This is a genomic window from Methanolobus sp., assembly GCF_030682845.1.
In the GTDB taxonomy this organism is placed as follows: domain Archaea; phylum Halobacteriota; class Methanosarcinia; order Methanosarcinales; family Methanosarcinaceae; genus Methanolobus.
Genome location: NZ_JAUXNK010000052.1, coordinates 1 through 54,002 on the forward strand (window position 1 = coordinate 1; position 54,002 = coordinate 54,002).

At 45.0% G+C, this 54,002-nt stretch carries 46 protein-coding genes, 3 tRNA genes, 1 rRNA gene and 1 pseudogene; 25 read left to right on the forward strand and 26 right to left on the reverse strand.

The features are described 5' to 3' along the window. The 7 genes from Q8J68_RS06100 to thiD all read right to left on the reverse strand — a co-directional run. Nucleotides 1-431, reverse strand: a 431-nt coding sequence (locus tag Q8J68_RS06100) for a DUF655 domain-containing protein (RefSeq protein ID WP_305310647.1), incomplete at its 3' end; no start/stop codon positions are given. Nucleotides 432-505: 74 nt separating this feature from the next. Next, nucleotides 506-859 (reverse strand): RNA polymerase Rpb4 family protein, encoded by a 354-nt coding sequence (locus tag Q8J68_RS06105; RefSeq protein ID WP_305310648.1) that lies wholly within the window; start codon nt 857-859, stop codon nt 506-508. Between the two features lie 133 nt (nt 860-992). Beyond that, nucleotides 993-1,286 (reverse strand): 50S ribosomal protein L21e, encoded by a 294-nt coding sequence (locus Q8J68_RS06110; protein WP_015054679.1) that lies wholly within the window; start codon nt 1,284-1,286, stop codon nt 993-995. Between the two features lie 72 nt (nt 1,287-1,358). Next, nucleotides 1,359-2,651, reverse strand: a complete 1,293-nt coding sequence (locus tag Q8J68_RS06115) for a tRNA pseudouridine(54/55) synthase Pus10 (RefSeq protein WP_305310649.1) — start codon at nt 2,649-2,651, stop codon at nt 1,359-1,361. Nucleotides 2,652-2,675: 24 nt separating this feature from the next. After that, nucleotides 2,676-3,287 (reverse strand): tRNA (pseudouridine(54)-N(1))-methyltransferase TrmY, encoded by a 612-nt coding sequence (gene trmY / locus Q8J68_RS06120; protein ID WP_305310650.1) that lies wholly within the window; start codon nt 3,285-3,287, stop codon nt 2,676-2,678. Nucleotides 3,288-3,324: 37 nt separating this feature from the next. Next, entirely contained in the window at nt 3,325-4,629 is a 1,305-nt protein-coding gene (locus Q8J68_RS06125) for a DEAD/DEAH box helicase (RefSeq protein WP_305310651.1), read from the reverse strand. Nucleotides 4,630-4,715: 86 nt separating this feature from the next. Continuing rightward, nucleotides 4,716-6,068 carry a bifunctional hydroxymethylpyrimidine kinase/phosphomethylpyrimidine kinase gene (thiD, locus tag Q8J68_RS06130; RefSeq protein WP_305310652.1) on the reverse strand — a complete coding sequence of 451 codons (1,353 nt, stop codon included), beginning with the start codon at nt 6,066-6,068 and terminating at the stop codon, nt 4,716-4,718. A 255-nt stretch (nt 6,069-6,323) separates the two neighbouring features. Between thiD and Q8J68_RS06135 the strand changes: the two genes are divergently transcribed. The 3 genes from Q8J68_RS06135 (at nt 6,324) to purF (ending at nt 8,256) form a co-directional block, all read left to right on the forward strand. Continuing rightward, nucleotides 6,324-6,542: an LSm family protein gene (locus Q8J68_RS06135; protein WP_015054685.1), complete on the forward strand. Its 219-nt coding sequence runs from the start codon at nt 6,324-6,326 to the stop codon at nt 6,540-6,542. Nucleotides 6,543-6,633: 91 nt separating this feature from the next. Continuing rightward, the gene (locus Q8J68_RS06140; protein ID WP_083858172.1) at nt 6,634-6,804 is read left to right on the forward strand and encodes a 50S ribosomal protein L37e; all 171 of its coding nucleotides are present in this window, start codon (nt 6,634-6,636) and stop codon (nt 6,802-6,804) included. A 33-nt stretch (nt 6,805-6,837) separates the two neighbouring features. Next, a complete protein-coding gene (gene purF, locus Q8J68_RS06145) occupies nt 6,838-8,256 on the forward strand; it encodes an amidophosphoribosyltransferase (protein WP_305310653.1) in 1,419 nt (472 codons plus the stop codon). A gap of 234 nt (nt 8,257-8,490) precedes the next feature. Here the strand turns inward: purF and Q8J68_RS06150 are convergent. After that, nucleotides 8,491-8,565 (reverse strand) — tRNA-His (locus Q8J68_RS06150). A 99-nt stretch (nt 8,566-8,664) separates the two neighbouring features. Beyond that, nucleotides 8,665-10,947 (reverse strand): PAS domain-containing sensor histidine kinase, encoded by a 2,283-nt coding sequence (locus tag Q8J68_RS06155; protein WP_305310654.1) that lies wholly within the window; start codon nt 10,945-10,947, stop codon nt 8,665-8,667. A gap of 170 nt (nt 10,948-11,117) precedes the next feature. On the opposite strand from Q8J68_RS06155, the gene Q8J68_RS06160 reads away from it, so the two are divergent. Both Q8J68_RS06160 and Q8J68_RS06165 read left to right on the forward strand, forming a co-directional pair. Then, a complete protein-coding gene (locus Q8J68_RS06160; RefSeq protein WP_305310655.1) occupies nt 11,118-12,245 on the forward strand; it encodes an AAA family ATPase in 1,128 nt (375 codons plus the stop codon). A 38-nt stretch (nt 12,246-12,283) separates the two neighbouring features. Further along, nucleotides 12,284-12,550 (forward strand): hypothetical protein, encoded by a 267-nt coding sequence (locus tag Q8J68_RS06165; protein WP_305310656.1) that lies wholly within the window; start codon nt 12,284-12,286, stop codon nt 12,548-12,550. A 64-nt stretch (nt 12,551-12,614) separates the two neighbouring features. Here Q8J68_RS06165 and rnz read toward each other — a convergent pair whose 3' ends face one another. Further along, a complete protein-coding gene (gene rnz, locus Q8J68_RS06170) occupies nt 12,615-13,532 on the reverse strand; it encodes a ribonuclease Z (protein ID WP_305310657.1) in 918 nt (305 codons plus the stop codon). A 227-nt stretch (nt 13,533-13,759) separates the two neighbouring features. Between rnz and Q8J68_RS06175 the strand changes: the two genes are divergently transcribed. The 6 genes from Q8J68_RS06175 (at nt 13,760) to Q8J68_RS06200 (ending at nt 19,547) form a co-directional block, all read left to right on the forward strand. Further along, nucleotides 13,760-14,134 carry a 30S ribosomal protein S8e gene (locus Q8J68_RS06175; protein ID WP_015054709.1) on the forward strand — a complete coding sequence of 125 codons (375 nt, stop codon included), beginning with the start codon at nt 13,760-13,762 and terminating at the stop codon, nt 14,132-14,134. A gap of 45 nt (nt 14,135-14,179) precedes the next feature. Beyond that, nucleotides 14,180-14,671, forward strand: coding sequence for an Lrp/AsnC family transcriptional regulator (locus Q8J68_RS06180; RefSeq protein WP_305310658.1), 492 nt, complete (start codon nt 14,180-14,182; stop codon nt 14,669-14,671). 39 nt (nt 14,672-14,710) lie between these two features. Then, a complete protein-coding gene (locus tag Q8J68_RS06185; protein ID WP_305310659.1) occupies nt 14,711-15,886 on the forward strand; it encodes an aminotransferase class I/II-fold pyridoxal phosphate-dependent enzyme in 1,176 nt (391 codons plus the stop codon). A 274-nt stretch (nt 15,887-16,160) separates the two neighbouring features. Next, a complete protein-coding gene (locus Q8J68_RS06190) occupies nt 16,161-18,581 on the forward strand; it encodes a PAS domain S-box protein (protein WP_305310660.1) in 2,421 nt (806 codons plus the stop codon). A 71-nt stretch (nt 18,582-18,652) separates the two neighbouring features. After that, the gene (locus tag Q8J68_RS06195) at nt 18,653-18,883 is read left to right on the forward strand and encodes a hypothetical protein (RefSeq protein ID WP_305310661.1); all 231 of its coding nucleotides are present in this window, start codon (nt 18,653-18,655) and stop codon (nt 18,881-18,883) included. Between the two features lie 25 nt (nt 18,884-18,908). Next, entirely contained in the window at nt 18,909-19,547 is a 639-nt protein-coding gene (locus Q8J68_RS06200) for a hypothetical protein (protein WP_305310662.1), read from the forward strand. 125 nt (nt 19,548-19,672) lie between these two features. Here Q8J68_RS06200 and rrf read toward each other — a convergent pair. Further along, a 5S ribosomal RNA gene (gene rrf / locus Q8J68_RS06205) occupies nt 19,673-19,794 on the reverse strand. Nucleotides 19,795-20,222: 428 nt separating this feature from the next. Between rrf and Q8J68_RS06210 the strand changes: the two are divergent. The 4 genes and pseudogenes from Q8J68_RS06210 (at nt 20,223) to Q8J68_RS06225 (ending at nt 22,803) form a co-directional block, all read left to right on the forward strand. Continuing rightward, nucleotides 20,223-21,301, forward strand: a pseudogene (locus Q8J68_RS06210) (IS1634 family transposase). Continuing rightward, a complete protein-coding gene (locus Q8J68_RS06215) occupies nt 21,243-21,485 on the forward strand; it encodes a hypothetical protein (protein WP_305310663.1) in 243 nt (80 codons plus the stop codon). Before Q8J68_RS06210 ends, Q8J68_RS06215 begins: the two are co-directional and overlap by 59 nt. A 244-nt stretch (nt 21,486-21,729) precedes the next feature. Then, the gene (locus Q8J68_RS06220) at nt 21,730-22,005 is read left to right on the forward strand and encodes a hypothetical protein (protein WP_370867609.1); all 276 of its coding nucleotides are present in this window, start codon (nt 21,730-21,732) and stop codon (nt 22,003-22,005) included. A 12-nt stretch (nt 22,006-22,017) separates the two neighbouring features. Further along, nucleotides 22,018-22,803, forward strand: coding sequence for a winged helix-turn-helix domain-containing protein (locus Q8J68_RS06225; protein WP_305310664.1), 786 nt, complete (start codon nt 22,018-22,020; stop codon nt 22,801-22,803). 263 nt (nt 22,804-23,066) lie between these two features. Here the strand turns inward: Q8J68_RS06225 and Q8J68_RS06230 are convergent, their stop codons facing one another. From Q8J68_RS06230 to Q8J68_RS06245, 4 genes are all read right to left on the reverse strand, one after another. Next, nucleotides 23,067-23,243, reverse strand: a complete 177-nt coding sequence (locus Q8J68_RS06230; RefSeq protein WP_305310665.1) for a hypothetical protein — start codon at nt 23,241-23,243, stop codon at nt 23,067-23,069. 429 nt (nt 23,244-23,672) lie between these two features. Then, a complete protein-coding gene (locus Q8J68_RS06235) occupies nt 23,673-26,669 on the reverse strand; it encodes a chemotaxis protein CheB (RefSeq protein WP_305310666.1) in 2,997 nt (998 codons plus the stop codon). A gap of 574 nt (nt 26,670-27,243) precedes the next feature. Next, nucleotides 27,244-28,308 carry an AI-2E family transporter gene (locus tag Q8J68_RS06240; RefSeq protein ID WP_305310667.1) on the reverse strand — a complete coding sequence of 355 codons (1,065 nt, stop codon included), beginning with the start codon at nt 28,306-28,308 and terminating at the stop codon, nt 27,244-27,246. 20 nt (nt 28,309-28,328) lie between these two features. Then, a complete protein-coding gene (locus Q8J68_RS06245) occupies nt 28,329-29,399 on the reverse strand; it encodes an AI-2E family transporter (RefSeq protein WP_305310668.1) in 1,071 nt (356 codons plus the stop codon). Nucleotides 29,400-30,054: 655 nt separating this feature from the next. Here Q8J68_RS06245 and Q8J68_RS06250 point away from each other — a divergent pair. Then, nucleotides 30,055-30,591 carry an RDD family protein gene (locus Q8J68_RS06250; protein ID WP_305310669.1) on the forward strand — a complete coding sequence of 179 codons (537 nt, stop codon included), beginning with the start codon at nt 30,055-30,057 and terminating at the stop codon, nt 30,589-30,591. Nucleotides 30,592-30,627: 36 nt separating this feature from the next. On the opposite strand, the gene Q8J68_RS06255 is transcribed toward Q8J68_RS06250, so the two are convergent. Continuing rightward, nucleotides 30,628-31,002, reverse strand: coding sequence for a helix-turn-helix domain-containing protein (locus Q8J68_RS06255; RefSeq protein ID WP_305310670.1), 375 nt, complete (start codon nt 31,000-31,002; stop codon nt 30,628-30,630). Nucleotides 31,003-31,131: 129 nt separating this feature from the next. On the opposite strand from Q8J68_RS06255, the gene Q8J68_RS06260 reads away from it, so the two are divergent. Then, complete coding sequence (locus Q8J68_RS06260; protein WP_305310671.1) at nt 31,132-31,815, forward strand: DUF5591 domain-containing protein; 684 nt, start codon at nt 31,132-31,134, stop codon at nt 31,813-31,815. A gap of 43 nt (nt 31,816-31,858) precedes the next feature. Here the strand turns inward: Q8J68_RS06260 and Q8J68_RS06265 are convergent, their stop codons facing one another. Continuing rightward, the gene (locus Q8J68_RS06265) at nt 31,859-32,587 is read right to left on the reverse strand and encodes an ATPase domain-containing protein (RefSeq protein ID WP_305310672.1); all 729 of its coding nucleotides are present in this window, start codon (nt 32,585-32,587) and stop codon (nt 31,859-31,861) included. Between the two features lie 327 nt (nt 32,588-32,914). Here Q8J68_RS06265 and hmgA point away from each other — a divergent pair, with 327 nt between their 5' ends. Next, complete coding sequence (gene hmgA / locus Q8J68_RS06270) at nt 32,915-34,159, forward strand: hydroxymethylglutaryl-CoA reductase (NADPH) (protein ID WP_305310673.1); 1,245 nt, start codon at nt 32,915-32,917, stop codon at nt 34,157-34,159. A gap of 30 nt (nt 34,160-34,189) precedes the next feature. Here the strand turns inward: hmgA and Q8J68_RS06275 are convergent, their stop codons facing one another. From Q8J68_RS06275 to Q8J68_RS06290, 4 genes are all read right to left on the reverse strand, one after another. After that, a complete protein-coding gene (locus tag Q8J68_RS06275) occupies nt 34,190-34,396 on the reverse strand; it encodes a hypothetical protein (RefSeq protein WP_015054723.1) in 207 nt (68 codons plus the stop codon). 52 nt (nt 34,397-34,448) lie between these two features. Further along, complete coding sequence (locus tag Q8J68_RS06280) at nt 34,449-35,690, reverse strand: 3-isopropylmalate dehydratase large subunit (protein WP_305310674.1); 1,242 nt, start codon at nt 35,688-35,690, stop codon at nt 34,449-34,451. Between the two features lie 197 nt (nt 35,691-35,887). After that, a complete protein-coding gene (locus Q8J68_RS06285; protein WP_305310675.1) occupies nt 35,888-36,262 on the reverse strand; it encodes a transcriptional regulator in 375 nt (124 codons plus the stop codon). A 415-nt stretch (nt 36,263-36,677) separates the two neighbouring features. Then, a tRNA-Ile gene (locus Q8J68_RS06290) sits at nt 36,678-36,751 on the reverse strand. A gap of 186 nt (nt 36,752-36,937) precedes the next feature. Between Q8J68_RS06290 and Q8J68_RS06295 the strand changes: the two genes are divergently transcribed. Next, a tRNA-Ala gene (locus Q8J68_RS06295) sits at nt 36,938-37,009 on the forward strand. 93 nt (nt 37,010-37,102) lie between these two features. Here Q8J68_RS06295 and Q8J68_RS06300 read toward each other — a convergent pair. Then, a complete protein-coding gene (locus Q8J68_RS06300; RefSeq protein WP_305310676.1) occupies nt 37,103-41,122 on the reverse strand; it encodes a PAS domain S-box protein in 4,020 nt (1,339 codons plus the stop codon). A gap of 319 nt (nt 41,123-41,441) precedes the next feature. Between Q8J68_RS06300 and Q8J68_RS06305 the strand changes: the two genes are divergently transcribed. The 4 genes from Q8J68_RS06305 (at nt 41,442) to Q8J68_RS06320 (ending at nt 44,666) form a co-directional block, all read left to right on the forward strand. Further along, nucleotides 41,442-41,963, forward strand: a complete 522-nt coding sequence (locus tag Q8J68_RS06305; RefSeq protein WP_305310677.1) for a peptidylprolyl isomerase — start codon at nt 41,442-41,444, stop codon at nt 41,961-41,963. Between the two features lie 19 nt (nt 41,964-41,982). Beyond that, nucleotides 41,983-42,369, forward strand: a complete 387-nt coding sequence (locus tag Q8J68_RS06310; protein WP_305310678.1) for an OB-fold nucleic acid binding domain-containing protein — start codon at nt 41,983-41,985, stop codon at nt 42,367-42,369. Between the two features lie 62 nt (nt 42,370-42,431). Next, nucleotides 42,432-43,592 (forward strand): NDP-sugar synthase, encoded by a 1,161-nt coding sequence (locus Q8J68_RS06315; RefSeq protein ID WP_305310679.1) that lies wholly within the window; start codon nt 42,432-42,434, stop codon nt 43,590-43,592. Between the two features lie 42 nt (nt 43,593-43,634). After that, complete coding sequence (locus tag Q8J68_RS06320) at nt 43,635-44,666, forward strand: flippase-like domain-containing protein (protein ID WP_305310680.1); 1,032 nt, start codon at nt 43,635-43,637, stop codon at nt 44,664-44,666. 4 nt (nt 44,667-44,670) lie between these two features. On the opposite strand, the gene Q8J68_RS06325 is transcribed toward Q8J68_RS06320, so the two are convergent. Beyond that, on the reverse strand, nt 44,671-46,389 hold the full coding sequence (locus Q8J68_RS06325) for a radical SAM protein (protein ID WP_305310681.1): 1,719 nt from the start codon (nt 46,387-46,389) through the stop codon (nt 44,671-44,673). A gap of 526 nt (nt 46,390-46,915) precedes the next feature. Here Q8J68_RS06325 and ilvD point away from each other — a divergent pair. Continuing rightward, entirely contained in the window at nt 46,916-48,577 is a 1,662-nt protein-coding gene (ilvD, locus tag Q8J68_RS06330) for a dihydroxy-acid dehydratase (protein ID WP_305310682.1), read from the forward strand. A gap of 310 nt (nt 48,578-48,887) precedes the next feature. On the opposite strand, the gene Q8J68_RS06335 is transcribed toward ilvD, so the two are convergent. The 3 genes from Q8J68_RS06335 to mtxX form a co-directional block, all read right to left on the reverse strand. Beyond that, on the reverse strand, nt 48,888-50,291 hold the full coding sequence (locus Q8J68_RS06335) for a ribbon-helix-helix domain-containing protein (protein ID WP_305310683.1): 1,404 nt from the start codon (nt 50,289-50,291) through the stop codon (nt 48,888-48,890). Nucleotides 50,292-50,484: 193 nt separating this feature from the next. Next, nucleotides 50,485-51,279 carry a thymidylate synthase gene (locus Q8J68_RS06340; protein WP_305310684.1) on the reverse strand — a complete coding sequence of 265 codons (795 nt, stop codon included), beginning with the start codon at nt 51,277-51,279 and terminating at the stop codon, nt 50,485-50,487. Nucleotides 51,280-51,400: 121 nt separating this feature from the next. Further along, entirely contained in the window at nt 51,401-52,276 is an 876-nt protein-coding gene (mtxX, locus tag Q8J68_RS06345; protein WP_305310685.1) for a methanogenesis marker protein Mmp4/MtxX, read from the reverse strand. Between the two features lie 92 nt (nt 52,277-52,368). Here mtxX and Q8J68_RS06350 point away from each other — a divergent pair, with 92 nt between their 5' ends. Beyond that, the gene (locus tag Q8J68_RS06350; RefSeq protein WP_305310686.1) at nt 52,369-53,862 is read left to right on the forward strand and encodes a replication factor C large subunit; all 1,494 of its coding nucleotides are present in this window, start codon (nt 52,369-52,371) and stop codon (nt 53,860-53,862) included. The last annotated feature ends 140 nt before the right edge of the window (nt 53,863-54,002 follow it).

Here is a 54,002-nt window from a genome sequence, read left to right on the forward strand (position 1 = left end):
TCGTCTATTATAGCCCACATAAGCTTCTTCCCGATACCTGGCAAAAGTTCTAGCATGTGCAGCCTGTTAGTGATCGGATGAGCATCGTTGAAAAACTTAACGAATCTTTCTTCCTCGCTCTTCACGTTCGCTTCCATAATGAATGGTAGTTCCAGCTGGGCGCCATGGCTGAGGTTAGTGTAGCCTATCCTGTGCTTCACATGATCAATATCTTCCCTGTCACCCTCTCCTATATATACACGGGACTGTATAGTCGGATTTTTACCTTCCTTTGGTACCAGTTCCATCAATACGAAGTTCTTTTCACCGATGGCCTGAACCACTGGTTTCTTCTGGTAGGGTGGTCTTTTGTCCTCATTGCTTCCATAGGGCAGGTAATCAAGGACCCACGCATACTCTTCTTTTTCAGGTGGCTTTCCCTTAACTTGCATCATATTCCCTCCGGCATACCCACTGCTGATGTTAAACTATCTCTCTTGAAAAAGAGGATGTATCGGATATAAATTTAATCCATTGCCCCTTCAACCATTTCCAGCATCGTGTCCAGTTCCGTATCACTTAAGGTGAACCTTTCTTTTGCATAGAGGGACCTGAGCTCATCCCTGGTCATTGGCATTATATCTGCTATCCTTATGGCAATCTCGGGCTTCATCTTTTCCAGTGCTGTGAGCTTGTTCACAAGATCTCTTGCCTTTTCAGGAGATGTCTTTGCGAACGTATCTGCATGATTGATAGCCTTACGTAACTCATACCCCAGCTCTTCTTCATTTTGCAGGCGCTCTTCCATTATCTGGTGCAAAATACCTTTCACTTCGGAAAGGGTCAGCAACTCTTCGCTCAGAATTTCCTTAACAATCATTGATATACACTCTTTACTATTCTATCCTGTTCTCTTTGTGACATCAACTAAAATAATCCGATACATCTTCATTGTTGCCAACAAAGATATATCTGACGTTGTGTGCAAAGATCCAGTACAATACAGTATGTACTTAGTACTTCTGTGGCTTAAGGTGCTGAGGAAGGGCTATGAGTTCCTTTGTAGCATTGCCATCCCTTATCTGGAGACGGTATGCGCGGCCGCGCTGACCCAAAACCTTGCCGGTCCTTCCCTGGAATCTTGGGTTTGGCATTCCCTTCTGTACGCTGGGGTCGATGTCGATGTGGACCATCTGTCCCTCTGCGAATTCCTGGATAGCCTTGCTAACAGGGGAAATTCCTCTTTCTCTTACACTCTTTTTCAGTTTGTAACGTGTACAGCATTTTTCACCGTGTGATGTTGGCATGATATTCCTCCATTGATTAACTTGATACGATCAATTCTATTCTAGTGATAAACCTTAACCCGGAAAACGCATTCATATATCCACTTTGATGACATCGAGCTCAGTGACCCTGGCCTGTATTCCCAGCAGCCCTGTGAGGCTTGGCTGTGTCCTTCCTTCGTCACCGGATACCAGTTCTTTGACATATAGTCCGCCGCCACAGTGCACCTGCATGATAGCGTACTCGTCCGTCAATTCTGTAAGCTGCATATCGTGCACGTTTCTCTTGCGCACCAGGTCCGCCCTTCTGTGGGACACGCGCTGTGGTGTCCTCTGTGATATCTCAGCTCCGACTAGACTGTCGATGGCAGATATGAGCATTTCCTTGGAAACTGGCTCTTTGAATGTAACTTTAAGGTTATAAACCTTATCCGCCTTTGATGCTTTAAGAGCCTCTATAACTTCCTTCTGCACCATCTGCAACCCCTGGACCTCTACCTTGCCCTGTGCAAAGGCATTGATCCTAGTTTCAAGCTCAGCCACATCAAAGGATCGTATTGGCGAGTTAAGCACTTCAACCACAAAGGGACGTCCGGTGCCGCCCATAAGCGCATCTATGTCTTCCCTTCCGGCCCCATGGAACGTTGTGTCACTGGCGCCTGTTACCTTCAGGATCTCTTCCCGTATCAGCTCATCCACTGATTCAGGGTACTGCTTGCCTGTAAAAGAGCACTTCTCGCATCCTCTGCCTCCGCAGTTCCTGCAGGGCCACCTGGTCTGTGGAATGCCCCTTACAAGTTTCCGGTACCTCCCCTGTATATAGATAGAACGCACCTGCAATCTGACCGTGTCTTCTGCAAGGTCAAGGGTCACAAGCACATCCGGTCTGTTGAACTCAACCTCTTTGCCGGTGAGTGCTGCTATGAGTTTCCCTACTTCCCGGTTAAGCTCGGTCTTGAGCTGCTCTGCATAGGCTATCCCGCACTCGCTCCAGAGTATCTCTTCGTTCTCACCCAGCAGCCCGCTGACCTTTGTCCCGACAAGGAATGTAGAATACTCGAGCGTTCCTATGGCTTTTACAGCCCTGTCAGCCCAGGTGTCAAGATCACCATACAACCCCAGACACACCCAGCATTTACTGTCATCCTCCTTGATTCCCAGTGTCTTCCTTGCGAAAGCGCTGCTTGGGGCAAGGTGCTTGAGGAGGGTATCATCACCCGAAGCTTTATGCAGCAGGTCCCCTTCCATGGCAAGGGCAAGCTTTACAGCCTTCCCTCTCTCTACATTGGTAAGTCCTGTGGATAGTTTTGCGAATTGCCTGCCCATGCAGTTATCACAAATAGGTCCTTCATTGACAATTCGTTTAGCAGTTTCAAGTATGCTCATCCGATCACTCTCATTTTTTGTAAGTTATGCTTCCGTCTGGCTTTGTCCGATCCTATCCAGCTCATTGAGGATAATGATTATGCAATGATCTGAATGTAGTGACAGAGGTCCGATGGACAAAGTCCCGGAAGATATCGTTTTGATCGCTATTTCTTCCTCTTCTGTGACTCCCATATGGTCGCCCAGTATAAATACAGCATCATCAGGATAACTGCTGACATTTCTCATGTCTTCTCCGGTTTCATGCAGGTAGTATATGCGCCTGTTATTCTCTGCAAACTCAGCCAGCAGTTTCTTAAGCCCTCCACGGCGTATCCATACTCCGGGAGTGGATTGTGACTCGTATTCTGTGGCATCCTTCTCAAGTGCTTTTTTGATAAGGGAGCCACTGCTCCTCTCATCAGGGCTAAGATACCTGAGCTGCTCACCGTTAAAGCGTACGATCTTACCGGGGTCGGGTTCGCCAAGCAGCACCAGATGTATGTTGACATCCCTTCTCATTCCATGGGACAGGAAAAGTGCTGAGTTGATACACCTGCAGAGTATGTCCATGCGTCCTGCCGCACCAGACAGGTCGTTCAATGAGAAATCACCTGTAGTGAGCGCCTTGTGCCCTATTATCACAAAATCCTTCATGCTTGTACCTCTTTAGCTCGCTTTTCATGTTCCCTGATCAGTTCTTTCCTTCCTTTAGCACGATCTTTGCAAGGGCGGCAGCTATCTTCCTGTAATCGGCACCTTCTCCAGCCAGCTTCCCGACCCACTCGTCATATCTTTCCAGGTTTCCTGTGCGGATGCTCGTTCTTACTTTTTCAGTGACCTGTGCTTCCCTGGCCTTTTCAGCATCCTTTATTGTAGGAAGTTCCTTCCTTATAATTTCGGTCTTCGTGTATCTCTGAATTGCTGTGATCTTACCAATCTCGTTCTTTGTGACAAAAGAGTATGCGAGCCCGGGCCTTCCGGCCCTTGCTGTCCTGCCTATCCTGTGAACATAGGTCTCTATCTCCAGGGGCAGGTCATAATTGAAGACCACTTCGATGTTCTCAATGTCGAGTCCTCTTGCAGCCACATCCGTGGCGACGAGTATACTGATATCTTCGTCCCGCAGTTTATCGACAGTGCGTTCCCTGAGGTTCTGCCTGATGTCTCCATGCAGGGCTTCCACCGAATGGCCATGTGACCTGAGCTTGACAAGCACTTTGTCGACTTCCTTCTTGGTATTACAGAACACAAGGGCTGACTGGATATTCTCCACATCTATCATGCGGTGAAGCACTTCTATTTTTGAACTTTCCTTGATCTCAAAGTAGAACTGTTCCACGCCGGGCACGGTCATCTCTTTTTTGGCCACCTTTATGTGTTCGGGTTCGCGCATGTACTCGTCGGTCAGTTTCAGTATGGTCTTTGGCATGGTTGCGGAAAAGAGCAGTGTCTGCCTTTCCCTGGGGGTGAGTTCGAGCACCTTCTCGATATCTTCCCTGAATCCCATATTAAGCATCTCGTCTGCCTCGTCAAGGACCATGATCATGACACTATCCATATTGATGGCCCCACGCTGGATGTGGTCTATTACTCTTCCGGGTGTCCCGACAACTATCTGTGCGCCGCTTTCAAGTTCCTGCGTCTGCTGGCCCATGGCCCGCCCGCCGTAAATCGCTGTTATGCTCAGTCCCTCTGTCAGCAGGGCTATCTTCTTAAGTTCATCCGCTATCTGGACGGCCAGTTCCCTGGTAGGGCAGAGGACCATAGCTTGCAGGGCCCTCTTTTTTTTATCTACCATCTCCACAAGAGGTATTCCAAATGCTGCAGTCTTCCCTGTACCGGTCCGTGCCTGCCCGATGATGTCCTTTCCCTGCATTATCAGGGGGATGGCCTGTACCTGTATTTCCGTAGGCTCAATATAGCCCATCACTTTTATGCTTTTTAGCACCCCTTTGGTAAGGTTAAGGTCTTTGAATGTTGTTGATTCTGAGTCCATGATTGTCACTCTTGATTACAATATTATTACAATGATATTACAATTATCGATTATGTATTGATGCTGCTCTTGTAAGCAGCCTGATGTTAATTTTTGGACATGGCCGCATAATTTGCGGCTATGCTGTCTGCAGTCCTGGCAACTTCTGTCGCACTCCTGCCCAGTATCCTTATCATGGGCTCCTTTCCCACGGCGCCTCTGTCAAAGATGATATCCGGCACGCATCCGTGCTTCTTTATCGCATCTGAAGTACCCCATTCGCCTGTATGTGTGATAATGGCATTCTCGGGCTCTTGCGCACGCTCAAAGGATGCAACCTTCAGTCCCATTCCTTTGCAGATGCTGATAATTTCGTAAGAGTACTTCATGTTCATAGCGGCCCTGAGATTTCCGTCATGTTCCATTGCTGCAAGGACTATGCGGGCAACGTGGCCACTTACACCAAAACCGACGTCTCCGACGGCTCTGGGCGAATCTTTGAGCTTTACTATCCTTCCGGCAACTGCTGCAACATCCTCTGTTCCCTTTGCATCGGGCAGGGCCATGGCTATGTTACATCCCACCTGGGGGATCATTCTTGCAAAATACACGGAGCGGGAGATGATACTGACTGCTTCCTTCAAGTCTTCCGTAACTTCGTATGCTGTTGCATCTCTGCGGATCCCTGCAAGAGGATCTACCGGCCCGGCACCTTTGCCGACCGTCCGGCTGGCTATGATGGCCCTGACCACAAAATCCTTAGCTTTGCTGGCTGCTTCCACTATTGTCATTCCCTGTGCAAGGCCGCAGGTAAGAGCAGCGGCATAGGTACATCCTGAGCCATGCGTGCCACCCTTTACAAATTTTCCCGGGATGATTGTGAACCTGTCCTCTTTAGCCTCATAGATAACATCGGATGCGTCCAGGTGTCCGCCTGTGATTATCACTACTCTGACCCCTGTCCCGGCAATGATCCTGGCTGCCTGCTTTGCTTCCTCCACTGTCTTTATGATCGTGCCTGAAAGGGCCACTGCCTCATTGATGTTTGGAGTAACGACCTGGCTTATGGGCAGGAGTTCTTCTTTCAGTGTCCTGATCGCATCTTTCCTGAGAAGATCACCTCCGGCTTCCGCTGCCATTACGGGATCCACCACCAGCTTAAGCTCATACTTGCGGACCATGTCAGAAACCGTGGAAATAATGCTTGATGAGGACAACATGCCGGACTTGGCCCATTCCACCTGCATATCGGTGCATACTGCATCCACCTGGCTGGCAACCACTTCTGAGGGCAGGTCAAAGGCACTGAGTACGCCGGTAGTGTTTTGTGAGGTCACTGATGTAATGGCGCATGTTCCATGCAGCCCCAAGGCTGCGATGGTCTTTATGTCCGCTTCTATCCCTGCCCCTCCTCCGGAATCCGATCCTGCAATGGTCATTACAACAGTTGCCCTTCTCATTGGTATGTTCTCCTTATATAGGTTGTATTACATTTACTTGTGTGCGGAGGTCATAAAGTCTTGTAAGTTAAATAGTAGTTGGTCATCTGAAATGGGCTGATGTTGCTATTTAATTGCTGAAACGATCTCCTTACGATACATTTATATATTCCACTTGCAACAATGGGTCATCACAAGACCTATATATGTACGTAAACGAATTTAGATATCTGGTGTATTACCAATTATCCGTACTTATTAAATGAGGCAACTAATATGGGAAACAGACCTCTTGACATATTGAACAATGCATTGAACACACCTGTGATCGTGAGATTGAAGGGTGCTAGGGAATTCAGAGGAAAACTTCAGGGTTACGATGTTCACATGAACCTTGTACTAGATGAAGCTGAAGAGCTGAAAGAAGGAGATATTGTAAGAAAGCTGGGCAGTGTTGTTATCAGAGGCGATAACATCGTGTATGTGTCCCCCTGAAACGAACGTAAGATATATGAACTAATAACCGTATCAGGGTAATCCACACGATTTGCGATTATTTCCAACTTCAATTAAAAGGTGATTATAAATGTCAAAAGGTACGCCCTCAATGGGTAAAAGGCAAAAGCGCACACATGCAAAGTGCAGACGCTGCGGTAGTGTTTCACTCAACATCCATACAAAACAATGTACTTGCTGTGGTTTCGGCAAGACCTCTCGCATGAGAAGTTACCAGTGGCAGGCAAAGTGCAAATACTAAGCCTGACTTTTTTCTCTACCCGCCGGGGATAAAATGCGTGAGGAATGCGGTGTTGTGGGTGTGGTAAAACACATGGTGGAATCACACCCGGTACCTGCTTCGCTTCAGATCTACTATGGTTTGTATGCATTGCAACATCGCGGACAGGAATCCTCGGGCATAACCGTTCATAACGGCAAGGACCCCATGACCATCAAGGGCATGGGGCTTGTTCCGGAAGTTTTTGATAAGAATGCCCTTCTTGAGCTTAAAGGCAGGGTAGGCATAGGCCATGTGCGCTATTCTACTTGTGGCGACTCTATGTTAGAGAACTGCCAGCCATTCATTGTGAAATACAAAAGCGGTACTGTTGCTATAGCTCATAATGGCAATCTTGTCAATAGTAATGAACTGCGCAGGAAGCTTGAGTCTGAAGGGCATCTCTTCGTAGCAAGTTCGGATACCGAGGTCATAGCACATCTTCTCGTTAAAGAGCTTTTGAAATATGGCATTACTGAAGCTATTGGCAACGTAATGAAACAACTTAACGGCTCTTATTCTCTGGCTATTATGATCAACGACCTGCTGATGGCTGTGAGGGACCCCTATGGTTTCAAGCCATTGTGCATTGGCTCGATCGATTCCGGGTACGCTGTTGCATCGGAAAGTGTGGCTATTGATACGCTCAGCGGCAAGCTCATCAGGGATGTTAATCCGGGCGAGCTGGTCATTTTCCGGGATGGTGAAATCGAATCCCATCAGCTTTTCCGTGAAACAACTTCTGCTCATTGTGTTTTCGAATACGTCTATTTTGCGCGCCCTGATTCTATTATCGACGGGAAACTCGTTTACAAGGTAAGGGAGCGCATCGGCGAGAGGCTGGCAAAAGAGCATCCTGTGGATGCTGATATGGTATCTCCTGTGCCTGACTCAGGCATCACTTCGGCTATAGGTTATTCCCGTCATTCCAATATCATCTATGAAGAGAGTCTGATGAAGAACCGTTATATCGGAAGGACTTTCATCCTGCCTGGCCAGGCAATGCGCGAAACTGCCGTGAGGCTTAAGATGAACACCATTGCAGAGAACATACGGGGCAGGAAGATAATCCTTATAGATGACAGTATTGTCAGGGGCACTACCTCGCGTCGTATCATCGACATGATAAAGAACGCAGGTGCTACGGAAGTTCATGCGCGCATAGGGAGCCCTCCAATAGTTGCGCCCTGTTATCTTGGCATAGACATGGCTTCAAGAGACGAGCTTATAGCTGCCCATAAAACAATAAAAGGCGTGGAAGCTGTCATTAATGCAGATTCTCTGGGCTACCTGAGTATTGAGGGTCTTGTGGAGTCCATAGGGATAGATCGGGATGATCTCTGCCTGGGGTGTCTTACAGGTGCCTATCCGGTTGATATCCCTGGAGAGAAGACCTGCCAGCGCAGGCAGCTAAAGCTGCATGAGTTCTCGTGAAAGGGTTGGCAAAACTTGCTTCTTCAGCACTTTTTATGTCTGGTATTTTACGGCAGTAACACTCTTTTATTTTAATGAGCCATAGGGCAAATAGTGCTGTCTCCTTTTTTGCAAACTGGTAGTTCATAAAACAATTTGGGTTTCACATCAAAATGAATGTAAAATATGTACGCTCAGGCCCAAACAGTGCTATAAGTATTCTGATAAATATAAAAGTAATATGGAAAAGTAATATGGGGCCGGGATCGAGAATCGAACTCGAATCGTAGCCTCCACAGGGCCACAGGATAACCGCTACCCCACCCCGGCACGAGTAAGGTCTTTTGATTGAAAGCACCCCTTAGACGTCCTTTTCTTAGATAAAGGTTTCCTTTGTAAGGGCCTTTCTTGCAGCAAAAAAGGGAATAGTTAGTGAACTAAGAGTTTCCTTTTAGCAGGCAGATCTGAAATACATTCCATCTCGTCGTCACTGATCGATAATGAGGTCTCCGTATAATGGTCACATTTCCTGAACTTTGCCCAGAATACACTGCCGTTACCTGCAGGATTATCTTCCACGCCGACCTCTCCTTCCATGATCTCTGCTATCCTTTTAACTATTGCAAGCCCAAGACCGGTCCCTTTAACACCTTTCTTATGCACCCGCTTGAAACGCTCGAACACCTGCGCCTTGAGCTCATCAGGTATGCCTTCTCCCTGATCAGTGACCTCTACTTTCCACTGGTAATTGGAATCAATGACATCTATAATGATATCTGTGTCTTCAGGACTATACTTTATAGCATTTGAGATGAAATTGGCAAATATTTCCTCAACTATCGGATTAACGAGCGAATGATAAGTCCCTGAAGCTCTCATCTCCACGTTCATCTGTTTATCAACGAGTTTTTGGTCGAACTGTTCAACAACATTTCTCAGGATAGTTCCTATGTCCATAATTTCAAGCTGTATATTCTCTACGGATTCCAGTTTTGCGAATTTGGCTGCTGTCTCTATCATTTCTATGAGCTTATCGTTGTTGCGTTTAATCCCGTCCACAAGTACTTTCTGTTTGTCGCTGGCTTCAGTCTCAAATAACAGGTCGGAATATCCTTTGATGTTGCCTGCCGGGTTGAGCAGGTCATGTCTCATGATATCCGTGAACAGGTCCTTGAGTTCGTTGGATTTGCGAAGCTCTTCCTCAAACTGCTTCCTCTCACTGATATCCATGGTTGTGCCTGCAAGTCTTAACGGCTCACCGGAACCATTACGTTCTACCAGTTTTCCACGGGCAAGTATCCACCTCCATGAAGCGTTCCTCTTGTCATGCATCCTGAATTCAGATTCAAAGGAAAGGATCTCGTTTTTGAGGTGGAGTCCGATGTTCTCCATGAAACAGGGCAGGTCGTCAGGATGCATTAGTTTTTTCCAAGAATCAAAGCTTGGTTTTATATCTCTGGGTTCATAGCCCAGCATCTCAGCCCACCTGTCATTATAGATAAGCTCGTTGTTTTTGATGTTCCAGTCCCACATGCCAAGGTCTGCACCCTTGAGGGCAAGTTCCACCCTCTCCTGTGTTCTGCGGAGTATTTCCTCAACTTCTTTGCGCTTTGTGATATCGCGTACTATTGCCAGTGCGTAGTTGTTATTTTCGTGGGTCGTGAATGTGACGTTCATTTCCACAGGAGCAACTGTGTTGTTCTTTCTGATTATGGTCCTGTCAATATCGAGGAAGCGGTTCCCGCATATGTCTCGTATGTCATGTTCCCAGAAGCGGCCGCAGAATATGCGTTCAAGTTTTTCTTTCTCCATACCAAGGAACTCATCTCTTGAATAGCCTAATTCGCTGCAGGCTGTTTCATTAACGTCGATGATAACTTCCAGGCAGGGATCTATCACAAATATAAAGTCGTTAGATTCATTGATAAGATTCTTAAAAAGGCTGAGATTCTCAAGGAATAACTTGTGTTGCAGGAACATTCCCGTGAGCTCTGAGAGAATCTTCAGAGCCGGTAGTTGTTGCTTGTAGCCCGTACCATCGAATGACGGATTCTCGATAGCTATAAACCCGACAACATTCCTGTCTATTTCAGTCGGGACTATTATCAGGGAACTCACGCCTCTTGAATGCATTATTTCCATTTCCCTTGATGCGGCCTTAGGCAATGATGCGCTCTCCAGTAGCAGCGGGTATGCGTTGTTCCTTATCTGCTCCATCAGCCATGGGAAATTTGACTCGCTGAGATTCTCGAACACAGCTTTTCTTTCCTGCAGGTTTGAAGCAGCCCATTTGTGGTGGATATTCAATGAGTTCCTGTTCTTACCGAGCATGACCAGGTAGTTGTATTCGGAACCGCAGAACATGCCCGTTCTCTGCAGTGTCTCATCAATAGCCCTGTCTACATCTTTGGGAGCGATGAACAGCGATATCAGGGAGGTGAGTGAACTCTCCATCTCAGAGTTCTGTTCCATCAGTCCCTCAACCCTCTTTTTCTCCTCATTCAGGTTACTTATTTTATTCTCCAGTTCTTTGTTCATCTTATCTATACGCGCACTTGCATAGATAATAGCCCCAAATGTTGTAGCAATGAGTGCGGAACTGAAGACCATGACCGTTCTTTCTCCAGGCATTATGAAAGGTGACAGCATGATGGCTCCCAGCACACATACTATCAAAAGGAACACACTATTCACAAGATTTGGTATTTTCATGTCTTGTTGCCCCGGAGGATATGCTGAAGAAAACTATTGTATATACTATTCTCTTTTATTATATTTAGTTATTAGTAATATGTGCCTTGTATATTCCGCATGGTCGAAAGGTTTAAGGGTTAATTTTAACTATTTAGCAAATTCAAATTACATATATAGCGCAGAAAGAGATGGTATTCATAGTAAGGACTGTTCAGAAAACCAACCCTATAGTAAACAGGGACATTGTAGCGGAACCTGTGGAAAGCACAGCGGAGTACCTGGTTCTTGAGCCTGCGGGCTATCCGATGACCAGCATCCTGGAAGAGTATCCTGAAATAGAGGATTCCGGGCTATTCGAGCATTATGCCAGGGAGCAATGGAAAGGTGTCACCGCTACCAAAGGTGATTATCTATTCGATAAGCGCATGTACCCTGATTTTGCATATAAGGTGAAGGAAGTTGAACCGCCGGAGTCTGTCATTGGCCCTAATACCAGCATTATAGTGCGTGATATGGTGGATAGTACCGTTCCGAAGATCGAATTCAGAAGCAAGGTCAGTTTTGATGATGTAATAGGACAGTTCAGCGCACGCCAGAAGTGCAGGCTCATCGAGCGTTTTCTTGAGGAGCCGGAGAAGTTTGGTAAATGGGCTCCCCGGAACATACTTTTCTATGGTCCGTCAGGGACCGGCAAGACCATGTTCGCCAAGGCTATTGCAAATAAGGCACAGGTACCCATAATCCCTGTGAAGGCAACCGAGCTTATAGGTGAATTTGTAGGTGAGGGGGCCCGCCAGATACATCAGCTCTACGAGCGGGCGCAGGAAATGGCACCATGCATAATTTTTATAGATGAACTGGATGCCATCGCCCTTGACCGGAGAAATCAGGAGCTGCGTGGCGATGTGGCAGAGATAGTAAACGCCTTGCTTACTGAAATGGATGGGATCGTGGAGCGCCCGGGCATCTGCACCATAGGGGCCACTAACAGGACAGATACGCTTGACCCTGCTGTGCGCAGCAGGTTTGAGGAAGAGATAGAATTCATACTGCCTAATGAGCAGGAACGTTATCAGATACTGGAATCCAACATCGGTACCTTCCCTCTTGAAGTTGCCGACGTCGATCTGGGCTCCCTTGCTAAAATGACGGAAGGTCTTTCAGGACGTGACCTTGTTGAGAAAGTTCTTAAAACCGCTCTGCATCGAGCTATTATCGATGACAGGGACAGTATTACCCAGGAAGATTTCGAGAATTCTATCAAGAAGATCAAGAGAGTTAATGAGGCCCTGAACCCTGAGAAGATGTACATTTAGGGTCATCTTTTTAAATTTAGCTTCTATATCGTGTTTCCATGACAGAGGTAAATGAATCCGACAGGTTTGAATGCGTTATCGTAAACGTCTTTGATAAGGGCACATGGAAGGGTGTGGTCGTAGAAGAAGTCAGGTCCGGAGGGCGCGTCTATTTTGGAAGGACAAAATCTGAGGGCTTTGATCACCAGCCTGGTGATAGTTTGTATCTTGGCATCAAGCCCCTGACAAATCCGGTCGAGGACCGCACCATGGAAATCATCCTGTATGATGCCGATGACAGGAAGCTGGACTGGACCTATCTCTGAGTCCCTCCTCTTTTCATCTTCCTTTTTCTTTAACTGAACAAGAGCCATCACTTAATAACTATCGTTATATTTCCCTGAACAACACTTCGGTTTCCATAAGGTCCTCTGCTACTGTGACATTCTCAAAGACCATTTTTGCCTCTTTAAGCAGGGGCTCCGTATTATCGGAATACCTGGAACTGATGTGCGTCAGTATGAGCTTTGATACGTTTGCTTCTTTCGCGAGGAGTGCTGCTTCTTCAGCGGTTGAATGCATTGATTCCTTTGCCCATTCCTGCTGGTCATTTGCAAGTGTGGAATCATGGATAAGCAGGTCTGCACCGCGGCTTGCTTCCAGTATTGACTGGCATGGCCTTGTATCTCCGCTGTATACGATCTTCCTGCCAGGGCGTGGATCTCCGACAACTTCTTGTGATGTGATGATCTTTCCGTTGATTTCAACAGTCTCCCCCTTGTGGAGTTTTGAGAACAGGGGTCCGGGCGGGACTCCAAGCTCAATGGCTTTATCACGATTGAACCGGCCGATACGCTCGTCCTCTATGAGCGCGTATCCTATGCTGGGAACACTGTGCTGTGTCCTGATGGCATGGATGGAATAGCCGTCCCTTTTAATGATATCTCCTGGCTCCAGGTCAACTGCATCTATCTCAAAGCGTAGCTTGTAATAACCCAGAGCGCTGAGTATCCTTGCGAACTCATGCACATGGTGGGGCCCGTATATCCTGAGGGGCTCTGTCCTCCCGTGAAAGGACATTGTCTGTATCAGTCCCGGTATCCCAAGTATATGGTCTGCATGGAAGTGAGTGATGAAAATAGAGCTCAGTGCTTTCATGCCTGTCTTTGCCCGCATCATCTGCTGCTGAGCTCCCTCTCCGCAGTCAAACAGCATGAGCTCACCTTCACGGTTTATCATGATGGCTGAGGGGTTACGTTCGGGTGTGGGCAGGGAGCCACCGGTGCCAAGGAAAGTTACACGAAGCATGTACCTTTATTAAGTGCTATAGTTATTTATGAATTGCTTCTCATGATCATCAAACTGAACTGAGCATGAATCTCTGTTGTTCTCTTCCTTAAGTACTATTCCTTGCAGATGTTCCTCGCCATTCGAAAAGTTCATATAGAATCTTATTATTAATGATACGTCCATAAGTCATATTTTGACTATTGAATCACAATCAATTTCTCATACATTTATCCAGAGGATATATCATGAAATGGCAAGGCAGATCCAGAAGAAGCTATACAGGTGCCAAGATTAAGGCATTCCGCAGCAAGAGAAAGCACGAATTAGGACGCGAATCAGCTGACACCCGCATAGCTGTGACCAAGAGAAAGAACGTTTCAACTACCGGCGGTAACAGAAAGGTAAGACTCATGCAGTGCGATGTCGTGAATGTCACCGACGCACAGGGCAGGACCCAGAAGACAACCATGACCACTGTGATTGGAAATACCGCAAACGAACACTACGTCAGGCGTAACATCCTCACAAGAGGCTCAGTCGTTAAGACTGCTCTTGGTAATGCAAAGGTCACAAGCCGTCCCGGACAGGACGGAGTTGTCAACGCAGTACTGATCGAATAAACATAAACTTTTATTTTTTGTTCTGTTGCGATGGGGTTTTTCCATATGGATGAAAATACACGTCATATACTCGAATGCCTGGAAGAGGATGCAAGGATGACATCTGAGCAGATAGCAGCCCTTACGGATCTTTCTACTGAAGAGGTAAGCAACAGAATTAAAGAAATGGAAAACAACGGCGTCATCCGCAAGTACAAAACAGTAGTTGACTGGGATCTTGCGGGTGATGAGAACGTGTACGCAATCATCGAGCTCAAGGTAAGCCTGGAGCGCAGGCTTGGTTATCAGGCACTCGTGGAACGTCTCTACAAGTTCCCGGAAGTGCGCTCGGTCAGGTTGCTTTCAGGGCAGTATGACCTGTCTCTTACAGTGGGCGGGCGTTCTATGAAAGAAGTCGCTTTCTTTGTAGCGGAGAAGATATCCACTCTTGACCAGGTACAGCACACTACGACTCATTTCGTGCTCAAGACCTACAAGGAGGACGGGATTATCCTCTATGAAGAGGATCGTGTCGCACGTTTGATTGTAACGCCTTAAAACTTTTAATAATACTATAGTCTGCAGGAAGTAATCCTAATGAGAAAAGCATGCCGTCCCTCCCGGTTTGTTGCGGATGTAATGAAGAAGGTTCCTCCCTCCGGTATACGCCGCTATTTTGATCTTGCATCAGAGATAGATGACGTTATATCACTTGGTGTGGGTGAGCCGGATTTCGTAACTCCGTGGCATATCAGGGAAGCATGCATCCATTCTCTCGAGTGCGGAGAGACTTCCTATACTTCCAATTATGGCCTCCTGGAACTTCGTGAAGAATTATCCCGGTTCTTTTCTGATAAATATGGTACTTCGTATAATCCGAATTCGGAGATCCTTGTAACTTCAGGCGTAAGCGAGGCACTGGATCTGGCCATACGCGCAATCACTAATCCGGGCGACGAGATACTGATCCCTCAACCCTCCTATGTTGCATATACTCCCTCAGTGATGTTTGCAGGAGGAGTGCCTTCCCCGGTGGACACCTGCCTGGAGAACGAGTTCAAACTGCATGCTGAAGATCTTGAGGCTGCTATCACTGATAAGACAAAGGCTTTGATTCTCAATTACCCCAACAACCCCACGGGTGCTACCATGGGCAGAAAAGACTTTGAGGCCATTGCCGATGTGGTTTCAGAGCATGACATCATGGTGATTTCCGATGAGGTCTATGACTGCCTCACCTACCATGGAAAGCATACCTGTTTTGCTTCACTTGATGGTATGCGTGACAGGACGATCCTTCTCAATGGCTTTTCAAAGGCCTATGCAATGACTGGTTTCAGGATGGCCTATGCCATGGCGCCCCGTGAAGTGATCTCTTCCATGATGCTTATACACCAGTACTCCATGTTGTGCGCCCCTATCATGGGCCAGATAGGCGCTATAGAAGCCCTGCGCAACGGCACACATGAAATGGAGCGCATGGTTCGTGATTATGACCGCCGCCGCCACCTTATCGTAAACGGCCTCAACAAGATTGGTCTTGAGTGTTTCGAGCCAAGCGGGGCATTCTATGCTTTCCCGTCCGTGCAGAACACCGGGCTGACCTCAGAAGAGTTCGCTGAAAAGCTCCTCTTTGAACAGAAAGTGGTCACAATCCCTGGCAATGTCTTTGGTAAAGCCGGAGATGGCTTTTTGCGTTGTTCCTATGCAACTTCCAGGGAAGAGATAGAGGAAGCCCTGGCAAGGATAGGATCATTTGTGGATGGACTGTGATCTTCCACTCAACTGTAATATGGTTCAATAGCAAGTGTTGAACGTATTCTAAAAACTCATTTTTGTCTTAATTAGTGAATATTTTGTCATATATCGGAGCACAAGAACTTTCTATTTTCTGCAACAATATATTTTTATATGATGGCGCTCACCTTAAAAAGGTCAAATGTGTAACTCATTGTCTTGCATGAATATACATATGATCATATTCTATATTCGCATAATTACAACATCCGTATGCAGTTAATTATTTAAAGCAGTTTGGCTGAAAAACATGGTTGATATACTATTCCTCAATTGTGGTCCGGAATGTCCTACCGAAATCATGGGAAGGCTTGTTGATAATGGTTATTCTGCATCTCTGCTGTCTCTGTCCAGCACAGATGCATCAAAAGCAATTGCCACGCAAAAGCCCGATATTATAATTTGTTCCTGTATAAATGGAACTTCAGATGCTGTCTTAGGTCGTATCGAAGAGGTTCTGCATGAAATCCCTGCTGCTGTGCTGTTTATTATTGCAGGATCTGATGAACGTTTTTTTGCATGGCTTGGCACGAAGCGTCTCACAAATTACATTAAAGAGCCATTCACAGGCAGTGAACTATCCCATGCGATCAATCTTCTTATGAGATCTCATGATGCAGAACTTGCTTTAAGGGTGCAGGAGAGCAATTATCAGGGCCAGGTCGATAACTCCTCAAGCAGGTTCTCCCGGCATGAGGACGTAGCTCACGATGCAATCCTAAAGAGTGTTACAGAGGAATCTCTGAAGGAGGTTGAGGAGAGATTCCGTATGATCACAGAGAACATCGATGATGTCATCTGGACAATGGACAGGGAAGGAAATTTCCTTTATGTGAGTCCTTCCCAAACAAAACTGACCGGATATTCTCCGCAAGAGGCAATGCAAAAACCCTTGAGGGATAAGTTAACTTTTCAATCATTCCAAAAGGTAAATGACAAAATAAATGTGTTCTTTGCAGATATGCAACAGGGTATCATGTCTTATTCCGCGAGTATGCTGGAGCTGGAGCAATACCGAAAAGATGGCTCTACTGTGTGGATAGATGTGAATGTATCTCCTATTTTTGATGATGCAGGAAATTTTCAATTCTTCCTGGGGGTTTCTCGCAACATTAGCGAGCGTAAGCAGTTTGAGGCTGAACTGAAGAAACAAAAGCATGTGCTTGGAACCATATTCGAACATGCGCCTTTCGCCATGCTGCTGGTCAATAGTGAAGGCAGGGTTGAGAGCATTAATCATGCAGGTGTTGAAGCAGTAGGAAAACAAAAGGAAGACATTCTGGGCTCACTTGGAGGTGCCGCCTTCTCATGTGTAAACTCATTTAAGGAGGGGGGATGTGGTGCAAGTGAGGGGTGTACCGATTGTGCTGTCAGGAATACGTTCACAGAAACCTTCAATACGGGGAGGGTTTTCCACAAGGTCGAAGGCAATCTCAATATTGCCATGGATGGTGAGATATCCACGCGTCATCTGTTGATATCCACTGCGCGCATTGGTTTGAATGGCGACACCAATGTAATGTTAAGCCTGGATGATATTACTGAGAGCAAGAAGGCGCAGATGGTCCTGCAGGAAAGTAAGGAGCGCCTGGCAATATTATATGAGAACATGCCTGGCGGGACGCTTATAATAGGTCAGGATTATGTGATAGAGGATGTAAATTCCCGGACATGTGAGCTCACAGGCTATAAGCGAGAAGAACTTATAGGGCAACTTTGCGATATATTATGTCCCAAGGGTTCTTATTCAAAGAAATGTCCTATCTGGGAAGAAGGCATGGGATGCTTCCAGGGGATGGACACTACTATCAAGTGCAGTGACGGCAGAAGAAATCCTATCATTAAGAACGCAACAAAAATATCAATTGAAGGAAAGACTTACATTCTTGAGAATTTCCAGGACATTTCCGGACAGAAAGAGGCTGAAGAAGCGCTGAACAGTGCGAAGATGGCTGCTGAAACAGCCAGCAAGATAAAAAGTGAATTCCTTGCCAGTATGAGCCATGAACTCAGGACCCCGCTCAATGCGGTCATCGGCTACTCAGATATGCTGCTTGAGGGGGCATTTGGGGAAATTAATGGCCAACAAGGGCGGTCCCTTGGGCACATACTGGCTGGCGGGAAGCACCTTCTGGAAGTTATCAATGACATTCTTGACCTCTCAAAAGTAGAATCCGGAAAGATGGAGCTACATTGTGAGGATTTCTATGTCCATGATTTGCTAAGGAATGTGGGAAACATCGTCTCCTTGCTGGCAAAAAAGAAAAACATCTCTTTCTCGATCTCTGTCCAGCCGGAATCTCTCTGTGTGAATGCGGACAAAGTGCGCATGAAACAGATATTATATAATCTTGTCAGCAATGCAATAAAATTCACACCGGAAGATGGGTATGTGCGCATAGATGCATGCGAAAGGGATGGCATGCTGGAACTTTCTGTGAGTGACAATGGAATTGGCATCTCGGAAGATGACCAGAATAACCTGTTCGTGCCTTTTTCCCAGATATATTCAGATACATCCCGGCACTACGATGGAACAGGGCTCGGACTTTCTCTTGTAAAGAAGTTTGTTGAAATGCATGATGGCGATATTACCTTTGAGAGTGAAACTGGAAAAGGCACTACATTCACTATCAGGATCCCTTTGAAAAGGCAACCTTCAGTGATATGATGTTCCTGGAGGAATACCGTATCGGGGTAATCACGGATAATATCGCGATCCAGTATCTACTCGATATTGGCGTGAATCAAAGTCCGGTCGTACCCGAAAGCAACGTATCCTCGATCATTGGTGCGCTTGATAACGGTGAAATCGATCTCTGGGCATGTCCTGAGACTGCCGGCAGGTACTTCACCGAACAGGCAACCGGCTGGGAGGAATATGTCTACATGAATCCTGTACAGGCGAATCTGTACTATAAGACCACGTACTACAGGTTGGTCACAGGGAAGCCTGATAGACAACAATTATAGGGGTTTTGCGTTATATAACCTTATAATGACATCTGAAGACAATATTAATGGGCCTGCCATTTCTGGGAAGTCCGCTACTTTCTGCACACTGACAGAAGATACAGGTTCTACCCGAAGAAGGGATGTTATTATTGTAGGACTGCTAATCATATTCATTCTGGCATGGTCAATTTTCCTGATATACTATCCTCCGGAAGAGATCGTAGGGCATTTGGGAGTGCATAACACCTATCTGGTTGTTTTCCTGCTGGCTGCCATAGGTGGTGTATCTGCTTTCACTTCAACGTCCTTCTACACAGCATTGGTCACAATATCACTGGGAGGAGTTAATCCGGTATACCTCGCACTTTTTGCAAGTGTCGGACTTACATTTGGAGATATTGTATTCTATGTTGTCGGCAAAAAAGGAAAACAATGTGTTCCCTCAAAGTACGGAAAACATATAGGCCGTTTTTTTCAGTTTATAAAAGATAGTGGTGACAAGAACATAGTTTTGTTGATATTTGTTTACTCCTTAACTCCACTTCCCAGCGATATACTGGCAGTTGCGCTGGCATTCGCGGGCTTTCCCCTTAAGAAAATGGTCCCTCCGTTACTTGTAGGAAACTTTGTACTTGTACTTATACTGGCGGAACTTGCGATATATGGCTATCAGTTATTCTGAAGATATGAAAAAAAGATGCTAAATCTTACTAGGGGGACCGCACAATGGATCAGTATTAGAAGGCGGCATGGACAGGAGATGGTCGGATCTCACAGTAGAGTTATCAAAAATGAGTGTTGTAAGTGAGCTGGCAGCGATCCGTAGTTCCCGAAGACTCGCGTACTTCAGTACAATATGGAACGCTGGAGGACTTATCTTCTGTGTACGGAAAGGGTACAGGAATTGCCCCGCCGCTATGGCCGCCAGATTCACTTATAATAGCGATGAAGGGAAGGGAAAGCAAGGGAAGATAAAGCCGAGGTATGGACTGGAACTTAAATGGGTTCTTTCGCCACCTTGAATGGTCTTCCATTGAAATCATTGGTTAAATACTTTACCTTCGATGTTCTTTATCACATTATATCTAATGCTGGATAACTGTAATGCTTTTATTATTACTGCCGCTGGGGTATGGTTATAGCACTTGGAAGTTACAACTCATATAATATTATTGTAAATATTAATATATTATTCCAGTGGAAATGAGGGGGTCACTGCTTGCTAAATGAATCCTTTTTTTAAATAAATCTCCTGTTGAACTCGATTAAACCGCCTTTCCGCAGATGTACTTTTATTTTTGGTAATTTCCGTACAAACTTGTAAATAGAGGCACTTGATATTGAATAATTGGTTATTATGAACATTACCACTAGCTCTCTTGATCATCATGGCATAGTTTCCGGAATTTTTGATGAAGTGCTGCCCAAAGTTGGGCAGCACAAGCTAGCGCATTCGCAGGTATTGAAAGCCATGATCCTCAATAGTCTTGGCTTCACAGACAGCCGATTGTATATGTATCTCAATACTTTGAGACTATTCCCATTGAAAGGCTTCTAGGTCCTGGAATCAGTGCATCTGCTCTCAATGATGATGTTCTGGGCCGGACACTTGATAGTATCCATGCTGCCGATCCAACTCAACTCTTTATGAAAATCGCTTTAAAAGTGATGGAAAAGATCAACATCAAAATTCAGCTTCTTCACTGTGATACCACAAACTTCAGTGTTTACGGAGATTATGAAGACAGTAGTAATGGATCTACAATTGAGATTACTTATGGTCATGCCAAAGACAAAAGAGATGATTTGAAACGATTTGGACTTGGAATGATCACAAATCAGTGTGGTATCCCGTTATTCGCAAAGGCTTATTCAGGTAACACTTCAGACAAAGAGAGCATAATCAAAGCTATGAAAAGACTTACAGAAAACATAACATTTCCTGATGATGTTTATTATATCGCTGACAATGCCCTGTATTCTGAGGATAACGTTAAATCAATGGGAAAAGGCATGAAGTGGATCACAAGAGTTTCTTCAACATTGAATCTTTCTACGGAGCTATTGAGTTCAAATCTGAAATTCATTACTGGAGAAGATTCCCGCTATTCTTTCCATGAGACTTTCGCGAATTATGCCAATATAAAACAAAAATGGGTTGTTGTTCATTCTATTGAAATGCAGAAACGAAAGGATGTAACCTTTGAGAAGAAGATTGAAAAACACATGCATAAAGCTCAGAAGGAACTCAAACATCTTAAGAGCATAGATTTTGCGTGTGAGGATGCTGCAAGATCATTTGTAGAAAGGTGGAAGCAGGAAAATACTTACTGTTCACTGGAAAAAGTACAGATATCTGCAGTTTCCAAAAAGCAAAATGTCAAAAGAGGAAGACCTCGGAAAGATGAAAAAAATCATCACTTGCTATGTAATTGATGTTCAAGTAGCCATGAATGAAGAATTCATACAACATGAAGCAGAATATCTCGGAAGATTCATTGTCGCTAGCAATGACCTGAATATTGGTGCTGAAAGGTATCACAGAAGTAAGAGTAAATATGGAGTCAAATGTCCAAATGCAGATTGCAAATATGGATCTGATCAAAGAAAAGATTATTAGGATAATGGGAAAGAGCTGTGAAAAATACTATTTCTAAGGAGACATCTGCAGAAAGTAGGATTCAATAATATTTATGGGAAAGGAAATTGGTGATAATAGGAAGAAATAAACATATATGGAATTCATTTGATTGAAACTTCGAAAAAATCGTGATGTAGATATATAATTTGCTATAAATACCAACTGTTTCCTAATACTAGTCGTTGATACATGATTTTTCAATTGTTTAATGGATGTGTTGCAAATGAAACAACCATTGCTTGATGTTGTGTTAATATCAGACAAAAGAACGAAAGTTCTTCTAATCTCAAAAGACGGGCCTCAAGAGATGCAATACTTCCTATCTTCACTCAATACTACCAGGCAGACATTACTGCCTCAGATAAGGGTACTTGAAGATCATCACCTTGTTAATCACTACAGAGATACTTATGAATTAACAACTATTGGAAAACCAGTAGTTGGAGAGATGGCTCCTCTTTTAGATACTACAAATACTGTATTCACCCATTGCCGTTAAAATGGAGAACAAATGAAAAAGACAATTGTTGAAATGCTGCTTGCATCCGAGAAGAGGAAAGACGTACTGTTGTTCTTACAGGACGGGCCAAAGGAAATGGAAGCACTCCTCAAGTCACTGAACACGAGCAGAACAGGGTTACTTCCCCAAATGAAAATGCTGAAAGAAAGTCACCTTATATATCAACATAGAGACACTTATCAACTGACAACAATTGGAAAATTAATCACTGCAGAAATGACATCTTTCCTGCGTGCCGTTGAAATGTATGGTGGAAATTATGAATATTTAGGAACCCACAACATAGATTTTATTCCGGCACATCTTTTAAAGAAATTACCGGAAATTGGCCTTTGCAATATAATTGAAAGCACTATGTTGGATATGTTTGATTCGGAAATTGATTTTATTGAAAAAGCCATGAAATCGAAATACTGGTTCCAGGTCACCTCAATACTAGATCCTTTATTTCACGAGTTTTATATGCAGATGATAGATAACAATGTAGATGTATCAATGGTCATAAATCCGCAAGTATACAATAAGTTCAAGCTAAATCATTATAATGACTTCAAAGAGATCATTGATACCAAACTAATCTCACTTTACTTATACCCTAAAGATCTGGAGTTCGTATCATTTATTTTAGCTGATGAATGTATCAACTTGAAACTATTAACCCATAAAAATGAATATGACCTGAAAAAGATGATCATTTGCAATCCGGCAACTGTTGAGTGGGGGAAAGAGTTATTCGAATATTACAGGAAGAAGTCCACACTTATAATTGAGATTTAGGCTCTGTAGAAAAACTGTATCTTAATTTGAACTACAAGAGTTCACAGAAAGGACAGAGGATCATAAGGACCATGGGAACAAACGGTGAAAAATACTATTTCTAAGGAGACATCTGCGGAAAATCGGCTTTATAGAAGTCTTAGTATTATCCATGTACTTAATGCCACACATTAATGGTTATTTATTTCGTGGCTTGCGTTTGGGAAAAAATAAAAACGTTTTCTCCCTGCAAAAGTCTCAATATTCAACAGCAGGAAATCAATTTACTTTTCTAACGTCAGTGATTTGCCACAGCATTCGAATCCTGGATGTTCAGAATCTGTTTCTCCAGGTTTAAGGGATTCTTTACCTTCCTTGAGTACCTGCAGCTCAATTCCGCAAGTTTCGCACATGTAAGTCTCCCCTTTCTTCATATCATGGCATGAAAGTTTATCTACCATTAACTAACCTCCCTAGAGTAGAACGAAACAGCGGTATTAATAAGTATTGGATCACACAGCAATTACTCTGTCTCAGACCTGTTTCTGTTTGCTTTTTTGGAGTTGTGGAAAAACTCTCAAAATCAGGTGCATGAGAGTGAAAAGAGAGATAAGTATAACTCGATAAAACCATTCATCCTGCCTTCTGCAAATGGCTTACAATTTTGCCAATTATCAGAGTCACATGGATTTGTCAATTGATCTGCCTTTCCGCAGATAGAAGTGTTCCATGTGGTTGCAACTATTGATATATACCTTCCGGGAGCATTCCTGCAGAGCCGGGATTAGATCTACTATGGACCCCCTAAACAGAAGATCATTCCTTCCAATTGTATGGTCGCCGCTTTTATTTAAGCATTTATGTTAAGTAGTGAGTCTACTTTCACCTTCTTATTCTCTGGCTATACGCTCGGTGGTCGCAACTGAATACACGTTACCATCCGCATCAATCAATGGGGTAGCTGTTAGCCACACATCTATGATCCGGCCATCTTTGGTGATCCTTTTGGTCAGATAAGGTTTCAGGATCTCAGCCTTACTAAGCCTCTTCAATATTTCCAAAGCTTCTTCCTTTTTTTGTTCCACTATCATGCTGCTGATGTTCATGGTCAGTGCCTCTTCTTCGCTCCAACCGTATATCTTCTCAGCAATCGGATTCCATGCAAGGATGCGACCTCCCATATCATGTAGTGTTATAGCATCGTTCGAGTCATTCACAACTGCAGCCAGGCGGCGCAGTTTTTCGGTTTGCTTCTGAAATGTGAGCACTACCCCTCCAATGGTATTCTTTATAGTGCGATAGGGTCGCATGTTTAGAGTGTACCACTCAGCGCCAGGGATGCGGACTTCAATTTCCATAGGATTAAGGGTGCTCAGCACAGCTTTTATGTCCGATATCAGGTATTTGTAGCCTTGCAGTTTTAAAACAACATGCTCAATAGGCCGTCCCACATCTGTCGGGATCAGATGCATTACCTTTTTGATATCAGGAGTGAAACTCTGGATACGTAATTGATTGTCCACAATAATAATGCCCATACCCGTGGAAGCCAGTATGTGGCTTATATCTTCACTGGATTCTGACAGTTCCGCTACCTTGGACTGCAGCTGAGCATTGACAGTGGACAATTCCTCGTTGAGAGATTGCAGTTCTTCTCTGGAGGTTTCCAGTTCCTCATTTGTAGATTGCATTTCCTCGTTCATGGATTGCATCTCTTCATTGGAAGATGTGAGCTCTTCGTTGGATATCTCCAGCTGTTCATTAGAATTTTTGAGATATTCCGCCATGGTCCTCAGTTCTTCTTTGAGGGCTGCAACGTCTTCTTCATCAACGTCCTGGATATCAGCAACAATCTTCCCTTTTTTGCTCTGCCGAAGCTCTGAAGGTTCATCAAAAGTTACCAGGAACAGTCTTTGGTCAAAGAGTTCTTCCACAGGTCGCAATGTCAGATCAATAGTGGTAAAGTCACCGTTGGTCTTGACCCGAAGTCCTGAACGGACTATCTGCTCTTTATTGACAACTACCCTGCTCAGGGCTATGGTCAATTCCTGCTGCAATCCATCACGGGCCATCTTCAGGATGTTGTAACCTGGTTCACCAGGAGGGGCTTCGAGATACATGCCAGTACGCCCATGAAAATAGAGAATTGTGCCGTGTTCGTTTATCAGCACACCTGCCGGGGCGTAATGTTGCAGCAACTTCCTTTCAGTCAGTTCACGCAGTTGGAGTTTGTTATCAACGGAAAGCTTACCGGAAGGTTTGTCAGGAGGCAGCCTGGATACACTTCTTCCCTGGGGGGACGGAAAAAGTTTTGCTACCGGGTAGTTGTATTGATCATTAAATGCCTTGCTTTGATACAGTTTTGACTGTCGGTCCAGCGTGTCAAAAAGGTACGGGAACTCTCCAATGCTCTCTGAAGAGCCAAGCAGAAGAAACCCTCCCGTGTTCAAAGCATAATGGAACATAGGAATTACCTTGTTCTGTATTTCCTTGTCCATATAGATCAGCAGGTTACGACAACTTATCAGGTCAAGTTTGGAGAATGGCGGATCTTTGATCACATCGTGTTCTGAAAAGAGGATCATATCACGGATATTTTTCTGGATGGTATAAGTGTTGAGTTCTGGATCATGAGTGAAAAAACGCTCCAGCCTTTCAGGTGTGATATCATCGGAGATACTGGCATTATATACGCCTTTGCGGGCTTGTTCGATAGTTCTGATGTCAATATCTGTGGCAAATACCTGTACTTTGAAAGTACGCTTCAATTTGCTCATGTGCTCCGCAAGCAAGATTCCGACGGAGTATGCCTCTTCACCTGTAGAGCAACCTACCACCCAGATACGTATGGCTGTATTCGCAGACTTACCATCAAAGAGATGTGGGATCACTTGCTCCTCAAGAGAGTCAAATACCTTGGGATTGCGGAAAAAATTTGTGACATTGATAAGAAGGTCATGGAAGAGTGCCTTAATTTCCTCCGGTTTTTGCTGCAGATAATTCGCATACCCTTCTATAAGCTTGATGTCATTGACAGCCATGCGACGCCTTATACGACGATCTATTGTTTTCTGCTTATATTGGGAAAAGTCGTGTCCTGTCCGGGCGAGCAACTGATTGAAGATTATCTTCATAGCTCTTTGGTCATTTGATAACGGATGGGCTTTTTCCCCAAATATATGGGATACATAATCACGGAGTTGAGCTGGCATCTCACCCGGTTTTAGGATATAATCCACCAGACCTGTATCGATAGCACTTAATGGCATGCCGTTGTATTCACTTGATTCAGGATCCTGTACCATTACCATACCGCCTTCAGCCTTGATAGCCCTCACCCCCTGTGTGCCATCATTGCCGGTGCCCGAGAGTAAAATGCCAATGGATCGCTCCTGCTGGTCCGAGGCCAGAGAGCGGAGGAAGAAATCGATCGGTGTACGATGGCCACGCACCTCTGCAGGCTCCACCAAATGCAGCATGCCCTCCATAATGATCATATCCATGTTGGGTGGAATGACATATACACAATCTGGCTTGACCGTCATCTCGTCCTTGACATCATAGACCTGCATCTTTGTATAACGACTGAGGATATCGGAAAGCATACTTTTGTAGTCGGGTGACATGTGCTGCACCAGGACAAAGGCCATGCCCATTTTGGTATCTGCGGGAATCGCTAAAAAGAATTCTTCGAAAGCACCCAGCCCGCCGGCCGACGCACCAATGCCTACAACGGGGAATTTCTCAGAGAGAGGAAGATCTACACTTTCAACTGAAGCGGGCTGGGCAATGACAGGTATTTCTGCTGTAGTATCTGCCTGTTCCTCTGTTGAGGATTGCGTTTTCTTTTTGCTTGTAACTTTCTTATTTGTAGCCGTAGTATTCACACACCTTCAATGATTTTCAGAGCGAATGCAACTCGCGAGCAATATGGACGTCAGTGTTATTATGATACTATTTACTGGCTTCCTATTTAGTAATCTTGTTTATCTTTCTTATATTCCGCAGATGTCTTCAAAAAACAGATATTTCCTTTTGACCCGGACCTTTGCATACTTACTACAATATTTGCCCTGATAAATGCTATTATCTGTGAGACTGTCGGAAAAGGTGATTCTTATGGAAATTAAAAATAATTATCGCAACAATAGCCAAGAAAACACCAATTCCAATTTTCTTCAAAGTAGTTATTGATACTGATTCTATAATTGTTCATGACTATTTAACGCTGCGCGTATAGCAGAAATTGTCTTGTTCGGGACTTTTCCGACAGTCTCATCTGTACTGTTATTATCACTAATAGTCGATAAATACCTGCAATCCAGATAATTCCGAAAATTCTCAAGATATCTGCGGAAAGTCGGATTAAATAGAAGTATTAATAATTTATAGGAAGTTTATTAAATTTTCACATTTTGTTCTGTGTCATCTATTTTCTAGAAAAGGCGAATAGTCCCTGAATTATAAATATTCTTCATGAAACATCCTGGCCATAAGCAATGCATAGGATAGCAGAAGAGGCCCCATTATGATGCCCAGCAGTCCGAACAGGTTGAGGCCGATTATAACTCCGATGATGGACACCAGAGGATGCAGCTGGCCTACTTTCTTGTTTATAGCAGGGCGTATGAGGTTATCCACCGAGCTCAGGATCATGCCTCCTGCAAACACTCCTGCCGCACTGATATAGTCCTGCTGCAACAACTGGATGATGGTTGCAGGAACCCAGATAATGGGAGGGCCCAGTGCCGGGATGAATGACAGTATTAAAGTAACGAATCCCCAAAGGAAGGCACCTTCCAGTCCAAAGATCAAAAATGTAATAGTGAGAAGTCCCCCTTGAATCACTGCAATAACGCCGGAACTTACAAGGATAGTCCTTACCATAGACCTGAATTCACTTAAGATTTCCATGGTATTCCTTTCATTGAAGGGCACTGCGTTATGCAGGCTACGGACGAAGTGTGACTTTTCGCCAATAAACATATAGAATAATACAAAGTACATTATAATGAATTCGATAAGCCTTTTGCCTGCACTATGGACCGCACTTATAAGCATCTCACTTAGCAAGCTGGCAACGCTTGACGCCAGCTCTATTATTCTTTCCTGTATGCTGATGTCCGATGGCACCATATCTCGGATGAGGTGTATGGCAATAATACTGTTAGTTTCCAGCAAGGACAGAATGCTTGCTATGTCCCCTACATTCGCCATTAGATCCTGTACCTCCAGGATTATGATTGTGAAGAGTATATATAGTGGTACGAGGACTACTAAGGCAGTGATGATAATTACCAGTACTGCCGCCAGGCTGGATCTCATTCCAAGCCTGTTAATAAATAAAATGTATAGGGGCCTGAAAACAACATATAATATGAATGCACCGAAAAACGCGTTAATATAAGGATATAGTGCATAGGCGAGTACTACCGCCAGTATTACCAGGAAAATAGATGACAGTGTTCTCTCGTAAGAGTGTCCTATCTGTTCTCTGGAATCCTCTGTATTAACCAATTCCTTCATAGGACCTTTGTGGTTTTTGTTCACTTTTCTTGAATAGTAGCGTTTTTGACTTGCTCATAGTGCCCATTCTCCTGCCGGAAAAGATACTCGTCATGGAACATTGCCGTCACAAGCAGTACGTATGAAATAAGGAGAGGTCCGATGATAATCCCCAGCAGCCCGAAAAGCTTCAGACCTGTAATGACTCCTACGAGAGTTACCAGGGGATGAATCTTTCCGACTCTCTTTTGGACAAAGGGCCTGAGAACTTCATCCACAAGGGTGTGGAGAATTCCTCCTATTAGCACCCCGACTGCAGTGAACATGTCACCCTGCATTATTTGTAATGCCAGTGTGGGCACCCATATGATTGGTGGCCCTACAACCGGAAGGAAAGCGAGTAACATTGTCACGAATCCCCAGAGAAAAGCACCTTCAATGCCAAGGAGAAGGAATGTTACCGTGAGTATGGTTCCCTGTAGGATGGCAATTATTCCAGTGCTTACAAGGATGGTCCTCACAAGGGAAGTGAACTGTTCCAGTAATCTATTTGTGTTCTTTTTGTTAAAAGGTATGGCGTTTCGAAGGCTCTGTGCAAATGCAGACCTGTCTCCCACCAGCAGATAGAAGAGTACGAAGTACATTATAATGAATTCGATGAGCCTTTGGCCGATAGTGGATATGGCTCCCACAGCCATGATACTAATTGAATTGGCCAGACTTGCTATGATTCCCATCAATCTCTCCATCAGGTCTAGTTCCAAGGGCAGTATATTGTTGCTGATGTGATCTATATACTGTATCATCGACCCAATGGAAGAATATATTCCGTTGATGTCTTCAAGCACAACCTGTATCTGCAAAAAAACGATGGCTATAAGAATATAGACGGGTATCAGGATGACCAGGATGGAGATGAAGATCACTGCAAGTGCAGATACCCCTGGTTTAATGTTAATTCTGGTCAAGAACCTGTAAAGAGGTTTGAACACTGCGTAAAGTATGAATGCACCGAAGAAGGCGCTGATATATGGAAACAATGCGTAAGCAAGCACAATTACCAACAGCACAAGTATCGTCAGTGCCTGCCACATCTTGCTAGAGTGTTCCATATATCTCAGATTCTTGCTGATGATATATAATATGTTATATCTGTGAGGTCTTGATAGTTCCTTAGCGTATGATGCCTGTAAAGTGTACTATGGGTGTCTGTGTGTGATGTGTATGGTTGCACGAGTTTAATGATGTGGATGAGTCGTAGGAAAGGTATGAAAGGTATGAAATGTATGAATAGTATGATTGGATGGTAATTCCTGCCTGCTGCCTATCTGTCATGCGTTCAGGGCATTGTTCTTGTTTTATCTGCATCATTATTGCATGCTCTCATTATCATCATCGTGATTATATTGTGCAGTGCAGATATATTTATATATCACAAAGGTATATTGAAATTTGTACTCACATGAGCTGAGTGTAAATATGGCCGGATCATACGCCTGAATTAAGCAGCAGGTGATTTCGCCGGATGGTGCCAGTCGGTGGTACGATATGCAATCATCAAAAAGCTGAAAATAAATGGTTTGTTTGCAAAAGGAACGTGGGCATCTACAATCCTCTCTCAAAAACGTATACCACGTTCCACTTCAGCTTTAAGGCGCAAAAGTATAGGCAAGGTCCGGTTTATCTATCGTTCTAACTGTTTTAGCTGGCCTTCCTAATCCTTTAAATAGTACTCCTCACAGAAACTAATCCGGAGTAGAATCATATATGTACTGCGAAAAATGCGGCACCTACAATCCTGATGATACTGCAATTTGCCTCAATTGCAGTGCCTATATCCCGACAACGCCTCAATATGCAGGTTTCTGGAAAAGGCTTCTGGCAGCTATATTCGATACTTTCCTTGTAGCTGTGATCGGAGGTCCCATATCTATTATCCTGGGTATCATTCTTGGAAGTGTCGCCGGAAGCTTTGTGGGCGTTCTGGGCAACGATTATTTCTTCCCGGCACTCTTCTCTACAATGTTCTTTTTCATAGCAGGCATCTTCCTTGTTTTGAGGTGGCTTTACTTTGCTATCATGGAAAGCTCATCACATCAGGCAACCTTTGGAAAGGAACTTATGGGTATAAGGGTCACTGACATGAATGGACGAAGGATCTCTTTCTGGAGGGCTACTCTCAGGCATTTCGCAAAGATACTCTCTGCCATGGTCTATTATCTGGGTTACCTCATGATAGGCTTCACCCGAAAAAAGCAGGGATTACATGACCTGATAGCTGGTTGTCTTGTAATCAATAAGTGATGATGGTGATGAATTTAAATTGCTGATCCAGATGTGTCATTCTCCAAGCAGTTCCCTGTCAAAATTCTCTATAAGGTCGCTCATTTTCTGGTACCACTCGTCTATTGTTCCCTTGATCATCTTCTTTACCTGCGCGGGTTCAATAGCTGCATACTCGTAATAATATCCACCAATATCTATTGATCTGGTTTCCCTGTAAACAAGGCCTGAAGCTGTGAGATTCTGCAAAGAGCGATAAGCTGTGCTACGCTCTCTTCCAAGCAGCTGGCCAAGTTGTTCCGCGGTCATAGGGCCACTTTCAAGTAATTTTTTGTAAGTGCTGATGTCAAGTTCTTTCAGGCCAAGTACGCATTTCGCCATATCTTCGCATTTACATTCCGCTCTCATCATTTCAGGGATCGAACTTGCCATAATGATATGCCCTCTTAAATAAAATCTATCTCGTGCAAGATCCTTGTTGGATCGCAAGTGTATGTTTTGCACAAAACCGTATAGTGTTTGCGTCACTTATATATATAGTTTCCCTGATATTGCTATTCCTTGACACCAATTATACCTGAGAACGAGCGTTCGAACATACCGCTGGATACAGAGGAGCTGATCTATCATCCGGACATGATACGCGCCAATGAATGGGTGCTCACCGAGTACAAGCCTCCTGTAAGGGATATATGTATCTTCGTACCGTGTTCTAAGAAAAAGCCATATCATGAAAGCCCCTCGCATAAGATATTTGACAGAATCATATTCAGCCTCCTTAAACCTGAAGATGTTCATGTCGTCGTATTCGGAACATGTGGCCTCACTCCCCGGGAAATAGATACTGAATATCCTTTCATGGATTACCAGTTCATCATGGGCAAATGCAATGTTGCAAAGGTGAAGCGTGATTTCCTGAAAATGGAAAGTGAACGTCTTGCAGCATATCTTGAGAAAACACGCGACACCTATAAGCACCGTATTGCTTACTGCATCGGGGATTTCAGGAAAGCGATGGACATAGCGCTTCAAATGACTGATGTTCAGGTAACTATCGTTCCCAAGGAGGAGACTATAGCCCAAAACCTGCAGCCTCAGCGTAAATTCATATATGGAAGCCTTAACCAGAAAAAGTATCTCAAAGACTTCTATGATGCAATAGCTTCAGCAACCGATAAGCCCTCTCTGGATGTTGATCTTGATGATGGGGAATGTGCTGAGGATGATGATTGGTTCCGTCTCTGAGCAGGACCGGAAAAGAAAAAGAATGTGGCAGTAATGCCACTTTTCATTCAAGGTATGGGGATTGTGCAAGTACGGACATTCCATTGTCTGATATATTGAGCACGCGAACTTCATTTATGGTGCCTGAACCTCTCATCTTCATGATATATATCGATCTCTGGAGGTTGTTGCCTGCGATTATGCGTCCAAGCTTGATAACAGAATCCGCGCCATATTCCACCATGTTGTCAAGGTTGTACATAGCTCCCACCGTTATGACCGAAGTCACCTGGTGCTTGCGGAACACGCTGAATACATCATCGATAAGTGTTCTTAACTTGTAGTTGGACTCGATAGCAAGGAAGAGCGCTTCTATGGAATCGATGAAAATGCGGGTGGGTTTGATCTCCTCTATCTTGCTTTCTACAAGCTTCTTAAAGCTCTTGATAAGCTCTGATGGTGCGATCTCCACACTTTTTTGAAGGCGAAGGCTTGGGTCCGTAATGTCCACAAAGGTGAGTTTTCCCTGCCTGACGTACTCTTCGAGGTCCCAGTTAAAAGAGGTCTGCATCTCCCTTACAATGGATTTTGACTCTTCGGAAGTGATAATGCACATTACATTCTCACCCCTCTTTGCTCCTTCAACAATGAATTGTGTTCCAAAGATAGTCTTACCTGTACCGGATTCTCCCGAGATGACATTTGCAGTTCCCACGAAGTATCCTCCGCGGAGCATTTCATCCAATCCCGGTATTCCCGTCCCTATTCTCTCTGATAGATATGCCTCTGACACGTATACCACCTATGATATCTAAGTAGTTTTGATCTTATTCCCAAACTCAATAAATGTACTTTGTTTTAATAAAAGGCTACTTATACCTTATTGAGGTGAATGGTACCCTTTGCTCTAATCCCGATGAATTGAGCATTAGTTTATTATGTTATCCTAATATAAAAAAGCGCGTATTTTATTTATGAGCATTTGCAGTCTGCTTTCCGACATGTGAGAAGACCTGTCTTTAAAAGCGTGAACTATTTGTATTATCGCAGTCAATCCTCTGTGCTTACCAAAGGGACCTGCTACGGCCTATGGAACTTGCTCGTTCTTCAGGAGATGGACATGACATTAAGAGATGATTCAAATGAAAATGAAAGGGAGCTTCTTGCAAAGGTTATCAAAGGCGAGATTCCTTATCACAGGATAGATTCACTGACGGACAAAGAGACAGCGGTCAGGATAAGGCGATCTGCAGTTGAAAGGTCTTATGGTGTGGAGCTTGAACACATCAGGGCATGTTCCCTTGATCTTGAAGATGCAACAAAGCGCAACATAGAGAATATGATAGGTGCTATTCAGGTGCCGCTGGGTGTTGCAGGTCCGTTAAAAGTAAAAGGAGAGTTTGCCGAAGGTTCCTACCATATCCCGTTGGCTACGACGGAAGGCGCCCTTGTTGCAAGCGTGAACAGGGGATGTTCTGTCATAACAGGCTCCGGTGGTTCAAATGTGCGCATATTCCAGGATGTGATGACAAGAGCCCCTGTATTCAAACTTGATAATGTGGTCAGGGCAAGGGAATTTGCAGACTGGGTCAAAGATCCCGAGGTATTTTCCAGGATGAAGGACAAGGCATCACAGACGACCCGCTTCGGAGAACTTATCGGAGTTGAGCCGTACGTTACAGGGAATACTGTCTATCTCCGTTTTTCATATGACACTAAGGATGCCATGGGTATGAACATGGTGACTATAGCCACAGAAGCCCTGACAGTACTTATCGGGGATGAGTTTGGAGCGATTCCTATCTCACTTTCAGGTAATATGTGTACTGATAAGAAGCCGGCTTCAATAAACACCATTCTGGGAAGGGGGAAAACCGTTGCTGCAGATGTCGTGATCCCGAAAGGCCTGGTGGAGGAGCGCCTGAAATGTAAGCCTGAGACAATGGTGGATGTAAACTACAGGAAGAACCTGCTTGGTTCTGCACGTGCCGGTGCACTTGGATATAACGCACATGCTGCAAATATAATTGCTGCAATGTTCATCGCTTGCGGGCAGGATGCAGCTCATGTGGTGGAAGGAAGTACTGCCATTACGACGATGGAACTGACAAAATATGATGACCTTTATTGTTCGGTGACCATTCCGGCCCTTGCTGTGGGTACGGTCGGAGGGGGAACAGGCCTCGGGCCGCAAGGCGACTGCCTGAAACTGCTTGGCGTGAAAGGTTCAGGAACCCCGCCGGGCACAAACTCAAAGAAACTGGCTGAGATTGTGGCTGTAGCTGTGCTGGCAGGAGAGATATCCCTAATAGGCGCCCAGGCTGCCGGACATCTTGCCAGGGCACACGCGGAACTTGGACGCTAAGGAATTTTGCTGAAAATGGAATTACCATTTTCAACATTTATCCCGGGCTTTTCTCAGAAGGTCCGAGCATTCGCTCATTTTCTGTTCTGCCTGCAGGATATCATCAGCCAGCTCTGTATAGCCGGCATCCCGTACTTTTACCGACCATTCCTTGAAACTCTTGCTATGGCTTTCATTATGCTCGACCCAGTGTTCAAGAAGATGTGCCAGTTTTGATCTGTTTATGTCTTTTGTCATTTATCCGCCTCACATGTTCTGACTTGTGATAATGGTATATGGAAATACAGTTCTAAATGTCTGCCGGGCTGGTTATCTCTCCGGTTAGCGCTGATGCGGCGGCTGTAGCCGGGGAGGCAAGATAGATGAATCCGCCCGTACCCATCCTGCCTTTAAAGTTCCGGTTGGCTGTCGATATGCATACCTCTCCTTTGGCAATGACCCCCATGTGTCCTCCAAGGCAGGGTCCACATCCGGGTGTGCCGATTGTCGCTCCAGACTCAAGGAGTGTCTCTATGATGCCTTTACGGACAGCTTCAAGGAACACCTCTCTTGATGCAGGGATGACAAGCGTCCTGACAGCCACCTTTTCTCCTTTGAGGATATTCGCTGCTGCTTCAAGGTCTTCCAGCCGGCCGTTGGTGCAGGTTCCGATAAATGCCTGGTCGATCCTGGTGGCGGGCAGCTCTGAGATATTGCATACATTATCGACATTATGCGGGCATGCGACCTGCGGTTCCAGAGTACCTGCATCAAAATGGTACTCCTGTGAATAATGCGCATCCTCGTCCGCATATACGGGTTCATAGCTTCCCTGAGAACGCTCCTTAAGGTACTCAAAGGTTGTTCTATCAGGCGGGACTATCCCTGCCTTTGCTCCCATTTCTATTGCCATGTTACAAAGAGTCATCCGGCCTGAGATGGAAAGATTTTCTATCGTGCTTCCATAGAACTCTGCGGCTTTATAGGTAGCTCCTGCCACCCCCAGGGTTTTGATTATCTTGAGTGTGAGGTCCTTTGCATGGGTGTGTTTTCCCAGTTTTCCATCTGCCATTATCCTGATGCTCTCCGGAACCCTGAACCAGAGTTTACCTGTGGCGAATATCTCTGCCATGTCCGTAGCTCCCACTCCTGTACCGAAGGCTCCGAAGGCTCCGTAGGTGCATGAATGGGAATCGGCTCCTACTATGAGCTTTCCGGGCAGTGCAAATCCTTTCTCAGGAAGCAGCTGGTGGCAGATGCCTTCTCCTGTGTCATAGAAATTCTTTATTTCCTGTTCCTTCACCCATTCCCGGATGTCCTTGTGCAAGGCAGCAGTGGTGTCGGTGTTTGCAGGGGTGAGATGATCAAAGGGGATCACGATCTTTTCCGGATTCCATACATTCTTGATCTCCATTTCCCTGAAAGATTTTACGGCAAGTATGCTTGTCCCATCATGAGCCATGGCACAGTCTACATCCGCTATGACAAAATCATTCTCTTTGGCATGTTTTCCTGCTGCACGGCTGAATATCTTCTCACTGATAGTGCTCAAAAAAATAACTCCATTTCTTGCAGTTCATCTGCTGTAGTTTATGGTGTTATGAGACAGGCTATCCCGATATAAAATCTGCGATTGAATTACCTGTCGGTGAAGAAAATAAATGGGTTTGGAAGTTAAAAATATGTTTTGCTGCTTTCTGCAGTGTGCTGATAGCAGGTAAGCAGTCAATCTTTGATCTTGTTTATGCTTCAGGTGAGACTTTTAAGTCTCTCGATGTTCTCAAGCACTGATCTGCTCTGATATAGGACTTTCTCTTCGATGCTGCCAATTATTTCTTCAAGAGGTGTGATCAGCCTGTATAGCTTAACCGGCCTGCCTTTACCTTCGTTTTTCTTTTCTTCTCTGATCTCAACCCAGTTGTTATCTCTAAGGAATCTCATGGCAATACTGACTTCAGGCTGACGCAGATCTGAAGTTGCTTCTATTTCACGGGAAGTTATTTCATCCCCGCTCGCCAGGGTCGCAATAGTCAGTGCAACAGGTCTGTTCATATCCAGTTTCCTGAGCAACTCGACCATTTCGTACTCCTTTTCATTCATGTTACGGGGTTTTTTTTCTCTCATGCAATATCACCAAATAATTTTCAGTTTCGTTTTATCTTTAAGTCTGAATGGCCACCAGAACATTTTCCTTCACTGTGTGGATCAGACAACTGTCTGATCAGCAGTTTACACATCATTTATACCTGATCTTGATGCGTTGCAAGTTCACAACTATTATAAGTATTTATTATATATTAATCCATATTACAACAAAATAGTGAGTCCGCAACGTATATTTCATACAATAGATTATTTGGTGTAGTAATGCCTATATAAATAGTATATAATCAATTCTGGAAATAGATTATTCAAACCAATCATTCAAAATAGAAGTGCCCAATATCAATACGGCATCGGAATAAAATAGTGATAGTTATGTGTCAGTTCGAGATATGAAAGCTGGCGCAATAGGTAGCAAAAGCCCTAAAAATCAGAATGGGCCCGCTGAGATTCGAACTCAGGACCTCACGGTTATCAGCCGTGCGCTCCACCGAGCTAAGCTACGGGCCCACTTGCATATTTTATTGCTCCTGAATAATTGTGTTATTCAAGCGACACTCCAAATACGCATACAGGTACTTTAATATTTCGCTCTGCTCCATCTCTCCCCCTTATATTATTTTACGACGTATGGCTTTGCGGGTCACTCCCAGCGATAACTTTATTTGGTATAATACCTGTATGAGGTCAATTACTGGGCTGGTAGATCAGGGGAAGATCGCTACCTTGGCATGGTAGAGGCCTCGGGTTCAATTCCCGACCAGTCCACTCAAATATCCCCAATAGTCTTTAAAGTACGCTATTGGCAGTTTCATATTTTCTCATTCCCTGTGTAAGTTGCATAATATTTTTCTGAACTTTCTACACATCTTGGAGTTGTTCTGCCAGCAGGTCATACTGTTTTTCCAGTTCAGGCATAATAGCTGCAATATCTTCCAATTTACCCATGTTGCTCGCTTTCTCCATCTGGGAAGCGACATCGTTCAGGGCCATGCCTCCAAGGTTTGCCGAAGCACCTTTGATCTTATGTGCATACGCGCTGACTCCGGATACTTCTCCCTTTTCAATTGTTTCCCTTAGTTCATAGACATGCTTTGGCATATCTTTCAGGAAAATTGCAATCAATCTCCTGGCAAGGTCTTCATCACCCATTATCCTTTCAAAGAGGGCTTCTTTGTCAAATACCAGTGGTTTTGCAGGCGCATCCTTGTCAGTGTGGGATAATGTGCCCTCATTTCCTTCTCTCTGTATTGTTGCAAGCCATTTATCCAGTACCCTTTTCAGGGTCTCCATGGAAACAGGCTTTGAAATGTAATCGTCCATGCCGGATCCTATAAACTGCTCCCTGTCTCCCTTCATGGCATGTGCTGTCATTGCGATTATCGGAATTTCCTGATCCAGAACTGCTGATCCCGGCTCTCGGATGAGCCTTGTAGCTTCCAGACCATCCATTTCAGGCATCTGCACATCCATGAGCACAAGATCATAAGGGATCATTTCCAGGGCTTTCAATGCTTCGGCACCATTGGCCACAGTATCTACACGAAGGCCCAGTTTTTTCAGCATGCTCTGGGCTACTTTCTGATTGACGATGTTGTCCTCAGCCAGCAGTATCCTTACATTTTTGATTTTCTGCATGGAAGTAGCATGCTCGTTAACAGAAGAATGTGATTTCTGTCTCCCTTTATCCATAGTAAGTATAGTTGATAACTCATTAAAAAGGCTCGATTGCCTTACAGGCTTTGTAAGATATGCTTCGAAGTGGTCCTTCTCGAACTGCCTGGAAACGGACCGCTGCCCCATAGATGAAAGCATTATAAGACAAGTACTTTCAAGTTTTTCATCCGACTTTATGATCCTTGCAAGGGTCAGTCCATCCATTCCCGGCATATGCATGTCCAGGATTGCTACATGGAATGGTTCACGATCATCATGTGCTCTGTAAAGAGCCTGCAGTGCCGTGGGACCGTCCATAGTTTCCACTGGATTCGTACCCCACGAAGATAGCTGAGCGATAAGTATCTCCCGGTTTGTGGCGTTATCATCTACAACGAGTATGCGCGCACTTTGGATATCTGCTGGTAGGATCTTTTTCCTTTCACAGTCTGGTTGCTTGGCAAAGCAGGCTGTGAACCATAATTCTGAACCTTTGCCCTCCTCACTTTTTATCCCTATCTCTCCCCCCATCAGCTCCACAAGCTGTTTGGAGATAGCCAGGCCAAGTCCGGTACCACCATATTGACGCGTCGTGGAAGCATCCACCTGGTAGAACTGGTTAAAAAGAAGATCTATCTTATCTTCTGGAATACCTATTCCGGTATCCTTTACAGAAAACCGCAAGAGGACCTCTGTGCTGGTTTCGGATTCCAGGGTCACCCGTACGACCACTTCACCATGATGCGTGAACTTAATAGCATTGCCAGTCAGATTAGTCAATACCTGCTGCAAACGTCCGGTGTCACCCCTTATATAAGCAGGCGCATTCGGCTCGGCCGCACAGATGAATTCCAGCCCTTTATCGTGTGCCCTTATGGATAGCATGGCAGCAAAGCTATCCAGTACATTGTGCAGATCAAAATCCAGCACCTCCAGCTCTAGCTTGCCTGCCTCTATCTTTGAGAAGTCCAGTATGTCATTGATTATCTCGAGCAGTGCCTCTCCGCTTGCCTGCACCGTTTCAACATAATGTCGTTGCTCCTCATTCAGCTCTGTGTCAAGAAGCAGACCTGTCATGCCGATCACACCGTTCATGGGTGTGCGTATCTCATGGGACATGTTGGCCAGGAACTCACTTTTGGTTCTGGTGGCCTCCTCTGCTTTGATCAAGGTTTTGTCAAGTTCCTTGTTTTTTATTTCCACTTCTTCAGCGTATGCAAGAAGCTTTTCTTCTGCTAACTTGCGCTCGGTAATATCCTGCACCATGCCGACAGAGCGAACAACCATCCCATTTTGGTCTCGTTCATGAATGCACTTTTGTTGAACGTAGCGTACTTCTCCTGTATGCCTGCGGACAACACGATGTTCAATCTCATACATATATTCTTTTTCTTGCAGAGAGGTGGAATAGGCAGCATCCACCATAGCATGGTCCTCAGGGTGGACCGCATCAAGGAAGGACTCGTATGTGACATCTAACTCCTGTGGTTCCAGTCCGAATATGCGATATACTTCGTCAGACCATATTATACGGTTTTCAATTACATCAAATACCCAGCTTCCTACATGTGCTATCTCCTGGGATCTTGCCAGGAACGCCTCGCTCTCTCGCAGGGCTTCCTCGGCACGTCTGCGTTCTGTGATGTCGCGGAATGACCACACGCGTCCAACAATATCCTCGCCGATTTTTTGGGGCTGGGAGTATCTTTCAAAGATACGCCCATCTGAAAAATCAATATGGTCAAAACTGGATGCTTCCGGCCGTGCATATAAGTCCATTACCTTGGATACGAACATATCCGGATCAGAAAGTTGTGATATAATTGCTTTTAGTACAGTGGTATCATCATGGTTGGTAAGAAGTTCTTCAGGAATCTGCCACATCTTGGCAAATTTTCGATTCCATTGTGTTATCCTTCCTTCTCTGTTCACTATCAGGATGCCATGTGCTGTTGATTCGAGTGATGCGTTGAGCAGGGATATCGAATATTTAAGTTGATCATCAGCAAGTTTGCGCTCGGTGATGTCCCGGCTCACTCCCAGAATGCCAACAAATGCACCTTGTTCATTATAGATGCCTGAGATCGTAGCTTCTGTCCAGACAGTTGAACCGTCCCTGCAAGGCTGTTCAAGCTCAATACGGTTTGCTGGGAAGCTTTTTCCTTCTTGGATCGCTTCCTTAACTAATCTAATTCCTTCCAGGTAGTGTTGTAGGGAAACAGGAGTTAACAACTCCGAAGGTCGTTGTTTTAGTACTTCTTCCGGTGTATATCCACGGAGCTTCTGGACAGACGGACTGATATATGTGAACCTGCCATCTATGTCCATTGTCCATATAACGTCCGTGGAATTATCTGCCAGAAGACGGTGTCTTTCTTCGCTTTCTTTTAATAGCTGTTCGGAGCGCTTGCGTTCAGTAATATCGCGTACAGCTGCTACACGAACCGGGCTTCCAGAATGCATCAGGTTGTAAGCTTCAATTTCGAGTGGCACTATCATTCCATCTTTTCTTATCCCTCGAACTTCATAAGGTTTTGCAATACTCTTTCTCATCTGCTGCTTTACAATATCAATATCATCAGGATGGATGGCCAATGATAGGACATTCTTTCCCAGAATTTCCTCTTGCGTGTATCCTATGATGCGGGTCAGAGCCTCATTAACTTCAAGGGCTATACCATTATCATGAACGATTATACCCTCAAAGGTCACATCTGAAAGTAAACGATATCTTTCCTCGCTCTGAGCCAACTCATTTTCAATTCGTTTGCGATCATTAATGTCTATAGAGTATTCTATAATGCTTTCAAGATCTCCATTATCATCGAAGATGGGGTAGGCATTTACCTCCACATATACCGGCCTTCCCTCAGAGTCAAGGTGGATGTGTTCTGCCTTTGCAGGCTTTCCGGTCTGCCTGATCTCTTCCATTGGGCATGGATGTTCTGAGTCACAACAAGGTTCAGACAGTCCGTGGCTTGCCTCGTAGCACTTGCTGTTAAGGGTAATATTGTAATGGGAAGTGGCAAAGGAGTTTGCAAGTCTTATGTTATGGTCGCTGGCATCGATGATCATAAAAGGATGGGTAAGTGCATCCAGAAGTGGGGTAAGAAATCCAGACTGGCTGCTTGGGAAGTCTCCAGTGCCTGATTCCTCTGATCGCTCCTCGTATTTTGCTACTATATAGAGGTCTTTTTGATCATGCGGTTGTGATCTCTTTTTCATATGCTTCCTTCCTGCTCATTTGATTCATGAACAGAGTTTTTTGATGAATAGGGATGACATTTGCACACTTTCACAATCCTGATTGTACTTATTATCTAGGCCGTTATATATAATTTGTCAGTGCCTTTTGTGTTCAAATGTTGCTATAACTCTGTTGGCATGTAGGTTCTTGCATATATCTAATTAATATTTTGTAGAATCAATTGAATTAATTTATATGCATGTACAGTTTTGAGAGATGCGTTAATGATAAGTTAATATTGCAACTGGAGGGTATGGCAATATAGTGGATATTTCAATAATATGTTCAGGTGATTCGATGAAGAAGTACACATTATTCATTTTGCTGTGTCTGGTATTTGCAAGCGGATGCATGTCCCAGAACACTGTGGAGCAGGGTGATCATATTGCCGTCGATTATATTGGCAGGTTTGAGAATGGAAGTGTCTTTGATACTTCCCTGGAGCAGGTAGCGGTCGATTCGGGGTTATACAGCCCCTCAAGGAACTATGGGCCTTTGAGTTTTGTTGCAGGCCAAGGCCAGATGATCGAAGGATTTGACGAGGCTGTGATTGGCATGTATGTGGGTGAAGAAAAAACAGTTACTATTCCACCGGAGAAAGCTTATGGGAATTATTCTCGGGAATTATTGCTCCAAGTCCCTTCCGAGGATTTTGATAATGCAAATATAACTCCAGTGATAGGGGAGCAGGTCAACTACATGTGGAGGACTTGTACGATAGTGGATGTTGCTGACGGGAATGTCACTCTTGACTGTAATCATCAGCTTGCAGGGGAGACACTTGTCTTTACGATACAAATTGTTTCCATAGGTGAGTGATTTTCAGGCAGGTATTTGCATGGAAAAGGAAGAGAAGGTCGTAGTTGTCCTGCTTGCAATGGTATTCCTTTCCCTTTCGATAGTGTATGTAACATTTTTCACTGGTGATAGTCCGGATGTGGCTGAATTCTCAGCCATGTCCGGGACAGGTGAAAGGGTTTTCCTGGAAGGTAGCATCGTTACTAAACGCTTTACTTATACTGGTAATCATCTTCTGATGACAGTTGATTCCGGTTCAGGGCCTGTTAAGGTTTTCATTCCGTCCGGAAATGGTGCAAAGGATATCGGTTCAATGGTAAATGAGGATGATGTTGTGCGTATTCTCGGGACTGTTGAAGAGTATAAGGGTGAGGTTGAGATAGTCGTTCAGCACAAAAATGATGTTGTTCTTGTCAAAAACGCCTGACCGCTTTAAACAAAATGAATTAATCGCTAAAGATTTAAACGAACACTGCGTCATAAACAAGCATGAAGGCCTGTATAATGTGTGGAGGCGAGGGGACCAGGCTGCGTCCTTTAACATTTGAAAGACCAAAGCCGAGTATACCAATACTCAATAAACCCTCTGTTGTACATCTAATTGAGCATCTCTCCAAAGAGGGCTTCAATACCATTGTCATTACTCTCGGGTATATGGCGGAGAACATAGAAGAGCAGTTAGGGGACGGACGTATCTTCGGGGTACATATCGATTATGTATATGAGAAAGATAAACTGGGCACCGCAGGCGGGGTAAAGAACGCTGAGAAGTATCTCAAAGATGAGCCTTTCCTCGTGCTTGGCGGAGATCACGTATTGAACCTTAATCTCAGAGAGATGTACCGTTTTCATGAAATCAATGATTCCCTTGTGACCATTGGGCTCCTTTCCATAGACGATCCCCGGGAATTCGGTATCGCAGACATGGATGTGAATAACAGGATAAGAAGATTCCTGGAGAAACCCGGACCCGGGGAGATATTCAGTAATCTTGCAAGCACTGGTATATACATGTGCGACCCGGAAATATTCGACTGGATACCTGCAAACACAAAATACGACTTTGCCAAAGACCTTTTCCCAGCAATGCTTACAAAGAACTACAAAATTAATGGTATACTCGCGCGCGGTAAATGGACTGATGTGGGAAATGCCTCCGCTTACAGGCAGGCTCAGAGGTGGATGCTGGAAGCTTTGCCAGGTACTACTATTGTCGGGCATTTCAGCAGCAAGGATGCTCGTCTGACAGGGCCGCTCCAGTTAGGGAATAATGTCTCGGTTGGCTCCAACTCTGCGATTGTAGGCCCTGTGGTGATAGGCGAGAACACAAGGATTGGTGATAATGTGCTCATAGGGCCTTATACTACCATCGGTTCCAATTGCGTTATCAATGACGGATCAAGGATACTGTCCTCATATATCTTCAACAATATTACCATTGGCAGTAATTGTAATGTATCGGGCTCGATAATTGATAACGGGGCACAAGTGTCTGAGAATTCCTGTCTTGAGAATGGTACCGTCATCGGGCCGAATGTTGTCATAGGGAACAACACGACGGTGCATTCCAATACAAAGATATGGCCTGACATAATAATACCTAGTGGCACAAGTGTAAAAAATGATATGATCAATGAATCCTATATTTAAGCACACTTTGTTTGCCTCATTTTTCATTTCAGGTCTGATCGCATGAACAAGCTGAAGAAATGGCTTATAGTCTCATTACTCATAAGCCTGGTATCGGGAATTGTTGTCTTAATTCTTACATTTGACACCGGTACCATTCATGGCTTATTGAGCATAAGGCCGGAGTATATAGTCGCAGCAGCCTGCATACATTTTTTGTCATATCTTGTATGGGGTATGCGGCTTCGTGGTATGTGCAAGACACTTGGTTATAAAATAAGCAATGCAAGGTCTTTTCAGATAGTTACCTCAAGTACCTTTGCAGCATCGGTCACTCCCTCCTCCATGGGCGGGGAGCCTGTCAGGATACACCTTCTTCATATTGACAGGATGCCTCTTGGGAAAGCATCTGCAGTAGTACTTGGTGAAAGACTGCTTGATGGAATCATCATACTGTCCCTTGCACCTTTTTCACTCTATGTTCTTAGGGGTGTAATGGAAGATCCGGGTATTGATGCACTGCTCATTACAGCAGAATTCTTTTTACTGGGGGTTCTCGTGCTGGTGCTATATGCAGTATGGAAACCGGAGGCTACAAGGAGAATGACAATGTTCTTTGTAAAACGGATAGCTCCTTTTGTTGGTGCCGGGACTGATGCACGGCTTGAGAATATTATCTCAAAAGTGGACTATGAGCTTGAGAATTTCCATGACAGCATCTTCTTATTTATGAAAAAGGAAAAGCGCAAAGGTCTTTTGTATGGTGTGTTGAATACTTTCCTCTTCTGGGGTGTAGAATTCTCCATGCTGTATGTCATACTCATCGGCCTGAATCAATATCCAAATCCACTGGTTGTTATTGCCTCCCAGGTGCTTATGGTGCTCCTTATGGCAATACCTGCAACTCCCGGGGCAAGTGGTATTGCAGAGTTTGGCGCAACCACTATATTTTCTGTTTTTGTAAGCTCCTCTCTTCTGGGTATAACTGTTGTCGTATGGAGGGCGCTGACCTTTTACATGAATCTCTTAGTTGGCGGTTTTGTCAGCTTCCGGATACTAAAGGACACGGAAATGATGAAGAAGCTCCTGCGATGAGGCCTTATTTCTGGCTGAATATAAGATAGTCCTTTAAAACCTCTGCATTATTTAGTTTCATCTGGTCTGTCCTTTTCAAAAAATCCTCTATGCCTGAGAAAGGCGTCATGCTTTTTATTGCCACGGCCTGATTCTTTCCAAGGCCCGGTAATTCCCTGATTAGTGAGGCGGGCGCTGTATTGATGTCAAGGGGGAAAGGCACTCCTGTTATCGAGCGATGTCCGTGTCCGGTTACAACCACATCGATGAACTCACCAAGTGGCATCTGTGCAGGGATACCTGCAAGCAGCGGGTATGAGCCGATCTGTCTTGCAAAACCTATATTCCCGTCATTGACCTCACACAGGACTTCTTTCAGAACAGTTCCCAAGGGTACGAGTTTCCTGAGCATTGGCAGATCGATGTCTTTTCTTATATTTTCTTTGTAATTCAGGAACACTCGCTTGTTCTTTGTAACAAGCTCATCATTGCCGTACATCTCAGTTCCCGGGAAGGCCATGACCTGTCTGATATTTATCCTTCTTAAAAGAAGATCTGCATCAAGCACTTTCCTGAGAAAATCCTGATTTAACTGGAATGTCTTTTTGGTTTCGCCTTTAAGGCCATGCACAAAGTTGAGCCCCGGAAGCAGTTCAGGCATCCCGTTGACTCCTCGTGCTCTTCCGACTTCATTGATCATGCGGATGGCTTCGAATACTTCTTCAGGCATGGCCTTAAGGTCATTGGCCCGGATAACTTCCGGGTCGGCACTTTCCATTCCCAGAGCGGCAACGTCTCCTGGGGTATGGTATTGTACGATGGTTTTGAATATCTCCCTGCACTGTTCAGGATATGAGGATATAGTGGCAGGGTTGGCGTTGTCCATGTGCAGGACCCGTAGTTCGGGAGCTACTATGCGAATGCCTCGGTAGAGCGATAGCAGCACTTCGGGGTCCGGTTGCAGGATATCGCTTCCTGTATCCCTTGCGTGGTAGCTGAGTATGTCCGGCTGGCGTCCTATTCTGAAAAACCGGGCTCCATGGTCGTATAGTCTCGCAACCTCCTGGATAACCTCATCCACGGGCCTGTAGTCCGAGGCCCCGTAGAACGGCTCCGTGCAAAAAGAACAATGTACTTTGCGCCCGCATCCTCTGTATGTCTCCAGCTCGCAAACTACGTTGGGATAATCCGGATGCTTCTTTATTATGAAAGCACCTTTTGTACTCCATCTTCCTATCTCTTTGACACTCCTGAACCGGTGGATACAGTTATCCACATCTCTCATAGTGCTGCTGTTCTCAAGAATGTCGAACACAAATGCTTCTATATCTGCCTGTGAGGCATGGACGTTCTCTGCCTGTATGCCGAGTGAGCGGGCAGTTTTCCCTCCTTCGTAACTAAATCCAAGTCTTATGGGTCCTCCCAGGACTTTCAGTCCAGGAGATGCGCTGAAAATGCTTTCAATTTCTCCCGGGCTGATAGGTGTTGACCGGAGATATTTACCTGGAACTGTCATCCCGGCTACGATGATAACAATATCAGCTTTTTTTATCAATTCCTCTGCAGTATGAGGGTCTGCCCTGACAGAATCGATAGTAAAATAATGGATCTCTTCTTCTTCGAACTTTCTTTCCCTTAGTGCTCCTGCTATGTATCTAATATATGGGGAGATGTAGGGAGGAACTCCGAAGCATGCAGGTTCGTCCACATACCCGTCAATGATCATTGCGTTGTTAATCGTCATAATTCCCTGCGGATAATTGAATAGGCTCAAAGAGTACGGTTGATTATCTATATTATAATATCTATTTTCTGCAAGAGTGCATGGTACAAACTTTTACTTACTTTTACTCATGATGTCTGCACGTTTATTTGATTTGAGAAGATAACTCCGTATCTTCTAAGTTTGTCTAAACTATAGCTTGTGACCTTACTTCCAGGTAAGTATTAGATGAGCATTTGATTCAATTTCTCGCTCATGCTCTTATTTCCCTTTTGCGCCCGAACAGCATGGGTATGGTCAGTTTCTTACTCCTTATGCCATGTATGCTTATTTCATACTTGGTGTGATGACTTCATACAGTGATATTCTGTGATTAAATGTATGTATATTTCTTAACAAGCTTGCAGTAAGGCAGTCATGATGTGTATGATTTCATTTGATGGAACGTGTATGAACTATTATGGCTCTCAAGGGCGCACACTTGTTATATATCCCCTTTTCTATTATACTATAGTAGTTTACATGGCATTCAAACAGAGGTTTTCCAATGAGAAGTGACAAGACCAAAAAAGGATTCGAGCGTGCGCCAAACCGCTCACTTTTGAAAGCTACCGGGCTGACAGATTCTGAAATGGAAAAACCGTTCATAGCGGTTGTCAACTCCTGGAATGAGCTGATCCCCGGGCATATCCATCTAGATAAGGTCGCAGAGGCTGTAAAGGCTGGGATAAGGACTGCAGGTGGCGTTCCTTTTGAGTTCCATACTATTGGTATATGCGACGGGATAGCCATGGGCCATGAAGGAATGAGGTATTCCCTCCCAAGCCGCGAAGCCATCGAAGACTCTATTGAGCTTGTTCTTCAGGGACACCAGCTTGATGGCATGGTAATGATAACCGCATGTGACAAGATAACCCCTGGCCATCTTATGGCATCAGGCAACCTGAACATCCCTACTATAGTTGTGACAGGCGGGCCCATGATGCCGGGTTACGTTGACGATGAATATCGGGACCTTATTTCCGTCTTTGAAGGGGTGGGCGAGTGCCAGGCATTAAAAGTTTCCGAGAAGCAGTTGAAACTTCTGGAGGATTGTTCCTGTTCCGGTGCCGGCTCCTGTGCGGGCATGTACACAGCCAATACAATGGCCTGCATGACCGAGGCTCTTGGGCTAAGTCTGCCAGGATGTGCCACAACTCATGCTGTTGATGCCAAGAAGATACGCATTGCAAAAGAATCCGGCGAACGCATTGTTTCCATGATTCACGAAAACCTCACGTCGCGGAAGATGGTTACCATCGAATCATTCGAGAATGCTATCATGGTGGACCTGGCAATAGGCGGCAGCACCAACACTACTCTGCATCTGCCTGCTATTGCACACGCCTTTGGTCTTAGTCTGACGCTTGATAACTTTGACAGGCTGAGCAGGACCACGCCACACATAATATCTCTCAAGCCGGGCGGAGTATACTATATGATCGATTTCGAGCGTGCAGGGGGCATACAGGCTATCATGCAGCGCCTTAAGTCAAAACTGCATCTTGACCAGATGACGGTCAACGGCAAAACGATCGGCCAGAATCTGGATGAGTTCCCGATAATAAATCCCAAGCTCAACGCACAGGTCATAAGTACGCTTGAAGCGCCCATTCATAAGGAAGGCGGTATTGCAGTTCTCAAAGGCAGTCTTGCTCCGGATGGTTCCGTTGTCAAGCAGGCAGCAGTGAGTCCCAAGATGCTCCGGCACAGTGGCCCTGCACGTGTCTTTAACAGCGAGGAGGATGCAATGCAGGCTATCCTCAAAGGTAACATAGTATCAGGTGATGTTGTTATCATCAGATACGAAGGTCCCAAAGGTGGTCCCGGGATGCGCGAGATGCTTTCCCCCACATCGGCCATAGCAGGCATGGGCCTGATCGAGTCTGTTGCCCTGATAACTGATGGCAGGTTCTCGGGAGGCACAAGGGGACCATGTATAGGGCATGTTTCCCCTGAGGCGCAGGAGGGGGGGCCCATAGGTCTTGTAGAAGAGGGAGACATCATCGAGATCGACATCCCCGGAAGGAAACTGGACCTTAGGGTAACTCCGGAGGAACTTGCCAGGCGCAAAACCACCTTCGTCTCTCTGGAAAAGCCCGTGACCGGCTACCTTGCAAGATACAGGAAATTTGTAAGTTCCGCAAGTAAAGGCGCTATAATAGAATGAGCATGAAGGGCCCCATGGCCCCTCTGTTCATCATCCTGTCATTTTTTAAAGAATACTAAATCCCTTTTGTTTCTGCATCGTCTGCGACCGTGTGCAACAACTATTTTAAAGTATGTCTACAAAATGAGCTTTATGGAAAGAACAGGTTTATGTTCTATTTGCGGCAGGCCGTCTGGTATGTATACGTGCATGCTTTGCGGATGGCTTGTCTGCGCTAAATGTTATGACCACTCGCGAAGCGTGTGCGTGAGGTGTCTGATGATGCCAGCATCCTCTCCGAGCTTCACAGAACAGACTCACTTCTGAAAACTCATGGACGTATGAGGTACTGGTTCCCGCTATCTGCATTGAGTTTTAATACTCCTGCTGAAACGAGTTCGCTTATCTTTGCTTCGATCTCATCTTCGGTGAACTGTTTTGAAATCAGGCTCTTTATGATCTCTTTTTTCACCTTTGCACCACGTGGCATGTACATTAGTATATTGCCCTCGAGCTTGCCAGGTTTCGCATTGTTTTGTGCGGACTGCCTGGGTTGCTGCTGCACCTGTGGCATCGCGGCAGGCTGAGTTTCCATGAACGGTAAAGACTGTACTTTTTCCTGCACATCCGGTATCAGGGGTGCAATGAATGGAAGCATCTTTTCTGTTTTAAGGGGCTCAGATATCTCATGCAGCCTGAACAGGGGCTGTCTTAAGTCTCCCTGAGGTGCTGTCTCGCTTTGGGTATCAAAGGATGGCATGGCTGGTACCATCTGTCCCATATCTCCTGACATTTTGAACTCCGGCATCACCATCCGAGCCTCCTGTTCTGCCATAGCTTGAGGTTTGAATTCCGGCATAACAAAGGATTGTTCACTTACTGGCTTTGCCTGTTGCTCGAAAACTGGCATTACCGAAGCTGGCTCACCTGCCGTAACGGAATGCTGATTGAAAGCCGGCATTACCGGAACCGGCTCACTTATCGGAATAAATTGCTGTTTAAAAGCCGGCATAATGGGAGTTGTGTCGCTGGCAGGAGTAACTTGTTGCGTTAGCTCCGGGGCCATTGGAATTGATCCGTTTGAATTTATACCCTTTTGCTTGAATTCTGATATTATCGGAGGGACTTCAGGCTCTGCATTTTCAAGCGGTGCCTGCGCAAAAGTATATTCCGGCTGATTTAAATCCGCGAAAACTGCCGACTGGTCAAATACAGGCTCTTCGGGGGAATTTTGTGCGATATCATAGATCATCGTTCCATTAAATGCCTTTCCGGGTGTTGTTTCAGAACTCGTGAATTGTATTTCCTTTTTCTCAAGCTCTATGATCTCTGCTGGGGCATCCGGTACAACAGTGCACGACGGAGCAATGCTTTTCTCGCTTATAGGAATTATTATTGGCCCAATATCGCCACCAATGTTGCGTGCAAGGGGTCTGCCTTTGTATGCTATTAATGAATCCGATGGCAACATGCCTGAAGGTGGTTCCGGATCCAGGTTAAGGGTGATTCTTCCTGTCAGGTGTTTCTCAAATTCAGTAAGTTTTAAGAATAGATCATCTACGTTTTCCTTGAGTATTGTGAAATCGCGCACCCATGGTTTATTGCTGGTGTCAGGTGTATCTTCAAGCGTTTCAAGCTCTCTTTCCACCAGTTTTCTGATGAACAGGCTTTTGTTCTCTATCCTGTCAAGCTTTTCGAAAAGCTCATCAGACATACTAATAGTCAGGCGTTTCATTGCAATCTCTCAGGGTGTTACATGTATGTAGATCATATTTGTGTATGAAATCTCATACATATATACTTAATGGAAATATATTTCAGGAGAAGTGAATTAGCAACCTATCCAGAGAAGTATATATAAAAAAATGTATACAAAAAAAGAGATGCAATTTAATATCAATATATTACATTATGTACAAACCCGCCACTTACATATTCTTCTTACACAGGGGACAGGCTTTCCCCTTGGTTGTCTGGATGAAGGAATGCTTAGGAGCAATACACTTGCATAGCGGACAGATATCATTGGTCTTGAATATCTTCTCAACGGCCTGCAGGTCTGCCTCATAGATGTGTGTGTCCCAGCCGGTAGCTATAAGGGATTCTATTTCATAAGGAAGATTTTGCTCTTTGAAGACTTTTTTAACCCCTTCCACAATTGCAGGTATGTTGGCAGGGAACCCCCCGAAAGCATCCCATGATCGATAGAGGATGTACAGTCGGGCCTGTTTTTCATCAAGGAGCTCTATCTTGTAGGCTATCCAGCAGGGCTGATCCTCAAATTTGGGGATGTGGATCTCGTTTTCCCAAAGCACGCCCACATGCCTCCTGGAACCGGGGCGCAGGTTTGCGACATTGGCACTCAGGGTATTATAAGCCGTTTCCCCATACCTGAAAAGTTGTTTTGCATAGCAGTAATCAAATTTCCTTTTGTCATCCTCGGGGAGCGAAATATACCATTCTGCATACTCTTCAGTCAATTCTTCCTTATATTTCTTAATAAGGTTCTCGCCGAAAGGAACTGCCTGATTGACCTGGTTGTTGTTCACGTCCTCAATATATATGGTCGCATGAACCCTTTTTGTCGTTGTTTTGTAATCCGGCTTGTGTTCCTCACCTTTCTTATATATCTCATATATAAGTTGTGACCATGCAGAAGAAATGCTTTTTGCCTTTATCAGTACAGCTTCCATTTTAATCATTCCTTGTAGCGGGCTTGCCACGCAATACGGAACCGGAGGTCATCTTAAAAGTTGGTTCTCAGATTGAAAATGTTTTCCGGGTTAATATAATTATCATTATTTGTTTTTTTCATTGATGGCATGGGGGATGTGGTCGATACCCTTACAAGGGAGCAACATGTGCTTCTTTCTGTTTTACATGTGCTTCATTCCTGCTCACAAGCGCACTGGCAAGCATGATGGCCTTGGTGTAGTGCCCCCCTACCCTGGAAGTGTCCACAAACACGTATCTGTCCATAAGTACTGGCGCTCCCATGCCGTCCCCGCCCCCGAGAAAGACGAGTGTCCTGAAGATAAGGTTCCCGGAGATGCCGTCCGGTGCGAGGATGAAATTCGCTTCCTTTATAGCATCCTCGATAAGGATCGTATAGTGTTTTGCATTTATGCCTGCTTCCCTTATCCTGTTCACGATGAAGTCTCCTTCGGCAAGGGTCTGGTCAACGCGCGGGTCCCTCCCCAGATCCCCCATTCTTCCACCTGAAAGCACGCCCACCACAGGTTCGATTCCAAACCTGCGTATATGTTCAACTCCGAGGTGTATAAATGCTATCTTATCCGCCAGGTCGTTCCCTTCATCAATACCTACGGGTGCTATGAAGAACGGTTTCCCGTAGCTGGTCTTTAACAGTGCAATCCGGTGCAGTTTATCCTGGCTGAGCACTTTCTTGAGATGAGCGAGTGTCCCTGAGGCTTTTGCAGTGCCTCTGACTGCAGCATCGACATATCCTGATCTTAAAAGGTCGCCCAGCACTTTCTCCGGTTCGTTCGTGCCTATGATCTCAAGGTCCGTTCCAATTGCCTCTATCTCTTTCTTGTCCCCTGCAAGAACCACGTGGGCATAGCCTGCATCATGGGCATCCTTTGCGCTTTTTAGCATCTTTGGGGTCGGGTCTCTTACTCCTATGGCGACCCGCGCTTTATTCTGTAATGCTCTTTGCTCTATGATCTCAAGCAGGTCTTCAGTGTTTTTTGGTCCCATGTCTAGATACCTACCATTAGTGATATCAATCAGAACAGACAAAGATGTGCAAACCTTAATTACTTTTCCTGGATATCGGGTAATGATCGTTTATGACTATGCAGATGGAATGGGCAGAAAAATACCGGCCACGGACACTTGCTGACGTCGTGGGCCATAAGAAATCGATAGAGGAGCTGCGTAAATGGGGTGACAGCTGGGCTCATGGTACGCCTGATGTGAAAGCTGTGATCCTTCATGGACAGGCAGGTATCGGTAAGACTTCTTCCGCCCACGCCATGGCAGCAGATTATGACTGGGAGGTCATCGAGCTCAACGCGAGTGACCAGAGGACTGCCAGTGTGATAGAGAAGGTCGCAGGTTCAGCTTCTCAGATGCGTACTCTCACCGGCATGTCCGGAAAGAGGCTCATTATCCTTGATGAAGCAGATAACCTTCACGGCACCAGTGATCGCGGAGGTGCACGTGCGATAATCGATGTGATAAAGAATACCAGCCAGCCGATCATACTGATAGCCAATGACATTTACGGGATATCTTCCTCTGTGCGTGCACTCTGCCTGGAGATCAAGTTCCCTGCAATACAGGCGCGTTCCATGATACCTGCACTTAAGGAGATTGCCAGGAACGAAGGACTTATGTGCGGCATCGGAGCCTTAGAAAAGATTGCTGAGAATGCGGACGGGGATTTTAGAAGTGCTGTCAATGACCTGCAGGCTGCAGCCATCGGTCGCACAGAGGTCCATCTTGAGGATATATCCACCGCCCAGCGAGACAATAAGGAGTCTGTCTTCAAAGTGATAGGGAAGATATTCAAGGGCAAAAGCGTCAAGGCTGCCCTGGAAGCCAGCTACAGTCTTGATGAAACTCCTGAGGATCTTATCCAGTGGATAGATGAGAACCTGCCTAGCCAATATACGGGCAAGGATGAGCAAAAACTGACTCCTGACATTGTGCAGGCCTATGCTTATCTCTCGCGGGCCGACAGGTTCCTTGGACGCGTACGCAAAAGACAGAACTATCGGCTGTGGCGATATGCCAGTGTACTTATGACAGGTGGTACCGTTGTATCAAAGTCACGCCTGAGGGGTGGTTTTGAGAAATATCAATCTCCTTCCCTGTGGAGGAAAATGGGGCAGATCCGTTCCCGGCGTAACATGAGGGACAATATTGCTTCCAAGATAGGGGCGCATAGTCATGAGTCCATGCGTTACTCCCGCACCGAGCTCTCCCGTGTATATTCCCGTCTGCTGGAGGATGATGATTATGCACCGGCTGTGGTTGCAAAGCTTGATCTTGATCAGGATGAACTGGCTCATATCATGGGTAATAAGAAACTGACAAAGAGGTTGCAGGATATTTACGACCGTTCCAGGGAACTGCGTCCTGGGCCGGAATCAGCTCCTGCTTTTTTCACCCCTCCGGCTGAGAGGGTGAAAGTTCTCAAAAAGGGACCGGACCAGACCAGCCTGGATTCCCTTGCAATTGCTGAAGCCGCTGTTCAGAATACTAATTCCGGCAGCGAGGGCAATTCCAGCAGGAAGTCTGTCCAAAGAAAACCCCAAAAGACGCTCTTTGATTTTTAACCCAAGTTTGACAGTTTTCACTCCTTGACTAAGAATGTATTTTTTTCAACCCAAAATTTTCGTTTTTTTGTCAGGAAAACCTATTTGACAGTTTAAACAAATTGATGCAAAATTCTGCGATTTCATCCATTTTTGCCTTA

Bases quoted from the DNA above. Each gene is read 5' to 3' on its own strand.
- Q8J68_RS06105 (WP_305310648.1), bottom strand. From the start codon at position 859: ATGATTGTTAAGGAAATTCTGAGCGAAGAGTTGCTGACCCTTTCCGAA.
- Q8J68_RS06110 (WP_015054679.1), bottom strand. From the start codon at position 1,286: ATGCCAACATCACACGGTGAAAAATGCTGTACACGTTACAAACTGAAA.
- Q8J68_RS06115 (WP_305310649.1), bottom strand. From the start codon at position 2,651: ATGAGCATACTTGAAACTGCTAAACGAATTGTCAATGAAGGACCTATT.
- trmY (WP_305310650.1), bottom strand. From the start codon at position 3,287: ATGAAGGATTTTGTGATAATAGGGCACAAGGCGCTCACTACAGGTGAT.
- Q8J68_RS06125 (WP_305310651.1), bottom strand. From the start codon at position 4,629: ATGGACTCAGAATCAACAACATTCAAAGACCTTAACCTTACCAAAGGG.
- thiD (WP_305310652.1), bottom strand. From the start codon at position 6,068: ATGAGAAGGGCAACTGTTGTAATGACCATTGCAGGATCGGATTCCGGA.
- Q8J68_RS06135 (WP_015054685.1), top strand. From the start codon at position 6,324: ATGGGAAACAGACCTCTTGACATATTGAACAATGCATTGAACACACCT.
- Q8J68_RS06140 (WP_083858172.1), top strand. From the start codon at position 6,634: ATGTCAAAAGGTACGCCCTCAATGGGTAAAAGGCAAAAGCGCACACAT.
- purF (WP_305310653.1), top strand. From the start codon at position 6,838: ATGCGTGAGGAATGCGGTGTTGTGGGTGTGGTAAAACACATGGTGGAA.
- Q8J68_RS06155 (WP_305310654.1), bottom strand. From the start codon at position 10,947: ATGAAAATACCAAATCTTGTGAATAGTGTGTTCCTTTTGATAGTATGT.
- Q8J68_RS06160 (WP_305310655.1), top strand. From the start codon at position 11,118: ATGGTATTCATAGTAAGGACTGTTCAGAAAACCAACCCTATAGTAAAC.
- Q8J68_RS06165 (WP_305310656.1), top strand. From the start codon at position 12,284: ATGACAGAGGTAAATGAATCCGACAGGTTTGAATGCGTTATCGTAAAC.
- rnz (WP_305310657.1), bottom strand. From the start codon at position 13,532: ATGCTTCGTGTAACTTTCCTTGGCACCGGTGGCTCCCTGCCCACACCC.
- Q8J68_RS06175 (WP_015054709.1), top strand. From the start codon at position 13,760: ATGAAATGGCAAGGCAGATCCAGAAGAAGCTATACAGGTGCCAAGATT.
- Q8J68_RS06180 (WP_305310658.1), top strand. From the start codon at position 14,180: ATGGATGAAAATACACGTCATATACTCGAATGCCTGGAAGAGGATGCA.
- Q8J68_RS06185 (WP_305310659.1), top strand. From the start codon at position 14,711: ATGAGAAAAGCATGCCGTCCCTCCCGGTTTGTTGCGGATGTAATGAAG.
- Q8J68_RS06190 (WP_305310660.1), top strand. From the start codon at position 16,161: ATGGTTGATATACTATTCCTCAATTGTGGTCCGGAATGTCCTACCGAA.
- Q8J68_RS06200 (WP_305310662.1), top strand. From the start codon at position 18,909: ATGACATCTGAAGACAATATTAATGGGCCTGCCATTTCTGGGAAGTCC.
- Q8J68_RS06215 (WP_305310663.1), top strand. From the start codon at position 21,243: ATGTCAAAAGAGGAAGACCTCGGAAAGATGAAAAAAATCATCACTTGC.
- Q8J68_RS06220 (WP_370867609.1), top strand. From the start codon at position 21,730: ATGAAACAACCATTGCTTGATGTTGTGTTAATATCAGACAAAAGAACG.
- Q8J68_RS06225 (WP_305310664.1), top strand. From the start codon at position 22,018: ATGAAAAAGACAATTGTTGAAATGCTGCTTGCATCCGAGAAGAGGAAA.
- Q8J68_RS06230 (WP_305310665.1), bottom strand. From the start codon at position 23,243: ATGGTAGATAAACTTTCATGCCATGATATGAAGAAAGGGGAGACTTAC.
- Q8J68_RS06240 (WP_305310667.1), bottom strand. From the start codon at position 28,308: ATGAAGGAATTGGTTAATACAGAGGATTCCAGAGAACAGATAGGACAC.
- Q8J68_RS06245 (WP_305310668.1), bottom strand. From the start codon at position 29,399: ATGGAACACTCTAGCAAGATGTGGCAGGCACTGACGATACTTGTGCTG.
- Q8J68_RS06250 (WP_305310669.1), top strand. From the start codon at position 30,055: ATGTACTGCGAAAAATGCGGCACCTACAATCCTGATGATACTGCAATT.
- Q8J68_RS06255 (WP_305310670.1), bottom strand. From the start codon at position 31,002: ATGGCAAGTTCGATCCCTGAAATGATGAGAGCGGAATGTAAATGCGAA.
- hmgA (WP_305310673.1), top strand. From the start codon at position 32,915: ATGACATTAAGAGATGATTCAAATGAAAATGAAAGGGAGCTTCTTGCA.
- Q8J68_RS06275 (WP_015054723.1), bottom strand. From the start codon at position 34,396: ATGACAAAAGACATAAACAGATCAAAACTGGCACATCTTCTTGAACAC.
- Q8J68_RS06285 (WP_305310675.1), bottom strand. From the start codon at position 36,262: ATGAGAGAAAAAAAACCCCGTAACATGAATGAAAAGGAGTACGAAATG.
- Q8J68_RS06300 (WP_305310676.1), bottom strand. From the start codon at position 41,122: ATGAAAAAGAGATCACAACCGCATGATCAAAAAGACCTCTATATAGTA.
- Q8J68_RS06305 (WP_305310677.1), top strand. From the start codon at position 41,442: ATGAAGAAGTACACATTATTCATTTTGCTGTGTCTGGTATTTGCAAGC.
- Q8J68_RS06310 (WP_305310678.1), top strand. From the start codon at position 41,983: ATGGAAAAGGAAGAGAAGGTCGTAGTTGTCCTGCTTGCAATGGTATTC.
- Q8J68_RS06315 (WP_305310679.1), top strand. From the start codon at position 42,432: ATGAAGGCCTGTATAATGTGTGGAGGCGAGGGGACCAGGCTGCGTCCT.
- Q8J68_RS06320 (WP_305310680.1), top strand. From the start codon at position 43,635: ATGAACAAGCTGAAGAAATGGCTTATAGTCTCATTACTCATAAGCCTG.
- Q8J68_RS06325 (WP_305310681.1), bottom strand. From the start codon at position 46,389: ATGACGATTAACAACGCAATGATCATTGACGGGTATGTGGACGAACCT.
- ilvD (WP_305310682.1), top strand. From the start codon at position 46,916: ATGAGAAGTGACAAGACCAAAAAAGGATTCGAGCGTGCGCCAAACCGC.
- Q8J68_RS06335 (WP_305310683.1), bottom strand. From the start codon at position 50,291: ATGAAACGCCTGACTATTAGTATGTCTGATGAGCTTTTCGAAAAGCTT.
- mtxX (WP_305310685.1), bottom strand. From the start codon at position 52,276: ATGGGACCAAAAAACACTGAAGACCTGCTTGAGATCATAGAGCAAAGA.
- Q8J68_RS06350 (WP_305310686.1), top strand. From the start codon at position 52,369: ATGACTATGCAGATGGAATGGGCAGAAAAATACCGGCCACGGACACTT.